The sequence below is a fragment of the Atopobium minutum 10063974 genome, assembly GCF_000364325.1.
GTDB classification, from domain to species: Bacteria; Actinomycetota; Coriobacteriia; order Coriobacteriales; family Atopobiaceae; genus Atopobium; species Atopobium minutum.
Genome location: NZ_KB822533.1, coordinates 233,187 through 286,192 on the forward strand (window position 1 = coordinate 233,187; position 53,006 = coordinate 286,192).

74 protein-coding genes (1 of these 74 only partly in view) are annotated in these 53,006 nt (G+C 47.1%); 45 read left to right on the forward strand and 29 right to left on the reverse strand.

Going from position 1 to position 53,006, the window contains the following annotated elements; genetic code table 11:
* The 23 genes from HMPREF1091_RS01075 to HMPREF1091_RS01185 all read right to left on the reverse strand — a co-directional run.
* On the reverse strand, window positions 1-579 hold the 5' portion of the coding sequence (locus HMPREF1091_RS01075; RefSeq protein ID WP_002562976.1) for a hypothetical protein. Its footprint begins 231 nt before the window's first position; 579 of the gene's 810 nt are visible here — the first part of the coding sequence; the start codon lies at window positions 577-579; its stop codon lies beyond the left edge, outside the window.
* A 13-nt stretch (window positions 580-592) separates the two neighbouring features.
* On the reverse strand, window positions 593-1,141 hold the full coding sequence (locus HMPREF1091_RS07920) for a hypothetical protein (RefSeq protein ID WP_002562977.1): 549 nt from the start codon (window positions 1,139-1,141) through the stop codon (window positions 593-595).
* A 109-nt stretch (window positions 1,142-1,250) separates the two neighbouring features.
* Window positions 1,251-1,676: an HD domain-containing protein gene (locus tag HMPREF1091_RS01085; RefSeq protein ID WP_002562978.1), complete on the reverse strand. Its 426-nt coding sequence runs from the start codon at window positions 1,674-1,676 to the stop codon at window positions 1,251-1,253.
* Window positions 1,636-1,845, reverse strand: coding sequence for a hypothetical protein (locus HMPREF1091_RS08380; RefSeq protein WP_002562979.1), 210 nt, complete (start codon window positions 1,843-1,845; stop codon window positions 1,636-1,638). Before HMPREF1091_RS08380 ends, HMPREF1091_RS01085 begins: the two co-directional genes overlap by 41 nt.
* A complete protein-coding gene (locus tag HMPREF1091_RS01095; protein WP_002562980.1) occupies window positions 1,842-3,587 on the reverse strand; it encodes a phage minor capsid protein in 1,746 nt (581 codons plus the stop codon). Before HMPREF1091_RS01095 ends, HMPREF1091_RS08380 begins: the two co-directional genes overlap by 4 nt.
* Complete coding sequence (locus tag HMPREF1091_RS01100; protein ID WP_002562981.1) at window positions 3,587-4,984, reverse strand: phage portal protein; 1,398 nt, start codon at window positions 4,982-4,984, stop codon at window positions 3,587-3,589. The genes HMPREF1091_RS01095 and HMPREF1091_RS01100 overlap by 1 nt, the downstream gene beginning before the upstream one ends.
* A 9-nt stretch (window positions 4,985-4,993) precedes the next feature.
* The gene (locus tag HMPREF1091_RS01105; protein ID WP_002562982.1) at window positions 4,994-6,673 is read right to left on the reverse strand and encodes a PBSX family phage terminase large subunit; all 1,680 of its coding nucleotides are present in this window, start codon (window positions 6,671-6,673) and stop codon (window positions 4,994-4,996) included.
* Complete coding sequence (locus HMPREF1091_RS01110) at window positions 6,667-6,987, reverse strand: hypothetical protein (protein ID WP_155887827.1); 321 nt, start codon at window positions 6,985-6,987, stop codon at window positions 6,667-6,669. Before HMPREF1091_RS01110 ends, HMPREF1091_RS01105 begins: the two co-directional genes overlap by 7 nt.
* A 242-nt stretch (window positions 6,988-7,229) precedes the next feature.
* Window positions 7,230-7,625: a RusA family crossover junction endodeoxyribonuclease gene (locus tag HMPREF1091_RS01115; protein WP_002562984.1), complete on the reverse strand. Its 396-nt coding sequence runs from the start codon at window positions 7,623-7,625 to the stop codon at window positions 7,230-7,232.
* Between the two features lie 2 nt (window positions 7,626-7,627).
* The gene (locus tag HMPREF1091_RS08285) at window positions 7,628-7,804 is read right to left on the reverse strand and encodes a hypothetical protein (RefSeq protein ID WP_002562985.1); all 177 of its coding nucleotides are present in this window, start codon (window positions 7,802-7,804) and stop codon (window positions 7,628-7,630) included.
* 3 nt (window positions 7,805-7,807) lie between these two features.
* On the reverse strand, window positions 7,808-8,125 hold the full coding sequence (locus HMPREF1091_RS01120) for a hypothetical protein (RefSeq protein WP_002562986.1): 318 nt from the start codon (window positions 8,123-8,125) through the stop codon (window positions 7,808-7,810).
* A gap of 209 nt (window positions 8,126-8,334) precedes the next feature.
* Window positions 8,335-10,743 carry an AAA family ATPase gene (locus HMPREF1091_RS01125; RefSeq protein ID WP_002562987.1) on the reverse strand — a complete coding sequence of 803 codons (2,409 nt, stop codon included), beginning with the start codon at window positions 10,741-10,743 and terminating at the stop codon, window positions 8,335-8,337.
* A gap of 97 nt (window positions 10,744-10,840) precedes the next feature.
* The gene (locus HMPREF1091_RS01130) at window positions 10,841-11,257 is read right to left on the reverse strand and encodes a hypothetical protein (protein ID WP_002562988.1); all 417 of its coding nucleotides are present in this window, start codon (window positions 11,255-11,257) and stop codon (window positions 10,841-10,843) included.
* A gap of 2 nt (window positions 11,258-11,259) precedes the next feature.
* Window positions 11,260-11,583, reverse strand: a complete 324-nt coding sequence (locus tag HMPREF1091_RS01135) for a hypothetical protein (RefSeq protein WP_002562989.1) — start codon at window positions 11,581-11,583, stop codon at window positions 11,260-11,262.
* Window positions 11,576-11,905 carry an FmdB family zinc ribbon protein gene (locus HMPREF1091_RS01140; protein ID WP_002562990.1) on the reverse strand — a complete coding sequence of 110 codons (330 nt, stop codon included), beginning with the start codon at window positions 11,903-11,905 and terminating at the stop codon, window positions 11,576-11,578. Before HMPREF1091_RS01140 ends, HMPREF1091_RS01135 begins: the two co-directional genes overlap by 8 nt.
* 2 nt (window positions 11,906-11,907) lie before the next feature.
* Window positions 11,908-12,351, reverse strand: a complete 444-nt coding sequence (locus HMPREF1091_RS01145) for a beta-sandwich lipoprotein (protein WP_002562991.1) — start codon at window positions 12,349-12,351, stop codon at window positions 11,908-11,910.
* Window positions 12,352-12,373: 22 nt separating this feature from the next.
* Window positions 12,374-16,093, reverse strand: a complete 3,720-nt coding sequence (locus tag HMPREF1091_RS08385; protein ID WP_002562992.1) for a DEAD/DEAH box helicase family protein — start codon at window positions 16,091-16,093, stop codon at window positions 12,374-12,376.
* The gene (locus tag HMPREF1091_RS07925; RefSeq protein ID WP_002562993.1) at window positions 16,094-16,828 is read right to left on the reverse strand and encodes a hypothetical protein; all 735 of its coding nucleotides are present in this window, start codon (window positions 16,826-16,828) and stop codon (window positions 16,094-16,096) included.
* A 53-nt stretch (window positions 16,829-16,881) separates the two neighbouring features.
* Window positions 16,882-17,988, reverse strand: a complete 1,107-nt coding sequence (locus HMPREF1091_RS01165; protein ID WP_002562994.1) for an ATP-binding protein — start codon at window positions 17,986-17,988, stop codon at window positions 16,882-16,884.
* Window positions 17,989-18,009: 21 nt separating this feature from the next.
* Window positions 18,010-19,452, reverse strand: coding sequence for an AAA family ATPase (locus HMPREF1091_RS01170; RefSeq protein WP_002562995.1), 1,443 nt, complete (start codon window positions 19,450-19,452; stop codon window positions 18,010-18,012).
* A gap of 232 nt (window positions 19,453-19,684) precedes the next feature.
* Complete coding sequence (locus tag HMPREF1091_RS01175; protein WP_002562996.1) at window positions 19,685-19,930, reverse strand: DNA-binding protein; 246 nt, start codon at window positions 19,928-19,930, stop codon at window positions 19,685-19,687.
* The gene (locus tag HMPREF1091_RS01180) at window positions 19,930-20,322 is read right to left on the reverse strand and encodes a TIR domain-containing protein (RefSeq protein WP_002562997.1); all 393 of its coding nucleotides are present in this window, start codon (window positions 20,320-20,322) and stop codon (window positions 19,930-19,932) included. The genes HMPREF1091_RS01175 and HMPREF1091_RS01180 overlap by 1 nt, the downstream gene beginning before the upstream one ends.
* 155 nt (window positions 20,323-20,477) lie before the next feature.
* A complete protein-coding gene (locus tag HMPREF1091_RS01185; protein ID WP_002562998.1) occupies window positions 20,478-20,669 on the reverse strand; it encodes a helix-turn-helix domain-containing protein in 192 nt (63 codons plus the stop codon).
* A gap of 134 nt (window positions 20,670-20,803) precedes the next feature.
* Here HMPREF1091_RS01185 and HMPREF1091_RS01190 point away from each other — a divergent pair, with 134 nt between their 5' ends.
* The 3 genes from HMPREF1091_RS01190 to HMPREF1091_RS01200 all read left to right on the forward strand — a co-directional run bounded on the left by HMPREF1091_RS01190 (window position 20,804) and on the right by HMPREF1091_RS01200 (window position 23,120).
* Window positions 20,804-21,451 carry a helix-turn-helix domain-containing protein gene (locus tag HMPREF1091_RS01190; RefSeq protein WP_002562999.1) on the forward strand — a complete coding sequence of 216 codons (648 nt, stop codon included), beginning with the start codon at window positions 20,804-20,806 and terminating at the stop codon, window positions 21,449-21,451.
* 8 nt (window positions 21,452-21,459) lie between these two features.
* Complete coding sequence (locus HMPREF1091_RS01195) at window positions 21,460-21,807, forward strand: hypothetical protein (protein WP_002563000.1); 348 nt, start codon at window positions 21,460-21,462, stop codon at window positions 21,805-21,807.
* A gap of 242 nt (window positions 21,808-22,049) precedes the next feature.
* Window positions 22,050-23,120, forward strand: a complete 1,071-nt coding sequence (locus HMPREF1091_RS01200) for a tyrosine-type recombinase/integrase (RefSeq protein ID WP_002563001.1) — start codon at window positions 22,050-22,052, stop codon at window positions 23,118-23,120.
* 275 nt (window positions 23,121-23,395) lie between these two features.
* Here HMPREF1091_RS01200 and HMPREF1091_RS01205 read toward each other — a convergent pair whose 3' ends face one another.
* The 4 genes from HMPREF1091_RS01205 to HMPREF1091_RS01220 form a co-directional block, all read right to left on the reverse strand.
* Window positions 23,396-24,466: a site-specific integrase gene (locus tag HMPREF1091_RS01205; RefSeq protein WP_002563002.1), complete on the reverse strand. Its 1,071-nt coding sequence runs from the start codon at window positions 24,464-24,466 to the stop codon at window positions 23,396-23,398.
* Window positions 24,467-24,691: 225 nt separating this feature from the next.
* On the reverse strand, window positions 24,692-25,198 hold the full coding sequence (locus HMPREF1091_RS01210; RefSeq protein WP_155887828.1) for a hypothetical protein: 507 nt from the start codon (window positions 25,196-25,198) through the stop codon (window positions 24,692-24,694).
* Window positions 25,186-25,884 carry a DUF3800 domain-containing protein gene (locus HMPREF1091_RS01215; RefSeq protein ID WP_002563004.1) on the reverse strand — a complete coding sequence of 233 codons (699 nt, stop codon included), beginning with the start codon at window positions 25,882-25,884 and terminating at the stop codon, window positions 25,186-25,188. Before HMPREF1091_RS01215 ends, HMPREF1091_RS01210 begins: the two co-directional genes overlap by 13 nt.
* A gap of 1 nt (window position 25,885) precedes the next feature.
* On the reverse strand, window positions 25,886-26,521 hold the full coding sequence (locus HMPREF1091_RS01220; RefSeq protein ID WP_002563005.1) for a LexA family protein: 636 nt from the start codon (window positions 26,519-26,521) through the stop codon (window positions 25,886-25,888).
* Between the two features lie 120 nt (window positions 26,522-26,641).
* Here HMPREF1091_RS01220 and HMPREF1091_RS08545 point away from each other — a divergent pair, with 120 nt between their 5' ends.
* Together HMPREF1091_RS08545 and HMPREF1091_RS08290 are read left to right on the forward strand one after the other, a co-directional pair.
* Window positions 26,642-26,905: a helix-turn-helix domain-containing protein gene (locus tag HMPREF1091_RS08545; protein WP_002563006.1), complete on the forward strand. Its 264-nt coding sequence runs from the start codon at window positions 26,642-26,644 to the stop codon at window positions 26,903-26,905.
* Window positions 26,902-27,078, forward strand: coding sequence for a hypothetical protein (locus tag HMPREF1091_RS08290; RefSeq protein WP_021736127.1), 177 nt, complete (start codon window positions 26,902-26,904; stop codon window positions 27,076-27,078). The genes HMPREF1091_RS08545 and HMPREF1091_RS08290 overlap by 4 nt, the downstream gene beginning before the upstream one ends.
* Before the next feature lie 781 nt (window positions 27,079-27,859).
* Here the strand turns inward: HMPREF1091_RS08290 and HMPREF1091_RS08195 are convergent.
* Window positions 27,860-28,027, reverse strand: a complete 168-nt coding sequence (locus HMPREF1091_RS08195; protein WP_002563009.1) for a YjzC family protein — start codon at window positions 28,025-28,027, stop codon at window positions 27,860-27,862.
* Between the two features lie 115 nt (window positions 28,028-28,142).
* Between HMPREF1091_RS08195 and HMPREF1091_RS08550 the strand changes: the two genes are divergently transcribed.
* From HMPREF1091_RS08550 to HMPREF1091_RS01235, 3 genes are read left to right on the forward strand one after another with little or no spacing between them, the layout of a single operon-like run.
* A complete protein-coding gene (locus HMPREF1091_RS08550; protein WP_002563010.1) occupies window positions 28,143-28,364 on the forward strand; it encodes a helix-turn-helix domain-containing protein in 222 nt (73 codons plus the stop codon).
* Window positions 28,348-28,545 carry a helix-turn-helix domain-containing protein gene (locus tag HMPREF1091_RS01230; protein WP_002563011.1) on the forward strand — a complete coding sequence of 66 codons (198 nt, stop codon included), beginning with the start codon at window positions 28,348-28,350 and terminating at the stop codon, window positions 28,543-28,545. Before HMPREF1091_RS08550 ends, HMPREF1091_RS01230 begins: the two co-directional genes overlap by 17 nt.
* A 2-nt stretch (window positions 28,546-28,547) precedes the next feature.
* On the forward strand, window positions 28,548-28,769 hold the full coding sequence (locus HMPREF1091_RS01235) for a hypothetical protein (protein ID WP_002563012.1): 222 nt from the start codon (window positions 28,548-28,550) through the stop codon (window positions 28,767-28,769).
* Window positions 28,770-28,874: 105 nt separating this feature from the next.
* Here HMPREF1091_RS01235 and HMPREF1091_RS01240 read toward each other — a convergent pair whose 3' ends face one another.
* On the reverse strand, window positions 28,875-29,198 hold the full coding sequence (locus HMPREF1091_RS01240) for a hypothetical protein (protein ID WP_002563014.1): 324 nt from the start codon (window positions 29,196-29,198) through the stop codon (window positions 28,875-28,877).
* A gap of 84 nt (window positions 29,199-29,282) precedes the next feature.
* On the opposite strand from HMPREF1091_RS01240, the gene HMPREF1091_RS01245 reads away from it, so the two are divergent.
* The 37 genes from HMPREF1091_RS01245 to HMPREF1091_RS01420 all read left to right on the forward strand — a co-directional run bounded on the left by HMPREF1091_RS01245 (window position 29,283) and on the right by HMPREF1091_RS01420 (window position 52,879).
* Entirely contained in the window at window positions 29,283-30,065 is a 783-nt protein-coding gene (locus tag HMPREF1091_RS01245; RefSeq protein WP_002563015.1) for a phage antirepressor KilAC domain-containing protein, read from the forward strand.
* A 9-nt stretch (window positions 30,066-30,074) separates the two neighbouring features.
* Window positions 30,075-30,221, forward strand: coding sequence for a hypothetical protein (locus HMPREF1091_RS08295; protein ID WP_002563016.1), 147 nt, complete (start codon window positions 30,075-30,077; stop codon window positions 30,219-30,221).
* The gene (locus tag HMPREF1091_RS07930; RefSeq protein ID WP_002563017.1) at window positions 30,218-30,667 is read left to right on the forward strand and encodes a hypothetical protein; all 450 of its coding nucleotides are present in this window, start codon (window positions 30,218-30,220) and stop codon (window positions 30,665-30,667) included. Before HMPREF1091_RS08295 ends, HMPREF1091_RS07930 begins: the two co-directional genes overlap by 4 nt.
* A complete protein-coding gene (locus HMPREF1091_RS01255) occupies window positions 30,668-31,729 on the forward strand; it encodes a DUF1351 domain-containing protein (RefSeq protein ID WP_002563018.1) in 1,062 nt (353 codons plus the stop codon).
* Window positions 31,729-32,583, forward strand: a complete 855-nt coding sequence (locus HMPREF1091_RS07935; protein ID WP_002563019.1) for a hypothetical protein — start codon at window positions 31,729-31,731, stop codon at window positions 32,581-32,583. Before HMPREF1091_RS01255 ends, HMPREF1091_RS07935 begins: the two co-directional genes overlap by 1 nt.
* Window positions 32,584-32,592: 9 nt before the next feature.
* Window positions 32,593-32,982, forward strand: coding sequence for a single-stranded DNA-binding protein (locus HMPREF1091_RS01265; protein WP_002563020.1), 390 nt, complete (start codon window positions 32,593-32,595; stop codon window positions 32,980-32,982).
* Between the two features lie 8 nt (window positions 32,983-32,990).
* Window positions 32,991-33,260: a DUF6378 domain-containing protein gene (locus HMPREF1091_RS01270; RefSeq protein ID WP_002563021.1), complete on the forward strand. Its 270-nt coding sequence runs from the start codon at window positions 32,991-32,993 to the stop codon at window positions 33,258-33,260.
* Window positions 33,251-33,670, forward strand: coding sequence for a Lin1244/Lin1753 domain-containing protein (locus HMPREF1091_RS01275; protein WP_002563022.1), 420 nt, complete (start codon window positions 33,251-33,253; stop codon window positions 33,668-33,670). The genes HMPREF1091_RS01270 and HMPREF1091_RS01275 overlap by 10 nt, the downstream gene beginning before the upstream one ends.
* Before the next feature lie 630 nt (window positions 33,671-34,300).
* The gene (locus tag HMPREF1091_RS01280) at window positions 34,301-34,525 is read left to right on the forward strand and encodes a hypothetical protein (RefSeq protein WP_035424420.1); all 225 of its coding nucleotides are present in this window, start codon (window positions 34,301-34,303) and stop codon (window positions 34,523-34,525) included.
* Entirely contained in the window at window positions 34,522-34,839 is a 318-nt protein-coding gene (locus tag HMPREF1091_RS01285) for a hypothetical protein (RefSeq protein ID WP_002563024.1), read from the forward strand. The genes HMPREF1091_RS01280 and HMPREF1091_RS01285 overlap by 4 nt, the downstream gene beginning before the upstream one ends.
* Before the next feature lie 186 nt (window positions 34,840-35,025).
* Window positions 35,026-35,208, forward strand: a complete 183-nt coding sequence (locus HMPREF1091_RS08300) for a hypothetical protein (RefSeq protein WP_021736124.1) — start codon at window positions 35,026-35,028, stop codon at window positions 35,206-35,208.
* Window positions 35,186-35,398, forward strand: coding sequence for a DUF551 domain-containing protein (locus HMPREF1091_RS01295; protein WP_002563026.1), 213 nt, complete (start codon window positions 35,186-35,188; stop codon window positions 35,396-35,398). The genes HMPREF1091_RS08300 and HMPREF1091_RS01295 overlap by 23 nt, the downstream gene beginning before the upstream one ends.
* On the forward strand, window positions 35,399-35,830 hold the full coding sequence (locus tag HMPREF1091_RS01300; RefSeq protein WP_002563027.1) for a DNA N-6-adenine-methyltransferase: 432 nt from the start codon (window positions 35,399-35,401) through the stop codon (window positions 35,828-35,830). It abuts the gene before it with no gap.
* 80 nt (window positions 35,831-35,910) lie between these two features.
* Window positions 35,911-36,123 carry a helix-turn-helix domain-containing protein gene (locus HMPREF1091_RS01305; RefSeq protein WP_002563028.1) on the forward strand — a complete coding sequence of 71 codons (213 nt, stop codon included), beginning with the start codon at window positions 35,911-35,913 and terminating at the stop codon, window positions 36,121-36,123.
* Window positions 36,124-36,240: 117 nt separating this feature from the next.
* Window positions 36,241-36,702 carry a hypothetical protein gene (locus HMPREF1091_RS01310; RefSeq protein WP_002563029.1) on the forward strand — a complete coding sequence of 154 codons (462 nt, stop codon included), beginning with the start codon at window positions 36,241-36,243 and terminating at the stop codon, window positions 36,700-36,702.
* Entirely contained in the window at window positions 36,692-37,945 is a 1,254-nt protein-coding gene (locus HMPREF1091_RS01315) for a PBSX family phage terminase large subunit (protein WP_002563030.1), read from the forward strand. Before HMPREF1091_RS01310 ends, HMPREF1091_RS01315 begins: the two co-directional genes overlap by 11 nt.
* Entirely contained in the window at window positions 37,908-39,347 is a 1,440-nt protein-coding gene (locus HMPREF1091_RS01320) for a phage portal protein (protein WP_002563031.1), read from the forward strand. Before HMPREF1091_RS01315 ends, HMPREF1091_RS01320 begins: the two co-directional genes overlap by 38 nt.
* Window positions 39,347-39,499 carry a hypothetical protein gene (locus HMPREF1091_RS08305; protein ID WP_002563032.1) on the forward strand — a complete coding sequence of 51 codons (153 nt, stop codon included), beginning with the start codon at window positions 39,347-39,349 and terminating at the stop codon, window positions 39,497-39,499. The genes HMPREF1091_RS01320 and HMPREF1091_RS08305 overlap by 1 nt, the downstream gene beginning before the upstream one ends.
* Window positions 39,500-39,502: 3 nt before the next feature.
* Window positions 39,503-41,221, forward strand: coding sequence for a phage head morphogenesis protein (locus HMPREF1091_RS07940; protein ID WP_002563033.1), 1,719 nt, complete (start codon window positions 39,503-39,505; stop codon window positions 41,219-41,221).
* Complete coding sequence (locus HMPREF1091_RS01330) at window positions 41,206-41,397, forward strand: hypothetical protein (protein ID WP_002563034.1); 192 nt, start codon at window positions 41,206-41,208, stop codon at window positions 41,395-41,397. The genes HMPREF1091_RS07940 and HMPREF1091_RS01330 overlap by 16 nt, the downstream gene beginning before the upstream one ends.
* 58 nt (window positions 41,398-41,455) lie before the next feature.
* Entirely contained in the window at window positions 41,456-41,797 is a 342-nt protein-coding gene (locus tag HMPREF1091_RS01335; protein ID WP_002563035.1) for an HK97 gp10 family phage protein, read from the forward strand.
* Between the two features lie 93 nt (window positions 41,798-41,890).
* Window positions 41,891-42,460, forward strand: coding sequence for a phage scaffolding protein (locus HMPREF1091_RS01340; protein WP_002563036.1), 570 nt, complete (start codon window positions 41,891-41,893; stop codon window positions 42,458-42,460).
* A gap of 8 nt (window positions 42,461-42,468) precedes the next feature.
* On the forward strand, window positions 42,469-43,344 hold the full coding sequence (locus HMPREF1091_RS01345) for a P22 phage major capsid protein family protein (protein WP_002563037.1): 876 nt from the start codon (window positions 42,469-42,471) through the stop codon (window positions 43,342-43,344).
* Between the two features lie 2 nt (window positions 43,345-43,346).
* Complete coding sequence (locus HMPREF1091_RS01350) at window positions 43,347-43,790, forward strand: hypothetical protein (protein ID WP_002563038.1); 444 nt, start codon at window positions 43,347-43,349, stop codon at window positions 43,788-43,790.
* The gene (locus HMPREF1091_RS01355; protein WP_002563039.1) at window positions 43,787-44,137 is read left to right on the forward strand and encodes a hypothetical protein; all 351 of its coding nucleotides are present in this window, start codon (window positions 43,787-43,789) and stop codon (window positions 44,135-44,137) included. Before HMPREF1091_RS01350 ends, HMPREF1091_RS01355 begins: the two co-directional genes overlap by 4 nt.
* Window positions 44,130-44,492 (forward strand): hypothetical protein, encoded by a 363-nt coding sequence (locus HMPREF1091_RS01360; RefSeq protein ID WP_002563040.1) that lies wholly within the window; start codon window positions 44,130-44,132, stop codon window positions 44,490-44,492. The genes HMPREF1091_RS01355 and HMPREF1091_RS01360 overlap by 8 nt, the downstream gene beginning before the upstream one ends.
* A gap of 8 nt (window positions 44,493-44,500) precedes the next feature.
* Complete coding sequence (locus tag HMPREF1091_RS01365) at window positions 44,501-45,094, forward strand: hypothetical protein (protein WP_002563041.1); 594 nt, start codon at window positions 44,501-44,503, stop codon at window positions 45,092-45,094.
* Window positions 45,095-45,110: 16 nt separating this feature from the next.
* Window positions 45,111-45,458, forward strand: coding sequence for a hypothetical protein (locus HMPREF1091_RS01370; RefSeq protein ID WP_002563042.1), 348 nt, complete (start codon window positions 45,111-45,113; stop codon window positions 45,456-45,458).
* Between the two features lie 253 nt (window positions 45,459-45,711).
* Entirely contained in the window at window positions 45,712-48,084 is a 2,373-nt protein-coding gene (locus tag HMPREF1091_RS01380) for a phage tail protein (RefSeq protein WP_002563043.1), read from the forward strand.
* Window positions 48,081-48,944: a hypothetical protein gene (locus tag HMPREF1091_RS01385; RefSeq protein ID WP_002563044.1), complete on the forward strand. Its 864-nt coding sequence runs from the start codon at window positions 48,081-48,083 to the stop codon at window positions 48,942-48,944. The genes HMPREF1091_RS01380 and HMPREF1091_RS01385 overlap by 4 nt, the downstream gene beginning before the upstream one ends.
* The gene (locus tag HMPREF1091_RS01390) at window positions 48,935-49,936 is read left to right on the forward strand and encodes a Gp37-like protein (RefSeq protein ID WP_002563045.1); all 1,002 of its coding nucleotides are present in this window, start codon (window positions 48,935-48,937) and stop codon (window positions 49,934-49,936) included. Before HMPREF1091_RS01385 ends, HMPREF1091_RS01390 begins: the two co-directional genes overlap by 10 nt.
* Before the next feature lie 2 nt (window positions 49,937-49,938).
* On the forward strand, window positions 49,939-50,352 hold the full coding sequence (locus HMPREF1091_RS01395; RefSeq protein ID WP_002563046.1) for a hypothetical protein: 414 nt from the start codon (window positions 49,939-49,941) through the stop codon (window positions 50,350-50,352).
* Window positions 50,352-51,164, forward strand: coding sequence for a hypothetical protein (locus tag HMPREF1091_RS01400; protein WP_002563047.1), 813 nt, complete (start codon window positions 50,352-50,354; stop codon window positions 51,162-51,164). The genes HMPREF1091_RS01395 and HMPREF1091_RS01400 overlap by 1 nt, the downstream gene beginning before the upstream one ends.
* Window positions 51,165-51,178: 14 nt before the next feature.
* Window positions 51,179-51,592 (forward strand): phage holin family protein, encoded by a 414-nt coding sequence (locus tag HMPREF1091_RS01405; RefSeq protein WP_002563048.1) that lies wholly within the window; start codon window positions 51,179-51,181, stop codon window positions 51,590-51,592.
* 9 nt (window positions 51,593-51,601) lie between these two features.
* Window positions 51,602-51,724: a hypothetical protein gene (locus HMPREF1091_RS08500; RefSeq protein WP_002563049.1), complete on the forward strand. Its 123-nt coding sequence runs from the start codon at window positions 51,602-51,604 to the stop codon at window positions 51,722-51,724.
* Entirely contained in the window at window positions 51,711-52,685 is a 975-nt protein-coding gene (locus tag HMPREF1091_RS07945; protein WP_002563050.1) for a CHAP domain-containing protein, read from the forward strand. The genes HMPREF1091_RS08500 and HMPREF1091_RS07945 overlap by 14 nt, the downstream gene beginning before the upstream one ends.
* A gap of 8 nt (window positions 52,686-52,693) precedes the next feature.
* Entirely contained in the window at window positions 52,694-52,879 is a 186-nt protein-coding gene (locus HMPREF1091_RS01420; protein ID WP_002563051.1) for a hypothetical protein, read from the forward strand.
* Window positions 52,880-53,006 lie beyond the last annotated feature (127 nt).

Genomic DNA, 53,006 nt, shown 5'->3' on the forward strand with positions numbered 1-53,006 from the left:
GCCATCGTAAGAGCCGACAGTATCAATGATGTTCGTCTCATTGCTGAATTGGCGGTCTACAGCATCCTCAAGAGCAGCTAAGGCAGTAGAAGACATGTACAGGTCGCCACCAGAAAGACCGACTTCGGTAAACTGCGTGCGTGCCTTGCGAATCTCTGCCTTGATGTTGTCCTTGGTGATAGCTTCGGAGCCTGTGGTCTTAGCCTTAGCAGCAGCGGTCTTGAAGAAGTCCTTATCTACAGCGGGCAAGAAAATGGTGCGCTGATACTCAGATGCTGCCTTTGTAGAAAGGATTGCAGCGGTATCGATGTCTTGCACGGCGTCAATGTCAAAGGATGCCTGCTTATCGTGCTCAAGCGTGTAAGGCGTATAAGACAAAGTGACATCGTTTTTGGTCTTGAAACCGTCGTAATCATTTACGGTATCAGACGCAAACGTAATGTCAGGCACGTTTACGGTCTTGGCATTTACGAACTCTGCGCCAGGGTCGCTATAGCGAGCAGCATAGGACGATGTGACTAGCACCTCGTCGAGAGCCTTGGTAAATACCTCGGGAAACTTGCTAATTGTGTTAGGCATAAATGCTCCTTACTTAGTGTTTTGGTGGGGTAAGTCCTGCAGCTTCGTATGCAGCCTTCTCAAGCTTCGCTGCAGAACTGGGCGTACCTGCAGAAGAGCCACCAGTACTTACGCTTTTAGGCTGGTTGAACAGATAAGGCTTTTCTGCCTTAAGCTTTTCAATATCGCCATCGAATGCTTTAAGCGCTACACGACCAAGCTCTGTGTCTACGCAGCCAGCAGCGCTAAGAGCTGCATTGGCTTTCTCAGTTGCGAGACTGTCCTTAAGCTCTGCAAGCTCGCTTTGCAGCTTGTCTACATCAGATGCAGACTTGCCGCTCTGCTCAAGCTGTGCCTTAAGCTCTGCAATAGTCTTGTCGCGGTTGGCAATATCGCGCTCGTACTTGTGGTAATTAACCGTCTGCTCGCCATTGGACGCACCCTTGGGGTCTTGGGGCTGTGTGCCCTCGCCTGTGGGGGTCTGTGCGGATGCAGTTTGCGCCTGTGGGTCTTGGGGCTGTGTGCCCTCGCCAGCCTTGGGGTCTTGGGGAGTTGCTACTCCCTCGCCATTAGCATTAGGCATGTTTATTTTCCCTTCTTCGTGATTTTTGGCAGGTTGCCTTGTCACAAAGAAGTTTCAATGTGGGGTAACGGCATAAAAATACCCTCCCATGTAGGGAGGGTAAGAGACACTAAGTAGCAGATAGGAAAGCGTAGGCTTTTTTGTACTTTTTTGCGCGCTTTAAATCTGCTTGCGTAATCTTTGGAAGCCTGCTTAGATCCATGTTATCGCGCAAGTCAGCCATTTTTACAGTTCTTGCATCTACATCACAAGCGATTTTCTTAACGTAATCCATATAGGAAACGCCGCACTTATGAGTGAGTAGACAGACAATATCAACTATACGTTTGCTGACACCTTGGGAAAGTAAGGCATCTGCAGTAATCGAGGTATCTTCAATAACATCATGAAGTAGTGCTGCTGCCCTTTGGGTGTCAGTTACGCAGTTAGCAGCCACACGTTTAGGATGCTCAATATATGGCTTGCCAGCTTTATCGAATTGTCCTGCGTGAGCCTTAGTAGCTATAGATAGGCTCAGTTCGATTTGCGATTGCATCTTTAATTTCCTCTTCGGTAGCCTCGTCATACCAGTCATGACATAAGACAATGTCTTTATACAGGTCTTGGGCAGGGACCCATGTCTTGTTTACCCAGTCATAACGGTAAATGAGACTATCAATTTTCTTTGCAAGAATAAGTTTATTCTCACTTATATAGTATTTCATTTTTTAACCTCATCTATTTTAGGAGGTGCAGAAATGGTTTGTGAGTTTACTATCATTTGGCGCTCTAATTCGTCACTCTGGTTCTTGCCATCTAGAGTTGATAAGTCAAGAATGCGTGCCTGTTCATATAATACATGATTCTTTTCTTTTATTTCTAGACTTTGTGGAGTGTGGAATTGGATTTCAAATGTATATCCATCAGGAGTCTTTACCTGTGTGTTTACACCTCGATAGACTGCAGATTCATCTTTCAAGGTATTCTTAACTTTGGTAAATATATACCCCTTCTTTTCAAGAGCATTGCGAACCTCTTTAAAATCGGCAACAAAATGATTGATGTCAGATTCGAATGTATACCTTAAAACATCATTTATACTTGTCTTCGTATTAAGTTTTACATCTTCTTCTTTGGCGTTTGATATAATTTTACGAGTTAAGCTAGTTTGGCTCTTGAGTCTCTGCCCAAATCCAGCAAGTTTTCGCGTTTTTGTCTGCAAAGATTTAAGAGTTTTTGTAACTGCTGGTTCCGCTAATTGAGCTTTTATAAATAATTTTTCCGCACGCGCTTTTGCCACTTCTGTAATGGAGTTAGCTGATACTGCCTCTGTATTCTTAAAATCAATCCGCCCAAGTCCTTTAGGCTGTCTCTTTACGCCATAAGCGCGCTCACGCTCATACAGGCGTGTAAGACCGTTCGCACGGCAATGCTCACGTAGCAGCGCTTGAGTACGCCCTAGCTTATAGCGGTCATCCACCATATCTAAGCCTTGTTCTTGGCCAAGAGCTATGCGGCGCTTGTATTTGCGTACCTTGCGCTCTAATGCGCGCTGTTTCTGGGTGGCCCTGTAGTACTCATCGCTGGTCATGCCATAACGCTTCTGTTCTTTCTCAAAGCTTAAGTCGGGCAGCTGGGACAGCCCCGGCATATATGGCACCATCTCATGTTGGCAGTTAACACCACACAGACGGTCTCCAAGAGACCCAAACGGACCTGTGCCAGAATATCCCGTGCCTTCATCTAGACTGGGGTATTTAGAGCTCGTTCCACTGCGTGAATACACCTTGCCCTGCCATATGGCATGCGAAGGACGTGCTCCAAAATGCGCGGAAACGAATACCAAGTCTTGGTCGTATTCGTCGCACTTGTCACTTAGAATCTGCGCTTTTGCCTGGGACACTTGAGAGACAATGTGACGGCGCACAGCAGCGTCAATAGTTGTCTTCACGCCGCTTTTGTAATCGACAGTCTCAATGCCTGCGTCTGACAAAGCGCGCACAGCATCTTCCATGATTGCGCGGCGTGAATCGCCCAGCTCTTTGCGCACAACAGCGTTTGCGGCAATCGCATACCATGTGGTGGCCATGGTGTTTGCCAAAGCGATATTTTGGCGGCTTACAATCTCACCAATACCACGTGCAGCCTGCGCAAACTCCAGCGCACCTTGCTTGGTGAGTTGACGCTTTGTGTGCAGCTTCTCTAGCGTCTGTTCGACCTCTGCTTCGTAGCCTTCCACAGCGCTTATAAACGCTTCACGCGTTTCTTTGCTAATACGCCCCTTGTACTTAACAAAGATGGCCATAGCGTCGCTCTTGGCGCGGGCAGCGAGCGTAGAGAGCATGTCTGGATTATCTACGCCAGACAAAAGATATTGCGTCAGACGCGAGCTCATCTTCTCGACGTAATCCTCAAGCGCGCCATGTACGACGTCCTCAATAAACGCATCAAGGTTCTTATCAACCATTAGGCTTCCTCAGGCAGCTTTGCCGTAGCATTAACGAGTGCGCGTGCTTCGTCCTCACTCATGCCGTAAAAGCGCATAGGATACAGCCATGCAGGCGCAAGATTGCGTGCAATGTCATCCTTCATCTGGGCACGTTCTGTGGCGGTGTCCTCCACGATTGAATCGTCCCATGTGATGTCTACATCAACAGATGTGGGCACAACGCCACATAGAGCACATTCAGACGCATAGGCGCCGGCAAACAGTCGTTTTAGAGCCTTACCCACTTGCTGCTCGTGTTTGCGGACATTACGGAATAGCTGCGAGTTATCGCTGGAAACCTCGGTAGCAGTGCGCAGGCCAGACTGGCGCGAATAGCTAAAGTAGTTAGGGCCAAAACCGCATTTAAAGCTCATGAGAGACAACGCGGAGTTAATGGACGCATCGGTGGCATCTGCCTGCAAGTCAGGCGCATACACCGTAAGTGGGGTCTGACCACTCACGCCGCTGGTCTTCACTGGCCTAAACATGCGCTGGTCAAGCGTGGAAGATAGCTCGGCTTCTCCGGTTTGTACATTGCGCTTGACTGCGGTCTCGTCCACCATCACCCGTGGCTGGCATAAGCGCAGCATCCAATAGCTGCGGTCGAATGCTTCATCTACGCATTTAATGGCATCGATGCCGTCATTGAATACACTCACGCCAAGGGGAGACGCGTCAACATACGTATTGGCAATAGCTGGGCGCACCAAGGCGTATGTGGGGATAGAACAGCGCGTATCGAGGTCAGGGGTTACAGACTCACACTCTACAGGCACGTTGTGGTTCTTCTGGTCAAACAGCCACGTACGCACATGGTAGGTGCCCTCTACAGGCTCGTGTACCTGTAGACGGTCAAGCATACGCCCATCTACCAACACACAATCGGTAAATGCGCATGAGACAGAGTTTGCGCCATCTGACAGAAGCGGAATGATGTTTCCTGCGTCATGAAAAGCAATTGACGCTTTCGTAGATCCTTCTGTGCCCTCGTAATTGCAGCTCCACGCACCAGTGCCCAGTGCAAATGCAAGAGCAAGGTTGTCTGCCTGCTCACCGACAAAATCACCAAAGCGCTCTTCTAGCCATGTGTTCAGTGCTGCGTCCTCGGCGCTAATTTGGGTCTTCTCGTCCATGACAAGCGTTGCCCATTCTTCGGCAACAGCGCGTGCAGGACGCAAACTTAGATGCTTGTTTGGCGCGTCACGCCTAACAAACGTCTGCCCTGCCATGGGGTCATAAAAGCTGTTTTCAGCCTGATACCAGCCCCACCAATTGGTGATGAACTCATCCATTGTGTTGTTGCATACATAACCGTTGTGACGCAAGAACTCAGTTGCCCATCCAGGAACGCCGTTAATTTGCTTAAGAGCTGCCAATGTATCCTCCTAAATCATTTGCCTATCATCGATGAGAGTCGAGCACGCATAACGAAGCGCGTCGATGGCGTGATTGTCTTTGTCCGGCAAAAGGCCTGTAACCTCGCCGTCTTTGGTCATTTCATATTGGTACGCAGGAATTTCTGCCGCAGCCAGAGTGCATGCGGGGTCAATGACAATCTTTGTGCGCTCTTGCAACCAGCGGATGGAGTTTCTAACGTTATGCGCGCCCTGCTTAGGCGCTGCCAAAGCTTCGATACCTTCCTCGCGCCACGATGCAATGCTCTTGGGCTCTGCACCATCGCACATTACATATGCGAATGGTTCTGCGTCTTCTACGGTCTTGCCGTCATCATCTAAAAGCTCTGCTCCCATACGCTCTGTGACCATGCCCGCGGTCTGCTCATTCGAAAGCCCCTTGCCGCTCATCTCGTCCAGGATGTAAAGCGTGCGCTTCTTCGCGTCATAGCCAACCTTGAGCCACACCCACGGGTCTTGGCTAAATCCCCAGTCAACGCCGTAATAGTGATGCTCAAGCTCACGGCGCTCGTCGAACGTAATTGGGCGTACCTCGCATCTGCTGAATACTTCAGCGCCAAAACCTACAGGCTCGCCCATGTATTCATGCAGATACGATTCTTCATCAACTGCTTTAAGCGCTTGAGCGTCCTCGTAGATTTGTGCTGGTACCCACTCGGGCGGGACATCGTTGTAATTGGCCTTGTAAACAGGTGTACCCGATGCAATAAGCTCAGCGATTTTTTTATTCGCCCAGCTTGCGCGCGAACGCGGAGGGTTGAATGAATGGAAACGGAAATACACTGCATCTGGCCCAGCATCGCGCGTAACTGACTGGTAAATAGTGCGTATCTCGTTCATGCCGGCAAATTGGTCAGCTTCTTCTACCCACGTGTAGGCAAAATACGTACCATCAGGTGCCTTAACAGACTTCGTTTTTTCGGTATTGTCACCACCACGAAAGATGATGACTTGTCCTGTGGCTTTATTGCGCATACGCAAGGGAGACACTGTACAGTCCCACACATCTTCTACGCCATGCTTGCGCAGCGCCCACAACATCTGCTCGTAGACACCTTCGCGGATGTCTGCCTTGCGCTTAACGGTAATAAATGCGCTTCTCTCGGGATGCTTCATGAGACCATCCACAATCTCAAGGGAGATACATGAGCTTTTGGTGGACGCACGCCCGCCGTAAAACCAAAACTCACCGCTTTGATCTTTTGCAATCACTCGATGCGCCGCAAAAAATGGCTCAGCAATTAGCACGCCAAAATCACGTACATAAGCGATTTGCTCGTCTGGCACTTCATCAGGTAAAGCGTCCAACAATGTCTTGCCTAAAGCCGCCACGCCCTGGATTGCATCGCGGCTTATGCCTTCATGCTTGATTACCTTGCGCGATTCCTGAAACGTTTCTGACATACCTGCCAAGACGTCGCTTTTGCTGATAATCGCTTCTTTTGCTATTTGGTTTTTCAGATATAGGATTCTCGCCTGTACATCGCCAAGCTTTTCCAACGCATAAGCCTTGTTGTCAACGGAAGCAGGTTTCCAATTTCTGCGTGATGGATATACCTCATACATTGCTTGCTGGCGTGTCTTTCCAGCAGCGCGCAAAAGGCAGTACTTTTCGTATCTATCGTTTTTCAGCGGGTCTTTGCCTAGCATTGGCGCCGCCTTTTCTCCTTAAACAGACTTTGGCGCAGGGCGTTTGCGCGAGCGTCTTCGCGGCGCCTGTGCTCCATCTCATGTAAATAGCATCCCTTGCACAGACCCATCGCTTTTGCACGAGCTGACTCGGTCCACACAATGCGCTGTCCGCATACCGAACAAATTGGAATAGCAGCCTGCCAACGCCCGTGACGCGCTCTCATGTGTCTGATAGCCAGAGCAGAGCGTCCGGGCAATATCTCACTAAGTTCTTGTGAGGTCATTTCAGGATGGGCACGTAAGGTCTCGAGCTCTTCCTCGGACCATTTCAAGCGCCTATTTAATTGTGAATGTTTTATGTATGGAACACTTGTTCCTATATCCATACTCACGCCTTGACCTCCTGTTGTATCGTTACAGAAAGTCTATGTGCGCGATAACGAGTGGCCGCCAAACCAAACTCGCACGCCGCATGAGCATATCCATTTTTCAACGCCAAAAAGTATATCGCACTAACAAAAAAGCCGCCCATATTGGACGGCTTTCTGTTATCGGTCTGGAAGATAACCAAAAATCAAATTTCGTAGAGTTTTACGTACAACCCCCACGGCTGCCCGTAGGCTTGCGTCACCTTCGCACAAACAATTTGTTTGTCATCTTCCATGTATTCGCACGCTGCCAAAGCGTCCTGGATAAGCTTAGTGGCGTTATCCCAATCTGGCTTTTGCGTATATGGCTGTCCAGGCTTGTGTTTGCCGGTTGGCTCATACACCAACACCAACTCAAGACCTAGAGCGCCTGTGAGCCGTTTTGCGGGCCTATATTTCGCAATATGACTAATTACACATTGTCTTGCTTCTGCGAGCCTAGAATCGTCGTACAGACGCCTTGTAGCCGTATTAAACTTTTTTGCCTGTGGTGTAGTTTTCGGCAGCCGCATAGGCTCAAAGAACTCAATCGTGTTTTTCACGGCTAAAACATCCCCTTGAAAAAGCCGAACCACCACAAAACAGCAGACACGACCAAAATGAAGCCGACCAAATGCGAGTCAATTGCTATACCGGAAAAATTGTCTGTAACTCTTTTTCTAATCGCTGTTTTAAGCACAACAAACAAGGCGATGATGTATATGACGTGCCAAATATTCATTTGTTACGCCTCCTCGACCAATGCGTCTAGCTCTACGTATATTTGGTCAAGCTTCTCTGCCGTTACAACAAGGTCAATGAATGCGTCATTTACCATTCGCGCTGTACGGTCAATGCACTCAATATCAATGCTGGTTTTGTTCGAGGCGTGTGGATTGTGGAAGTCACAAACGATTCTTGCCAGCCTCATCTTGATGGCATGGGCGTAAGTGTCCAAACACTCGCAGAGGTCTTGTTGCATATCACGAATATCTTCTGCGACATCTGCCACTGCCGCGCTGCACTTCGCAGGGTCGTTGATAATAGGTATTTTTTCAGTCATATCAATAACCGCCTTTCTTAAAATATTCTGAATAAAATTATTGCAGGAGTAAAAATCTGCGTTAATCCTAAATAAGGGAGAGTTGGTAAGTGTGTGTGGCGCAGCGTCCCGCCACACTTACCCAACATCCCTTTAGGATGGGTCAAGAGATATAGGGGTGTAACTCTATATATCTTTAATACGATTTACACCCCCCCTCATACACCCCTCTAGGGTTCTAATTCTGACCCGTCCCAATCAAGCGGGATGTCTTTGTCTGATTGTGTGTCGTAAAGATAATTTGTCTCTTTGTCACAGCGAATTGGTGACCATTTAGCTTTGTTTGTGGTCCAATTTTTGAGAGTGTTTAACGTGATTTCTTTTTCAAAAATCCCACTGTCATTAATAATCTCAAGCATATTTACGCGAGTAGGTTCTATGTCTTCGCCTTCGCAAATTTCAAGAGCGTCTCGCATTGCTTGAGTTTTTTTCAATTGCTGCTCTTTATTTTTCTTAAGCTTGTTTTTTCGTCCGTTTGCTCTTACCTTCTGCGCCTTTGGGTCGTTTTTGTCGTAAATATTTACAAACTCACCCTCGACCAATAGGTCATTAAGCGACCCTGTAAGATCCGGACAATGCAGTGGATATTGAAACCACAGGTTTTTCTCATCGAACTTCGGAAACTCTCGCAAAGTTCCGTCCAACCTCCATGCGGTCCAGGTCTTCGCAGCTTGCTTGGTAACTTCGCCAATCGACAAAAGGCTTTGATAGTACTGCGGCGTCAGATGCTGCTGTGCCCAGGCGCATACTGCCACAGGGCCTGCTTGCTCGTCTGGTGTGAGCGTCTGCTTCCACCCAGGGACATACATATTCATCCATGCCTGTATTTGCAGCCAATCGACTTCACTTTGACGCGCTTGCAATACATCGTCTGTGACATTGAGCTGGCTCATGTCGATAAGTGCGTCCGGGTCACGAGCAAACACTCCAGAGCCACTGGCGCGGTCCATAGAGCGCTTAGAGCCTTGCGCACCCTTCGAGTGGTGGTGGCAGTAAATTACCGCACACCCAAGTTGTGATGCCACTAAATCGAATGAATTGCAAAACGCTGCCATTTGGTCTGCGGAGTTTTCATCACCTGTAATTACCTTATAGATAGGGTCGATAACCACAGCGATATAGTTCTTTTTCGCGGAGCGCCTAATGAGCTTTGGCGCTAGCTTATCCATGGGAACTGACTTGCCACGCAGATTCCAAATATCAATATTTCTGATGTTGGTAGGCGCCCATCCCAGGGCTGCGTACACGTCGCGGAAGCGGTGCAGAGCGCTTGGGCGGTCTAGCTCCAAATTGACGTACAGTACACGCCCTTGTGCGCATTGCCACCCAAACCAAGTTTTCCCTTCTGCAATGGCAGCACACAGCTCAATCAAAGCGTAGGATTTGCCTGCCTTGGAAGGCCCTGCAATGAGCATCTTGTGGCCCTGGCGAAGCACTCCATCGATTAGGGGTGGTGCTAATTGCGGCATGTCGTCCCATATCTCGGCCAAGCCTTCTGGGTCTGGCAGGTCGTCATTTACTGCCTGGATCCAATCCCACCACTGCGCCCAGGATTCTTTACCTATATTGGTAGCCACAAGATATTGCTTGTTTTGCCCTCGCATAACACCGGGCAAGCGCGACAAGCGACTAGGATTTTTATTTTGCGTATCTAAAATAAGACCGTTTTTCTTGCAGACTTCATACAGCGAATCCACTCGCTTTTTGTACTCGGCGTAGTCAGTCGCATCAACACGAACTATGGCGTGCAGGCTTTTGTTGCCTGAATCTACAAGTGTGGCTATTGGCAACTCCAACTGCTCCATAAGAGCGTACTGCATTTCCTTGCTCATGGAGTCAGACTCAACAAGCGCGTATCTAAACTCCGCCACGTTGGAGTTGCGGACCCCCTGGCCATCCAGAGCGTTAAAGCGTATCCAGGCACCGCCCTGTTCGTTGTAATCACCCATGGCCTTACCGATGTCGTGGTAGCGGTCTAAGTCGCGCAAAATCTCTGAGCTGGTGCGTGCGTATGAGCCTTTCGATGGTAAGTAACGACCGTCTTTTTCCCAGGACTCCATGACGTAGCCCACATACTCGTCTGCTTCAAACAGCGTTGATATGTAGGTCGCAATCTCTTGTATAGGGTCCCACGCATCGTCAGACGGCACAGGCAGGGGTTTGCCCTCCACCCAGGTACGGTCAATAAATACGGTCTCGTCTTTTTCGGGAGCCTTGTGTTTGTTGTTATAAAAATCGTAATCTTCGTAGTCATAATCTGGGGTGTTTTCTATAGGCTCATCCCAGCCTATGGGCTGTCCCTTGTCTTCTTCTGGGAAGATATCGACATTGTGGTCCTCGGCAATATGGATGATGGTGCCAGAGCTTACACCCTCTCCGTCAAATGTCGCCCACTTCTTTTGACACTCTCCTTGGTGGTAGCGCTTGTGGTCCTTTGCGCTCCATGTGTCCCAGACCTCGACGCCAAACCCGCAGGCTTTGAGCGCCATGCCAATTTGTGTCCACTCGGTGTAATCGCATTCAGCAGGATCTATTCTGTCTACGATGTCTGGCAGGTCTGCGTGTGCTTGTGTGGCCATAAATTACCTCCTTTTGTTTACAAAAAGGTCCTTTTGTTTACAAAAGGGGAGCACGTGTGTACTCCCCAATGCGTATGTATTCAGTTGTGGTTTGCTTTTAAGCTTCGTAATCGTCTTTTCTGACCAGCTCGAAAATCAGCCATTTGTCGCTGATGTGGGTCAGCTGAAGGACAACATACTTGCTGCTCTCTTTAAACAAACGATTACTTGCATATGGGCTGTCAATTTCGCATCCGATAAAAAAGCTTTTAGGATGTGTTTTGCGCAAAAAACCAGCAATGCCACCTGTTGTTGTTTCTGCCTGCTGTGGCTCATCATTACATGATGGCTTGTCTTCTGCCGCCTTAATGCGCTGTTCGAGCTGGTAAAAGTAGATTTTGCGAGTATTTTCTACGTCTTGGTCGTATTGCTTTATGCAGTCCCAGCCACTAAGGCCGACATAGTCTAGCTTTGCGTTGGCGTAGGCCAGTCTGTTTGCTAAATCAAAGGCAATGTCCTTTAGCGTTTCGCTCATTACTATTCCGCCTCCTCTACAATACGTGCACCGCAGCTAGGGCAATAGTTCGTCAGTGTTGGCATATGGTCATCTACGATAAAACCAAGACAACACCCGCACGATGAGCAGACAAGCTCATCATCAATGCCATGAGCTTCGTCAACGATTGCCGTACATGTGGGGTCGATGAGGTCGGCGAGACGGTAGGCTGCTTCTGACGCTGTTACGGTTGTTGATTGGCATTTGTCATCTGCGAATGCAGCAAACGCAACATTTAGAAGAAGTGGTAAAGTCCTGCTACGAGCGCCATCCCGTAGCCTTTTCGCTACCTCTTGCCTATTCATCGTCGCTCACCACCCTTGCTCCACAATGTGGGCAGTAATAAGGATCATTAATAGATGAGCGATAACCGCATGCAGAACAGGCAAATTCGTAATCTTCGCCATTGGTACCTTCCATGCCGCCAAAATCATGACACGTAGGATCTATGAGGTCTGCGAGACTGATAAGAGTGTCATTAAATGAGCTAAGTTTTTTATAATTTAGCTCTATCGCATCTACTAAGGCTGTGGAAAAGAAGCGCAAAAATAGTATTTCATTCCCAGAAGCTTCTCGCCGTAACCTTTCCGCTACCTCTTGGCGCTGCTCAGATAATGAATTAGTCATATCTAGTCCTTACTCGTAATCTTTACTCCAGGAATTTGCTCAGGTAAGAAATTAATTTCATAGCTGTATTTATCGACGTTAGAGCCGCTCAGGTCCTCAACCGTGTAGCACGTCCATTCATTGAGATAGACAAAATGCTTGGTGTATTTTCCGTCTGGCAGCTCACACGTAACTTCAAGCTCGTTGGTATCCTTGTTTTTGCTGATAGAAAACGTACCTGTGAGCTGCAAGGTGACTTTGTCAGAGCGGCAATTGATGACCGTTAAGCGCCTAACTACATTGAAATTGTCGGCTTCCTTGCTGACGTTATGTGAGACTCTTTCTGACTCCGTGCAGCCACTAAGACTTAGAACTGCTGCTATTACTGCTACTATTACAAGTATTGTGCCGGCAATACTGGCTATTACATATATTGCGCCGATAATACTGACAAAGAGCTTTTTCATTTTTTCTCCTATGCTTTGCGTTTTACCAGCTCAAAAATGGCACTGCTGGCATTTCGTCTTTCTTAATTTGTGGGGGTGTGTAGCTTGCTGGATCTATTGCATGCGGGACGCGCCACCCATTAGCAGAAAGTCGGCTAATTAGCCTTGATGCTTGGTCAAGCGACCATTCACCCACGTGCTTAAAGCCGTAACGCTCAAGTAAACGAATCTGCTTGGCAGAACTCATGCCTTCGGCTTTGCGCTTATCCAGGCGATTGAGTAGCATTGACGCCTTGCCGGCACACTCAATGCTGTCGGCAAAAATGCCATGACTCTCGAGCGCTTTAAGCTGTTTATCTGATGGTGGAGCCATCTCCCAGCCAAAACTGGGCACGTAATTTTGTAAATCTGCATCCATGATGGACATCTCGTATTGCAAAGGGTCCACAAGCTTGCGCTTTTTGGTGCGCATTTCTGCCAGCTGTTTAGCCAAGGACTCTTCACGAGCCTGCGCAACATCGTTTTCGGCGCTTTTTTCGACCTCTTCAAGGTCAATTGGTACGCGTTGCTGCTCAACAATCTTTGTCATTGCCTGGGCGACTTCGTCAGTTTTTGCGATTAGATGTGCCGGGCGGCACAGTTCGTGGCGCTCGGTATGCCACAAAAAATCAAGCAATAAAAGCTTGTCCTTGCCGGTTTCAGGTGATAGACGAGTTCCTCTGCCTACCATTTGACAATTACCTACAATAGCAACTTTTCCATTACGTCGCGTGACTAGCGTGCCAAGCTCGTTTTGCACACACCAGCACATCTCATCTGAATGCTGTTCCTTAACCCATGTCGCGTGCTGACCAGATACTGAGCCGATTTTTACAAAATTCTGTTTTTTGAGATGTAGCATGTAAAAATCGTTCTTTCTCGCTATTCCTGCTTTGTCTACAGAAATATTTGCACGCCAACCTCGCTGGACGGCCATAATCTGCAAGCGCTCAATAAAGGCTTTGTTTCCTTTTCCGATGTGGTAACTCCTTCTCGTCCAAGATTGCCCACTTTGTTTTGCTCCATCAGCTAAATGGATTGTCCTGAGCATGATGTCAAATTGGCGTTCGTCCATATCAAACAATGTGTCACTTATGTTTTTTGAAATGTACTTTTTGAGATAACCCCAGCCACTGCGGTTTTTATGTGCTCCGCGTGGTTTGCCTTTTGAGATTGACCAGATAGTGCGTGGACTCGTTTCGTTGTATTTAGTCCCGCCAGACACAGAGCGTTTTCCATACTTAAGGTTGCATCCATCAATGCATGATTGGATTTCGTCAATCCATGGCTGATGGCTTGCCTGAGATATGTAAATTGCACCGTTTGTCTTGTTAATTGTTCCGTCCGTCATCACCCATGCAATGAAGCGGATTTCATCGTCAGTAAGAGGGACTCCAGGAAAATGCGTCTTTCCGCTTACTGGGATATAGGCGCCGTCTTTCATATCAGCGATATCTTGAGCTTCTTTGATTTTCCAGCCCTTGCGTCTTTTGTTGTCATACACCATGCGGTGATGATTCGTAACGCGAATATCTGATGACTGCCCCTTAATTGAGCAAAAGAATTCATTGCTGGCTAGCTGTCTCTTGATTTTTGCGAGGGCAGGGACAAATTTTGTCTCCCCCGTCTCGGTATCGAATGCAAGAACATCTTCTCCGATTTTTACGTCAGTCTTCCAACCATCACGCGTTAGTACTTCTGTCTTTTCGTCTAGACAATAAAGACTTCTTACTTTGGTGGGGCGAAGTACGATAATACAGTCAACACTTGGGCAGTCCCAGCCTTCGGTTAAGAGCATGGAATTGCACAGCACGTTGTATTCACCACGCTCAAAGTCTGCCAATACTTCTGTTCTGTCAGATGACTGCCCGTTTACTTCGGCCGCCTTAAAACCGTGGGCGTTTAAGATTGCGCAAAACTTCTGTGAAGTGGCAATAAGTGGTAGAAATACAACGGTCTTTCTGTCCATGCACTGCGCTTCATACATCTCCTGCGCGATTTGCTCTAAATACGGCTCGAGGGCGTCCCCCAAATCAGCTGACTTAAAATCGCCTGCCTGCACGCCCACATGACTTAAATCAAGCGAAAGCGGTATGGTCTGCGCTTCTATGGGACATAAATAGCCATCCTTAATAGCTTGTGGAAGTGAGTACTCGTAGGCCAGGCTGTCGAACAGCTCTCCTAGGTTTTTGCGGTCTCCTCTGTCGGGCGTGGCTGTAACGCCTAAAACCTTAGCGGCGCTAAAGTAGTCAAGCACTGCTTGGTACGAACTTGATAGGGCGTGGTGGGCTTCATCTACGATAATGGTGCTAAATCTATCAGCTCCTAGCGCATCGAGCCTGGACTGGCGCATGAGCGTCTGGACGCTTCCTACCACCACAGACTCAAAACGACCAACTGAGGTGTTTTCGGCTTTCTCAACTGCGCACGCAAGGCCAGTAGAGCGTGCGAGTTTGTCTGCAGCCTGCTCAAGCAACTCTCCTCGATGTGCCAGTATCAAGACGCGCTCTCCTGCATCAACGCGTCTTTTGGCTATCTCAGAAAAGACGATGGTTTTACCGCAGTTATGAGTAACGGTGAAGTCATCCAATAGGTAACGGTTGTCGCCATCAACGGTAAAACCAAAATATTCTCCAAAGCCAATATGCTCAACGCTAAAACCAGTGCGCAAAACGCTTTTCTTTTGTTTGCGCTTTGCGCATTGTTTGGCTTTTACGCGACAGGGGATTATTGAGCAATCTCCGCTAATTGATACACGCCAGTATGTCCCAACAAAACCGCCCTGGCAGGTCTTTATGGATTTTGAGACATATGCAGCAAGGCCAGCTGAACGAGCAATAAAAGCCACATCTTCTGATAGCTGCCGTGATTTTGAGATGAAATCATATCCACAGCATTGAGCTTTGCTGCCGTCCGTGTCGATAACGCCAGCTAATATTTCTAATCGTTTTTCTAGTGGTGCAGCTTTATACACAAGGGGAATGAACTTACCTGCTGAGCCAACTCCACGTAAGTGGAGTTCTTTAAGCTGCTGGTGAAGTAGCCCACCCTTTGCCCCAACGTATCCACAGCGCAAAAGAAAAGTATTCGCTCTTCCAGCTTTTTCTGTGCGCACAGTCATATTGTAGACTTCGCATTGGCGCTCAATCTCTTGTTCGATTTCTTTATCCATGGTAGTGATTGAGATTGAGTTTTTTATATTTCCATCACCAAGAAGAACGCCAAGGAAATATGGGTCTATAGAAATATGACTACCATCGTTTTCATGAAACTTCTCAATAGCCGAACTACGATATAGCTTGTGGGTGTGTTTTTTGTTTTTTGACCACGTAAGATATTCGCTGACTGTAACATCGGTAATTTTTCCACCAATTTGTGAGGGGTATTGAGGATGCCCCTTTAGTCCTGTTTGCACAAGTGATAGCATGTGCTGCGAATTTACGATAAATGGCTGCCCCTTAATTGGAGTGATTTTGTATAAATCATCCTTACCGTGGTGGAGGTGTAGCACTTTACGCGGCTTGCCGTCTGCTCCTAAAAGAGTATCGCTAAGGCCAATCTCTTCGACGGCTTTTGTCAATCCACTTGCTAGAAGGACTTTTTGCCCCCTAGCATGGCATCCGGTAGGTAAAACAAGGAGCGTCTTTCGACGCCCCTTTTCCCACTCATCTTCGATTGCTTGTACAGATTGCGTTTGGTATGGCCTTAGCTCAAAGCCGGCCACTTAAAATACTCCAGGCGCAGGAGCAGCGGGGGCCTGAGGTGCTGGTGGCATCTGTGTTGCCCGTTGGGACACCTGCTGGATCGGCACACCGGCAGGAACCGGGGTGGCCACCACTGGCTGCGCTACAGGCGCAGTTGACAGCGGCATTTGCTGCTGTGAGTAAGCAGGCGCTTGTGCAGGTGCTGCAACAGGAGTAGCTGCGGGTGCTTGTACCGGTGCGGCTACGGGTGTCTGGGTGGCCACGGGAGCGGCTACAGGTGCAGTGTAGCTGTTTTGTGGGGAAGTAGTCGTAAGACCCTTTTTAGCGACCTCAGAGGGCTTTAGGCACTTTTTGACGTCTGCATACGTATTGCCGTTATACTCGCGGTGCTCCATATGCAACCACCCACAAGCACCTACTACCGCATTCCAGCAAGGCGCGAAGGTGTCTCCTTCGGCGTTTTCTGGGGTAAGTCCTAGCGAGACGAAAAACTCTTTGATACGATACTTCACCTTTGCGTTGAGGATGAGGTTATAAAATGCGTAAGAGTTTCGCCCATCTGTGGGATCGGTAAGCTTAAGCGTAAGTTTAGCCATGGGCGATGCTGCCATCTTATTGCTGCCGTTAAAGGTAGCACGCTCAATCTTGGTGACCTCAAAGGGATAGTCGCCCGCGTCAAACAAGGTAAACTCGTCGTCAGGTACGTTTTCGATGGGGTCGTCCCAGCCTAGTGGCTGTCCTAGCTCTTCTGCCATGATATTTGCCTTTCTAAAATCCTAAAATCGAATATTTTACCTAAATCTAATTGTTATTTGCTGGTAATTGATGCCTTGATGGAATCCAAAACTGTAGGAATCCATGCCACGATGTCCTCACGTGGTGCCAGAGCTTCAAACGGCATATCAGGTGTTGCGTATCCCTTAGATACAAGAGCGCCCATAACATCGTCTGTGGTAAGCCCTACGCCCTCAATTTGGACTTTAAGCTTGGCCAGATTATCAGGAAGCGATTCTAAGCCGTTTTGAGCCTCGTTAGGCTCGTTTGTGTCAAATGGTACGGGGATAGCGTCAAACTCCGCTTGTGTGAGGTTCTGTGCAGCCACAGAAGCGTTTGTTGTAGCTTGCGTCGCTGCGTTTTGCGTAGGCTGCATTACTTGTGCGGGATTTGGGATGTTCGGCACAGGGATATACGGTGCAATCTGGTTCCACTCCATAGAAATACTGTCAGCCATGCCCCAGCGGTTCTTAGCATCGTATGCCGCAGAGTGGTTGGTGTGAATCTGGCGGATGCGCCCACCCTGCGCGACTGCTTTGCCGCTTTTAGCATCGGTCACGTTGATATTGGTCTTGTAATTGCAGAAAAGCACCGCGTCTGCCCATTCCTTGACCGTATTTGCGATAGATGTTTTCCTGCCTGCCTGAAGCTTCAGCCCCCAATGGTCGTAAGTGCCAATCTCGCCTGGCTGCTCGATACGCTCAATGGACGCATGGGCAAGGCACACGACATTAAGCCCGTGTTCGCATACATCGCTGAGCAAATTGAGGAATTTACCGAACTCCTCATATACCTTGGTGTATCCGGTGCCATAACCAAAATCCTCAATGGACTTTTTGTTTTCGGCCCCACAGATGTGGACCGCGCACAGCTGCTGCGCCCAGTCCAGGGTGTCAATAATAAGCGTTCCTCCGCATTCGTAGGGGAAATCGCGTATCCAGCGCACTTCTTCCAAAAGCATTGACCAGCTTGTCGGTTGTGGCAGGCGGTTAACATCGATGTGATCGGTCCCTCCTTCCACGTCGATAAAAAGAGGAGAGGGAAATTGTGCGGCAAGCGTGGATTTGCCGATGCCTTCCACTCCATACAAAATAACTTTTTGCGGCTTTGTAATCGTGCCGCGTGTGATTTGGAATGCCATGTGTCAGTCCTTCCTAGGCGCCTAAAATACGCCTGGAGCAAACGGATTTGGGAACTTTGGTTCTTGAGCAGGAGCGACCGTAGGAGCGCTTGCAGACGCTACAGGCGTCATAGGCATCACAGGCGCTATAGGCGCTACTGGCGTATTTGGTGGTATGGGCGAGTCTTGCTTTGCGTAGCCGTCTTCGATAATGACGCTACACTCGTCTCCGGTAGATACTCGCGTGCCAATAACCTGCAACCCTTCGCTTTGCGCCCATGCACCGAACTCGGCTAGGGTTTGTGTATCCATCTGCTCTAATTTGTCAACTAATACGAAGCCACAATCAGGCTTGACCGCTCGCACAATGGCGGTGGCTACGCGCAGCTGCTCGGCGCTGCTCATATCAGACCAGCTAATGCCTTTGTAGACGAGATAGCCGTCCTTTACGTCCAAATCTTCAAGTGGCATGTTGGCGCCATCCAAAAGCGCTATACGCTGTTTGCGTACAGTTTCAATCTGCTCAGAGATCGCTTTGTAGGTCTCCTCGGTAGTCTCGGCTTCAGCTTCTAAGTCAGCACGCCTTTGGTTTGCGCGTACACGCTCGTTGACCTCGTCAATATCGCGCAGCTTCTGCTCAATCTCTTCGGTGGACGTGTCAATAAGGCTGTCTGCAATAGCTTTTTGGGCGGTCAGGGCTTCTGTGAGCTGCGCTTCCTCAGCGGCGATAGCGTCCATCTGAGCCTTGGTATTTGCCAGATCACGCTCCAGCTGCTCGGCGCGCTTGTTCATATCGTCTTTTTGCTGCTCTTTAAGCTTCATTTGCGCTTCGAGGTCTACCACCTTTTGGCGGATAGTCTGGTTTTGGCTGTTCTTGGCCAAGATGGCTTGCTGCTTTTCGATAAGCTCGGTTGCACTTACAGGCTCTTCTGGTGCATCTGCGTAATAAGGCATATCCGCCGCTACTTTGCGCTTACCAAGATAGTCTGTTTTAAGCGGCCTGCGCTGGTCTGATAGCGTCTCGATTTGGTTGTCAAGCGCCTTTATCTGATCTTTAACACCGATAAGGTCTAGCAAGACTTCTGCCTTCTCTTTATCGGTCGAGTTCATGAACTTGGGTAAGTTCAGGGCGAGCTGCTCAATAAATGAGTTGAGAAGCGTCTGGCCACTCTTTTTTCCTGTGGGGTCTACCACTTTAAGAGAGCCGCTTGAGCCTTGGCGCGTCACGATAAGGCCATTTGAAAGCTCTATTTTGAGCTTGGCAGGTGTAGCAGAGCCTTCTCGAGTCGGGTTTTGCGGCTTGAATGAATTGCCACCCAGCGCCCATGCGATAGCATCAAGAACGCTTGTCTTGCCCTGGGCATTGCGCCCACCGATGACGGTCAGACCATCAGTTGTGGGAGTGATAGAAACAGCCTTGATGCGCTTGACGTTTTCAAGCTCAAGGCTAGCAATCTTTACGGGGTCGGTCTTGGTATCAACCATTGTCTCTCCTTAGATGTGTTAAATAAGAAAAGCCGCCCATGTAAGGACGACGAAAAGCAGTGCTATTGCTGTGCCGACGATAAGTTTCGGCACATAGATTTGCGCCAAGTGCAGCAAGCTTTGTAAAATAGACAACAGGCTGGTACGCCTGTTTGAGCGCTTACACTTTGGCGAGTAGGGGCGCTCATTCTTTTTTTGCGGCTCGACTAGGCGCAAATACGTAGCATGCCTGCTATTTAGTGTGGGTGCTTGCAAGGGCAAGCTTTTGTATGTATGCATACAGTGTCTCTTTCGTGTAGTAGGGATACTTCGCATTCGGAAGACGTACACAGGGCAGTGGATTGTATCTTTGCTCTGTGAGCTCACGGACTTTTTCTTCTCCGATGCCGAGATAGCGCGCAGCTTGGCGAGTGGTGATAAGAAGCGGTCCGTCTGGGGCGACGAGCTTCCTTTTTTGCGTAGGAGTTTTCTCATCCATCACAACTCCTTTTTGAACTCGATGTCTGACAAGTTCACGCACTTAATGCCACAAGCTTCTGCGACAATACGCTCAATAGTGGCGCCTTCTGAATGGCACCAGCCGGGAAGCGATACCAATACATCAAAAGCAGGGCGTCGCCAAGATTCACTTACGACAGGGCCGTGATTTTCGCTTACCCCCACGTGGTAGGTCAGCTCATTTAAGCAAATGAGCATTGCTTGTTCGTGGGTGGCGTAGGGCGATACGTTTCTCATGGGGTTGTAGATAAACTTGGGGTCGTGCGTGGCTATACGCTGTTCTGCCAGCTCGAAAGCCTTATGTGCTTGTGCAAGGCTTTCTGCAGATGTCACAGGTCCACTTAGATACACACGCTTGTTTGTAAGTTGCATAGTGTCTCCAATAAATAGCTCTCGATATTTCCTAGCAGTTCTTCTAATGAGGGCTGCCAACATGCAAGCGCTCATGAGCTAGAGACGCTTGGTTGCTGCTATTCAACTTTCAAGGTACGGCGTAGTGCAGGTGGTACAGCGTGGTGCAGACGGCGCTAATCGAGGAAATCGGTTATCTTGCAGCCGATAGCACGAGCAAGGGCAATCAATGTCCCAATACCAGGATTGGGAGTCTTGCCAGTCTCGATAAGAGTGATGGCGTACTCCGTCACATCAGCTTCGTATGAGATCTCTCGCAGGGTCTTGCCACTTGCCTTGCGCAGCTCGCGCAGTTTCTTTCCGTTCATTTGGTCACCTCCTCTTGGTAACTACTTAATATCTAAGTGGTACAAACATACTTAAGTATTAAGTGCTTGTCAATAATATTTTTTGGGATAATATCTAATATGTAAGTATTTATGCAAAAAAGAGCAGGTATAACATGCTTTATGAGTTAAAAAATATCCGAAAATCAAGTGGATATACTCAGGCAGGAATGGCGAACGCCATTGATGTCCCTCTTAGCACATACAGAAACTGGGAACAATGCTTAAACGCTCCACAGGATATAGAAACGATTAAAAAGATTGCCGACATTCTGCATACAAGCATGGAATCCCTGCTTGGCTATGACGCTGTTTTGCCGGGATATATTTCAGAAAATATTGATGACCATTTTGTCTACGTGCCATTATTTGGGCGCATTGCTGCTGGTGAGCCGCTTTATATGGATAAAGTAGACAACCATGTACTGACGCCTAAAGAGCTTACACGCAAGTATCCTCACGCGTTTTTCTTGACCATTGACGGTGAGAGCATGAATCGTGTCTTGCCAAATGGCTGTTATGCGCTCATTAACCCAGACGAAAAGCAAGTAATCGATGGTGTGGCATATGCCGTTTGTGTAAACGGCTACGACGCTACTGTAAAGCGTGTAAGGCAACTGGAAAACGGCGTTGAGCTGGTGCCTGACTCAACAGACCCAACATTTCATCCAATGGTATACGACCATACTGTGGCTGGCACTGAGTCAATTACGATCATCGGACGCGTTGTTTGGTACACCGTACCGTTTGATTTTGAGATATAGGTGCGGTCATGTATCCAGAAGCAGAGAAGTTATTAAGAGAATTAATTACTTGCTCAAAAGATGGTGCAGCGTACTGTAAGGATGTGAGAAGCGTTGCATTTTCTGAGCTAAAAGAATGCGATATGTTCGCAGATGTAAGGCCGTATGCTTCTGGTGGTGCATATATAAAACTGTCAACCAAGGCTTTTCATTACTTCGAGGAGAAAGAAGCAGAAGACAAGCGAACAAGAGAAAAAGAGCTAGAAGAGAAGAGAGCGCAAAGAAAAGGTGCTCTGCGCGATATTGGCCTAGTGGTCTTAGGCGCAGCCTTAACTTTTTTATTCCAGCTCCTCGCTTCTTTTTTAAAGCTTGGTTAGCAAAAGAAAAAAGATGGCAGATAGCTCGACAATGATAAATGCAAGATGTATTTCGTATTTGTCCATAATGTGTTCTCCTATCTTCATTTGACAGGAGAATAGGGGGAAGGTAACAGAAATGATGTAGCAATTCTACCGTCTAAAGTATCTATAAAAATTGCCCTCGTCGCATCCGCCAAGACAAAACGAGGGCATGGCTACATGGAGTGCAACCATGGCTAATTATATATCAGGTGGTCGGTATGGCCATCGATAAAACACCTAGTGGAAAATGGCGTGTACGCGTCGAAATTGGACGCGATGCAAACGGATGCCGCAAACGCAAAACAGGAGTATTTCCCACCAAAAGAGAAGCTAAGGCAGCAGAGCATCTGTGGAGTGAGCTCGCACGTAAGAATGTCGTTGTGCGCGAGTCTATGACGTTCGGGCAGTTTGTGGACACGGTGTATCTGCCACAAGCAAAGACGCGTGTCCGGTACAACACGTACAGGATGTATGTACGTGATTTAAAGCTCCGATTGCTGCCAGCTTTTGACCATATAAAAATGGAAGATATTACGCATGAGCGCATTCAAGCAGTTCTGGGTGCATGCAGTAGTTACAAAGTGGCCACCAATACGCGTGACACACTTAGGCAAGTACTCAATGAAGCCGTGGCGTTTGGCTATATCAATTCAAATCCCGCCACACAGCGCTATACCATGCCAAAGCGTGAAGTGTATCCAGAAGATCATAACGGCGACTGGCTTACAAGTTTTGAACAGCATGACGCATTTATCGACAAAATAGACAACGAACTCTTTAAGACAATAGCAGTCTTAGGGCTGTCTCTAGGCTTGCGCAAAGGCGAGATATTCGGTCTTAACTGGGAGGATATAGATTTTGACAAACGCCTTGTGCACGTGCAGCGTACCTACGTTAATGAAGAGCATGGCCACAAACTCATGCCGCCTAAGACAAAGAAGAGCGACCGTTATATACCGCTGCGTAAAAGCATTACTAAATGGCTATATGAGCTCTATGAGCGCCGCGAAAAGCCTACAGGCGCAATATGCGTTAATTACAAAGGACGGCGTGCAAATCCGCGTGTGGCGTCTCATAGATGGCTGGCATACGTAAGAAAAAACAATCTTCCATACGTTACAATGCTCAATATGCGACATAGTTTTGCAACTGCCTGTTTGATGGCTGGTATGGAGATAAGCAAGGTGTCACGCTATCTTGGCCATGCGTCCATTAACACAACAGTTGCGCGTTATGTACGCTATAAAGCAGAAGATATGGTGAGCGATTTCGATAGCTTTATAGAATAAAAAAGGGTCATAAATGGGTCATGCGCTGCTCGTAAGACAGCACGAAAAATGAGCTGCTATCTGTAGGTGTTCTGATTTATTAGAACACTTACAAAAAGCGTTCAAATCCCTCCCTCTCCGCCAGTGTTTTGATGCAAAATACCCCTGTTTACCTGCATAAATATAGTTTATTTACTCACCTTATCTACCTGCTGCTACTCTAAGTGTTCTATAAGTGTTACCTGGGCGGCTCTAAGTGTCGGGACATTTTAGGGGACAATTTTGGGACAATATTTTTAAACCACAAAGCGGTCAAAATCATCTACCATATCAGCGGCTTTGTAGCGCACATATCGAGCAACGGTTGTATTGATGGATGTATGGCCAAGATAGCGAGACACCTTACTTATCTCCATGCCAGCCATAAGGCAGCTTGTGGCAAAGCTATGGCGCATATTAAGAATTGTTACGTATGGCAAATTATGGCGCTTTAAATACTTCACCCACTTGCAAGCCGTAGAAGCAGGATTTGCGCGCTTTCCTAGCTGGTTTAGACATATTGCCCCTGTAGGCTTATTGCGGCTTTCATAAAGGGCGTAGAGCCACTGTGTGGACGTTTTACGTAGTGGCACATAGCGGTTGCTCTTCCTTGTTTTTGGCGGCATGAGCTTGTATCCGTCCTTCTCTTTTACGTAGGTGCGCTGCACATGTACAAGGCGTTTAGAGAAGTCTATGTCCTCCCAATCAAGACCGAATATCTCGCCTTTGCGTAAACCCAAAGACAAGCCAAGTATGGACACAGTCTTAAACAGCTCATTATCTATTTGGCTAATAAACTCGTCATGCTGCTCAAAACTGGTAAGCCAGTCTCCGTTGTGGTCTTCTGGATATAACACACGTGCAGGTAATACGTATTTATCCGTTGCGGGATTACTTTTTGCATAATGTAGTTCTGCAGCGACGTTTAATACTGTCCTTGCGGTGTTTAGCGCGTTTTGAGCCACTTTATAGCTTGAGCATGTATCAATCATTGTCTGAATATCATCATGTGTAATACGGTCTATTGGTTTGTTTTTAAACGCAGGTTTTAATCTAAGTTTAATATCGCGCTTATAAGCTTTAAGTGTGTTATAACGTATGCGTTTTTCTGTGCGAGGTAGATATACATAGTCTACAAACTCAGTAAAACCCATCTTCTCACGTAAAATAACCTCTTTACGTGCCAGCTCGCTCCACATGTGCTCTGCTGCTATGGCTTCTCTTTTTGTTTTAAATGTCCCTGTTTTACGCTGGCGTTTACCGTTGTGGTCTCTGCCAATTTCAACGCGCACACGCCAGTTGCCAGATGCTGTTTTATTAATGGTCATGCCGACCACCTGGTATATACTTATTCATGGTTACACCTCATGTAGCCGTGCCCCTGTTCACTCTTGGCGGATGCGACAGGGGCAATTTTTAAATAGAAAAGTAAATATTTTTTGTTTGGTGCAAAATATATTTACTATTTACGTGAATAGGGTAATATCTTAATTGAGTCCTTTGCTTAAAGCTTTGGATGTGGCAACGCCTCGGAGCCGAAATCCGGGGCTTTTTTATGGTCGAATTTTTGAAGTAAAAACACTTCGTTTTTTTACTTTGTTAACATAATTGCTATCACTTGGGTAAGCACTGCGAATAATATATTCGTTGCCAACCAAGCCAAGTAGTACTAAATAATTCTCGTTTTTTGGATCGATAACTAATTGCACAACATCAATCTTCCCTTTTTTGTTCGTCTGCTTATATACGTCAGCGGCAACATTACCAAGTAATACCTGTTTTAATAGAGGTAAGCGCTTAACTCTTTCCAAGTCTAAGTGGGTAAGTGGATTCATTTTTTCGCGTCCCATTTCATGCCTAGAAACTAGATGCCACCATGTGCTTTCATATTGTAAGTTAATAATATGCGTGCCATCCCAAGCAATTAGATTCTGCAATTCAGAGAAGTAAAATTCTTTTGATAGGCTACTCGCAAGAAATAAATCACACCCAAGCCCTTTATAGCATTTTGATAAGTCTAAATATCCGCTTGCATCAATCGAGTAACTCATTGGCACCACGGGAATCCATAAGCGCCGAAGTGAAATACATTGAATTTATCTTCATTTGGACCGGTGGTGTATCCATTTAGAGTTTTAACTGACAGATGATTGGCGATTAGTTCACATACGGCTATTTTGCTTTTACTTGCACCATGTAATGCATATGTTTCGTTCCATTGGTATCCAAGAGCGCCAATAAGCAAATCCGCAAGTTGAATTAAGTCATTTTCATAAGATTCAACTTCCTCTATGAACTTAACTGATGTGCCAAACATCCGTGTATTAATAGTACATTGGCGCAATTTTGGTATGCGCGTTTTATCATCTACTCTATGGTCTATAAAGATATGGTACTGGCATCTACGGTCAAGCCAGTTATTGAAGACCTGATAGTAAGTTTTTTGAAATCTATCATTATTTGATGCAAATTTTGTCTTTTCTTTATCAAGCAATACACAACGAAAATGAAGACAATCTTCTTCAAAAAAGTAATTGATAAGATTCTCAAAGTAATGAGTTTTGCTTGGACAAACTGTTTTCCAGCCAAACTCACCTTGTACGTTATGTTTATAACGCAACTGATGTATGCGATGCACAATACGCTGCTTCTCGTCTTGAGGGCACATAACTCCACCAATACACATAAATTGCCCTGGCGAATCAACTCGGCTTTCATCGCAATATACGTTATATACGTTTTTCATACTACCCTCTCCATCCATCGGGGGCGGTATATGACACTGCTTTGCCAACCATATGCACCTCAGGAGCTTCTGGGTCAGTCTTGTCAATGACGCGGTCTCTGTATTCCACGTCGTAACTTTCTGGATGCAGACGCACGCTATCGCCTTCGTAATACACACGTTTCAGTGTTGCATCGTCTCCATTAACAAATACAGCAGCTATATCGCCGTTGTTGATGGTAGCGTCTGGGTCTATAAGCACCAAAGAGCCTTCTGGAAAGACGCGGTTCATAGAATTGCCCGCCACTGTAAGCCAAAAAGCACGGTGGCGGTTACGCATAAGCGTATCTGGTGTGCCATGGTATTCATCTGAGGCAGTAAGAGCTTCACGTGGTGTGCCTGCTGCAATGCGTCCCAGGACTGGAACTTGTACGGTTTCGACGGCTCGTGCTTCAACGATACCGTCAATACCAAGTAAATAATTTGCTGGCACATTAAGAACTTCTGACAGCGCGCGAACAGTAGACGAGCGCATATCTCGCTTGCCCCATTCATAGTTTTGGTAGCCAGTAACTGTCATGTCAATAGCTTCAGCGACTTGTTGTTGAGTAAGTCCAGCCTTCGCCCTGGCATCTGCCAATCTGTTGGGGTACTTCATTTTACATCTCCTTAAATAACAACATATGTTCATTAAATACTAAAAAAGTACTTGCTACTAGACACATTTGTTGTTATTCTACAAGTATTAATTAACAACAAATGTTGTTTGGAGGTGAAAATGGAAGGCCGACTAATCGCGTCTGAGCGTGTTCGTATTGGCCTTACGCAAGGCCAATTGGCGCAACTGGTATCTGTAACACCAGCAACTGTTAGTAGGTGGGAGCTTGGGAAATTTGAACCGTATGGTTCAAATATTGCAAAGCTAGCCGATATTTTCGGTTGCTCTACAGACTACCTACTTGGTTTGTCAGATGAACGGAAGCCACTTGCACGTGTAAGCACTACCTGTACTACTCCACAAGCACGAAAGGAGAGAAGTTGACCGATTACCTGTTAGGAGTGATTGCAAGTTTGCTTTTGGCTCTTACATTCCGTGGATTTGAAATCAACGAGAAGCTCCGCAAGACCAACAGCAAATTGGACGCCATAGCCAAGTGGCATAGGAACGGAAGCGGCGGCTATGGAAAGCACGAGAAGCACGACGCGAACAAGTAACAACATCTTAGGACTTTGCTCACGCGAGCCAGCCTTTAAATGCTTCGGTTTATGTTTGCCAATCCGCTCCATGAATGAAGCGTAAAGCCTATGTCACGAAGCACTACCTGTACCTTGAAACCCGAATAGCTCAGTAGAGAAGGCAGATTGGAGCTGCAATGTTCAAAAAGCTACTCTCATGGATTGCTAACAGTCTGTTCAAGTATGTAACGTTGCCTGAGCAAAGCATAGAAATAAGAGAAGTTAGGCGTTATCTGCAATCCACTGATGATAAAGCTCAATGAGATATAAAGCAGTGTCTTCACTTATTGCGATGCAAGCGCTTACAACATCATCTCTATTTAACTTCCCATCTTTTGCGTACTCGTTAACTGCATGTTTTTGTAATTCCAAACGCTCTTGTTGTTTCTCAGGATTGTTTACCAGCTTAAAAAATCGTCAAAGTTTTTCATCTTTAAACCTTCTTTCAAGCCTTCTCTACTGAGTTATTCGAATTGTACCTTCTCAACCGAATACCAGATATGACGTGTCATGTGGAGCATGCACGCCCGCTATCTGCATGTTGGCAGCCCTCACACGAAGAACTGCCAGTGATATCAATTTATCTATTGGAGGAAATATGCATCACTACATTACTAAGTATGAAGAAGACGGCCATTTTTGGTCTGAAGCGTGGATACAGATAAACATTTTTGATTGGTGTTTTTGCTTTTGGAAAGTACGTATCCAGCTAAGTTAAACATAAAAAGCCCCGTTTAACGTCTGGGGCTAGGACGTGGAACTAAGATTTTTGCCACTTATTACCAGCTTGAGAAGTTGGCGGGAGCCTATCACCTGGGTCAATGGTTACAACACGTGGATGATCTAGCACACCACCACGTGGCCCCGTCTCAATGTATTTGCCTGGATGCTGGTTATCTTCGCCAGGCTTATGTAATGGCTTGGCCATAGTTCACCTCCTTTCAAAGTAACGCAAGAACATATGTTCTCTTTAGTATTCAGTATACAACATCTTGTATAGATATGTATAAGAAGCCACAAAATATTGTTGTTTGGGGATTCCCATGAAATCAAATATCAAGGCAATACTTACATGCTCTAGCAAGACCATGCGTGATGTAAGTCGAGAAACTGGAATCTCTTACACCACATTGATGTTTTACCAACGGAGTGGTTTTGAAAATGCCCCGTTTGGTCGCGTGTTAGCCATTGCACGGTATCTGGGGTGTAGACCAGAAGACCTAATCACCGAAGAGGAGGATCAAAAGCATGAAATCGAACATTAAGAACCTGCTTGATGAGCGCAATCTTACATGGCGTGACCTAAGCCGCCTGACAGGCATCCCATACCGAACACTGTTTAAGTATCAAGCAAAGTCCATAGCTGGTATGCCATTGCGTCGAGTTTTAGCAGTCACAAAAGCTCTTAGTTGCTCTGCTGAAGACTTAGTAACCGAAAAGGACTAGCTATGGACGATACAAGCACCGAGCACCTACTGCTTACCACACGTCAAGCAGCACGATACATAGGCATTGGCGATGAGAAAGTACGCGAGCTTACCGAGCAAAAGCACAATCCTTTGCCAGTGATTTACCTGCCAAATGCTCGCTATCCGTATTACACAAAAGAGCTTATCGACAAATATTTTATGTCGCTTGCAGTACCAAAGATTGGAGAAAAGAATGGTTAACGGCGAACACCCATGGAAGCGCGCAGTACTAACAGGCTTTATTGCCGGCTTTATAGGTCAAGCAATTCTAAGGTTGATTGACTTGCTTATCTTAAAATTAGCAGGCTAACAAGTAGCTCTATCAAACGGAATCCGACACCACCCACTATTGCGGCAAATATTGATGGTCCAAGAGCGTGTAAATCCATATAAGTTTGGAATCGAATGAATCGAGTGAATATCGCCGTTCCAACCGTAGCTGACTTTCATATATTGCGTATTGTTGCGGTCTTCCTCATACCATCCAAATAGAAGAATCTCTATCTGCTGTTGTGTAAGCAACTTTTCATCAAAGCTTTGCAAGGCGAGTTTTGGCAAGTTTTGAAATGCGATGTCGTGTTCACTGCCAATCTTTTCAATTTCAATGAAACCAATCTTGAAATCTCGCATTCCAAACCACCTTTTCTAATCAATAAAGAAAGTCCGCAAAGAGTAGCCGCTCTTTACGGACACGTCCAGAAATGAGGTAAAACCATGGACAACAACATTGTACAAGTATTTTCTAACTCACGTTTTGGTGAGCTGCGCACCGCTGGCACACCAGAGCGCCCCGAGTTCTGTGCTAAAGACGTAGCGGCCGCGCTTGGCTATAAAAATACTAATGATGCCATCAAGCGCCATTGCCGTGGGGTCGTGAAACGCTACCCCATCACTGATGCACTTGGACGAGCTCAAGATGCGTCATTTATTGGTGAAGGTGACCTATATCGCCTTATCGCGTCAAGCAAACTTGAGAGTGCACAACGCTTTGAGCATTGGGTGTTTGATGAAGTACTTCCCGCTATCCGCCGAGACGGCGGCTATATGGTCGCCAAAGACGAAACACCAGAAGAGACTATGGCACGCGCCTTTATCATCGCGCAAGGCACCATCGAGCGCCAAAAGGCACGCATTAGCCAGCAAAGCCGCCAAATCGAAGAGATGACACCCAAGGCACTTTTTGCCGATGCAGTAGCAGCTTCTGATGGCACTTGTCTTGTAGGCGAACTTGCCAAAATGCCCACGCAAGCAGGCTTTAAAGTCGGTCAAAACCGTCTCTTTAAGCTTTTGCGCGATGACGGCTACCTTGGCAAGCATGGATGTAACCGCAACGTGCCTAAGCAGCGCTACATCGAACAAGGACTTTTCCGCATCAAAGAAACCGCTGTTACGCATGCAGATGGGCATGTAACGTTTAACCGCACGCCTAAATGCACAGGCAAAGGACAGCGCTATTTCCTTGCTAAGTACGCTCGCGCAATGTCTATCCAAGCGTAGGGAGCAATCATGTTACATATCGAACTTTCAGACCGCGTAAAAGCGGTCATTTTCGTTGTGCTGTTTCTCATTGTCTTTGGCATTGTGGGGCGCATGGATTGTGAAGACTACGCCCTGACGCATAAGCAAGTACCAGCACAGGAGCTGCACTTATGAGCCGCCAGCGTGCTAAAGGCACGCGCTTTGAAACGGCCATTGTCCGTTGGCTGTGTTCCAGGACTAACAATGATGGTTCAACCATCTACCGCAAGGCTCTTAGTGGTATGCGCGACACGGGAGACATCCACATTGAAGCTCACGGCATGATAGGCATCATCGAAGCGAAAGACCACAAGCAAGTGGCACATGCACTTGTTGAGCGATGGCAAGGCCAGACAATAGCTGAGCGCAATAACGCACACGCAGAGTTTGGGCTGCTTGTAATACATACAGCAGGCTGTGGAGCTACAGAGAAAAGTCCCACGTTTGGGCGAAACGTTGTTCGTATGACTTTGCGTGATCTCTCCCGTATCTCAAGCGCTGTTATTCGTATCGACGGACACGAAGACAGCCTGTGGGTGCAGATTACTTTAGACGATTTACTAACCCTTTTGGAGGATTAAATGGCAACCAAAAAAGACGCTGTAGTAGAAGCTACAGCAACCGTAATTGACAACGAACTGACCAGTCTGTCAGATATGGATATGTGGCTATCCGAGCAATCAACAAAAGTTGAGAGCGTACTCAAAGACTTTGCCCCTCACACCATCGTTGACGCGTCAGACTACAAGCAATCCAAGCGCGAGCGCACTGCCGCACGCAAGGCAATTGCAGAGATTGAAGAAGCACGTAAAGCTAAGACAAAAGCAGTTAAAGAAGCTGTCCGCGATTTTGAAACCAAAGTTAGAGACTTACTAGAGCCACTGTCATCTATTGATGCCAATTACAAAGCAGAGATTGAGTTGTGGGAAGAACAAGCCTATCAACAAAAGCTTAGTTATGCTCGTGAAGCCTACGAAGATATGGCACCTGCGCTTGTGGAATTGGTGCCATTTGAGCGCATACGTGACAAGTACTCTAAAGACGAGGGTTGGGACAAGTTCACAGTCACAGACGAGAAAGTGCGTCTGTCAGTTGAGGGCCACATATCCCAGATTGCAAACGATGAGAAGACTATCGATGTAATGGGTCTTGACGCAGACGAAACTGCAGCTCTGAAAGCCGACTACTTTAGTTGTCTAGATTTAGGCGATGCCATGCGCCGCTCCACCGAGCGCAGACAGCAGCGTGAGCGTGTGGCTGCCCTTGAAGCCGAGCGCAAGGCTCGTGAGGAAGAGCGAGCACGCCTAGAAGCTGAGATGGCAGCACAAGCTGAGCAAATGGCTGCAAGTGAGCCAATAGTTGCTCAAAACGCCCCACAGCAGGCCACACAAGTACCAACAAAGCCTATGGATACAGGCTCTGTAATGACACCTGAGCAATACGAAGCAATTACTGGTGAAGTCCCCAATGTAGCAGTGGCTCCCGCACCACAAGCGCCCCAAACGCAAAGCCAGTGGGCATTTTGCGGCTACTGCACACAAGCTCAGGCATCTGAGTTGCAAGAGTTCTGCGCACGTATTGGCATTTCTCGCATCAAAGCGTTTGACACCCACGGCAAGCAATACATCTTAAGGAGCAAGTAATGGAAACAACACTAGCTACGACTGCGCCAAGCCTTCCCGACCAAATGAGTATCTCTAAGGCGCTCGCACAATCTGACATCATTCCTGTGTCTTATCGTGGTAAGGCTGCTAACGTCCTTGTGGCTATGCAGTTTGGCCAGTCTATGGGTTTGTCACCTGCCGAAAGCCTGTATCGAATTAACGTCATCAATGGCAAGCCGACTATGAGCGCTGAGCTTGTAGCGGCACAGGTACGCAAGGCAGGCCATAAACTGCGCATTTCAAAAGACGAAAAGCACATGAGTGCTACTTGCACAATTGTTCGTTGCGATGACCCAGATTATCCGTTTAGTGCCACTCGCGATGCTTCCTGGGCACATCAAATGAAGCTCGATACCAAGGATAACTACCAAAAGCAGCCGCTCACCATGCTCACGTGGCGAGCTATTACAGCGTGTGCTCGTGAAGCTTGTCCAGAAGCTTTGTTCGGCGTTGCCTACACTCCAGATGAAATGTTCGACTTTGCAAGTGCAGAACATATGCCTAAGAACTCACCAGACACCCCACAAGAGCCGATTGTAGTTGAAGCCGAACAAGTATCAGTTGAGCCACAAACAACGTCTCAAAACGGCTCTGGTGCGACAGACAGGATGCAACCAATCCGCAATCTGTTTGCTGGATACCGAGAAGCCCGCGGTGGCATCGATAGCACAACAGCAAGCGCAGAACTTGCGGCAGTGATGGGAGCGCGATCAATGAGCGATGAACTTACCGACGAACAAATTGCTACTTGTGTAGCCGCGATGCAAGACACAATTTCAAGATTTGAGCAGATAAACCAACCAGATTACGCACAAGAAGACATCGAGTTTTAAGGAGAGTTCATGAGCATTAACTGCGTAAATATCTCGGGGAACCTCACCCGTGATGCGGAAGTGAAATACACGACTACAGGCTCACCAATTCTTAGTTTTGGTATTGCCATCAATGATCGTGTAAAGAACTCACAAACGGGCGAGTGGGAAGACCGTCCCAATTTCGTTGACTGCGCTCTATTTGGCTCTCGTGCTGAATCGTTGTGCCAGTGGCTTGTCAAAGGCACCAAAGTAGCAATTGCAGGGCGGTTGCATTACAGCTCATGGGAGCGCGACGGGCAGAAGCGCTCAAAGCTTGATGTCATCGTAAACGACATTGAGTTTCTGAGTACATCCAAAGCTAAATCACCTACTGTGTCTGTGCCTTCACAAGTTATTGATGATGACATTCCATTTTAGGAGGGACTATGAGCGAGCGTGAAAAACTTTTGCAAGACGCTATCAACACCGTATGCGGGGAGCGCCAAGACCAATATGGTGACGTGGAAGACTGTTTTGCAGATATAGCCGTTTTTTGGGCGATGTATCTTGATACAGCTGTCTGTGCTCGTGATGTAGCCAACATGATGGTACTGCTTAAAGTGGCACGTAATAAGGCATCATGGCACCGCGACAACTGGGTTGATATAGCTGGATATGCCGCTTGCGGAGCTGAGGTTGACAAGCCATGCCAGTAACACAGCAACAGGTCAATGCCGAAGCTGCAAAGCCTTTACCGTACTTTAGCCACGATAACAACGCAGCCGAAGACATTAAGTGTCAACGGCTGCTTGTTCGTGATGGGTTTGAGGCGTATGGGCGCTGGTGGCGTGTATGCGAGCTTATGGCAATGTACACAGGGCACAAGGTACCGTTTTCTACTGAAGAAGACTTTTTCATTTTGGCTAAACAGCTCATGTTTGATGACGAGCAGAAACTTATTGAGTTCATAAAGCTTTTAGCCGATGTGGGTCTTATCAGTTCTGAAGCTTTAGGCAATGGCGAAATTGTCAGCGACAGGATGAACGCCAACGCCCAGACAATTGGGAAGCAGAGAGCCGCTGGACTGTTGGGTGGACGACCTAAGAAGAAGTCAAATGATGAGTAAAAACCTACGGTTGGCATTCATCAAAACCGTTACAAAAACCCTGGGTTTTAGAACCCCTAAACAAGTAAAGAAAGTAAAGAAAGTAAAGAAAGTAAAGAAAGGTTTTACGTCTCACGTAAAACGTAAAACCTTTCTTCTTGAAAGGTTAACTAACAAGTAAGTCTTTCTCTTTGGTTCTTTCTCTTTGTTGAAAACTTTTCGCGACTAAAAATCTTTGTCGAAAACTTGCGAATGGATGGTGAACATTGGCAAATCGAAAACCAAACTTGGGGCATTTGCCCCATCCTCCCCAAGACATAAAACCTCCACAAATATGGAAAGGTTGGACGTCTAAAGAAATATCAATTTTGTTTGACCATCCAGACATGACAGCAAAAGAGCTACACGATAGCTATTTGCCAAGACACACCCCTAAAGGTATCCAGCGCATGAGAGAGCGTAAAGGGCGTTATAAGCCAACCAGACGCCTTGTGTGCTGTAAATGCAATGAACGTCCCGTGTGGGTCGAAAGCCCATCTGCAAAGCGTCTGTGGCTTTGCAAAGGGTGTTATCTCGAAGAGGAAAAACAGCGCCTAGCAGAAACGAAGCTTGAAACACGTATCCGAAAAAGGAGAAGCAGGAAAAACCATGATGAGTAATAACTACCCACCAACTACTTACGACGCAGACCCATCTGCACCATGGAACCAACAAGCACCTACAGTTATGTGCAAAAACTGCAAGTATTTTTTTATCAATCCAGATTTTATCGCCCCTACGTTTGGAGTGTGTCTGTGCGATGCGTGTAATGGTGATATGCAAGATACCGAGCTTGTACGTGTGTTTTGGAGCTGTGAAGAAGGCGAATACAAATGACGTACAAGCCTTGGACCACCAAAGAGATCAAAGCTCTTAAGTATGGCTTTGAGCAGGGTTATGGTTCCACGCATAGAGCCTGGAATGACCTGTTACCAAAACGCAGCTGTAACGCCATAGCACAACAGGCAAGAGTGTACGGCTTTCGGACACGTACCTATAAGCTATGGAGCAAGCAAGATGACGAAACTATCTTGCGTATCTTAGACACACTTTCAGGAGAGCTGCAAGTTACAAAACACCAGCTTATGGGGCATATATCCGAGTTATACCGCGATGAAAGCCGGAACAAAAAATATAAAACCCACGAGTAAGGATTGACGATGTTAAGCAACCGATACTGTAGGGATGCTCAAACAGCCGAAGAGTATCTTCTCAGGTGCTTATTTCAGGCAGAGGACGAGCGCGATGAAGCGGTCGCATACTGTGAAAAAGTACGTGCAGCTGAAGAAGAGCGGACGTGCCGGATTGTCTTCACCGACACGAGCCATTGGACGGACGTGGGCCGCGAGTACGACTGCGAGTTCACTTGCAGCGCCTGCGGATGCGACCTCACCGATGACTGGGGTGACGCCATCGATTCCTGGATGCACAACAACGGTGACAAGCCGTTTAATTACTGCCCCAGCTGTGGTGCACGTATTGTAAAAGGAGATAAAAATGGAATGGATACCAGTAAGTGAGAAGCTTCCTAAAGACGATGCTCCAGTGCTAATTACGATCGCCGTTAACAATAGCATTATGGCTATGGGCGTTCCTGGCCACATCGCATTTTACGATTGTGATTGTGGCTGGCAATACACCGGTGGCATGTCAGTTGGATATCCTGTCGTTGCTTGGGTGCCGCTACCAGAGCCTTATGAGGTGGAGTAGATGACTGCCTTTACTAGTGGCTTACGATCAAGCACAAGTAACGAATGGACAACCCCTAAGTATCTATTTGACGAGCTTAATCGTGAATTTAAGTTTACGGTAGATGCAGCAAGTACACACGAAAATGCACTTGTAGACAAACACTGGACGATTGAAGAAGATGGCCTGTCTCAGTGCTGGGACAACGAACGCGTATGGTGTAATCCACCATACGGCAGGCAGATTGCTAAGTGGGTTAAAAAGGCTTCTGAAGCAGTGGGAGGGGTTGTGGTCATGCTCATTCCAGCACGTACAGACACAGCTTACTGGCATGATTACATATTTTCTAACGCATCAGATATCAGGTTTATTTGCGGGCGCTTGCACTTTAGCAACAGTAAAAACGCGGCCCCATTTCCGAGTGCGATAGTGGTTTTTGAAAGATGGCAATAACACAAGCAAAATCGATTAGTCAAACTTTACGACTTAAAAGCAAAGTATGAAATGAACTTCATTGTATCTAGGGAGGATATATGGAACGCTACAACACGGATGATAAAGCGCCAATGTTCGCAAACACAAGCGATTTTGCAGCAATGCTAGGGCTTAGTAGGGGTTATGTTATGCGCCTATGCCGCGATGGCGCTATTCCTGCCGTTAAGTTTGGCAAGACTTGGCGTATTGATACTAATGCCGCTCTTAAGGTTATGGGCTTTTCTGCCAATGGTAAAAACATTGTAGGTTAAACTTGAACGAAATGAATATAAGAAGGGGGCGCAAGCCCCCTTTTTTATTAGCCATCCAAAGTCTTAGCAGCTAATTAGCCTAATTTTGCTACGTGACATAGCCACGACAATACAGCTATGAAACAGCGCCGCGCAAAATACCAAGAATGGCTTGAGCCAGAAAACCTAGAGAAGCTGTCCAATTGGGCAGCTCATGGGTGCACTATGGCCGAGATGGCTAACAATATGGGAGTGTCTCGCCAATCACTTACCGTATGGATTGGCAAGTTTGAGCCTATAGCTGCTGCAATAAAAACTGGCAAGATGCTATCTGTTGAAACCATCGAAAACTACCTGTTCAAAAGTGCCATAGGTGATGTTTACGAGGAAACTACGACCACAAATCCAGACGGCAGCACTATCACCAAAAAACGCAAGCTTCCACCTTCTGTTTCTGCTCAAATCTTTTTTCTTAAAAACCGAGCGGGGTATCGCGACAATCCGCCTGATATGCCTGCTCAGGCAGAGCAGATAAACGACGATGCACTTAGTGCAAGTCTTATCGAGCGAGCAAAGGAGCTGGATAAGCATGCTAAGTGACAAGCAAGAATCAATACTTGCGTTTCCCTATACACGCTATGATGCGCTGGTATGCGATGGCGCAGTTCGCAGTGGTAAAACCTCGCTTATGACAGTTGCATTCATCGATTGGGCCATGCGTAAGTTCTCAGGGCAGCGGTTTGGCATCTGCGGAAAAACGATAGATAGTGCCAAGAAAAATATCATTGTGCCTTATACCGTTATGACCTATCCAGCACACAAAGGCTATGTCTTGCGCTGGCATGGCCAAGACAAAGTGCTAGAGGTGCGCCGCGGCAATACAACTAATTGGTTTGAAGTGTTCGGCGGCAAAGACGAAGCAAGTTACATGCTTATCCAAGGCCGCACTCTTGCAGGCGTGCTCATGGACGAAGTAGCACTTATGCCACAGAGTTTCGTCAACCAAGCTTTAGCACGTTGTTCGGTTGAAGGCTCTAAGCTGTGGTTTAACTGCAATCCTGATAGTCCCACACACTGGTTTAAACGTGAATGGATAGATGGCGCATATGATCGTAATGCGCTGCACTTACATTTCTTGATGACCGATAACCCGAGCTTGTCTCAGCAGACTATTGAACGCTACGAGCGTATGTATTCAGGCGTATTTTACGACCGTTACATCAAAGGCAAGTGGGTTAAGGCCGAAGGTTTGATATACCCGCTTTATGAGGACGCGCTAGAAGGCTCTGTAAGCCTTGATATGAATTCAATTAAGCGTTGGGTCGTATCTGTCGATTACGGCACTCAAAACGCCTTTGCAGCGCTTCTATGGGCGTTTGACGGCACTGTGTGGCATGCAATTAAAGAGTTTTACTACTCTGGGCGCACACAAGGCCACCAAATGACCGACCCAGATTACGCAGACGCAATGTTAGCCCTTGTGGCGGATGTTTCTTTTCCTGAGGTAGAAATTATCGTTGACCCGTCTGCAACGTCTTTTATGGCCGAGCTACGCCGTCGTGGACGCTTTCGCATCCGTCATGCAAGAAACGATGTGATGGATGGCATTCGTGAGACTGCTGCATGTCTACAAGCAGGACTTGTGCGCATCGATAAGCATGCTTGTCAAAACCTTACACAAGAGCTGGGCGGTTATGTTTGGGATGATGCGCCGTCTGATGTAGAACGCCCTCTTAAAGTTGACGATCACGCATGCGACGCACTGCGTTATTTCGTGGCAACAATGCGCATAGCAAGAGCACTTGATGTTAAGCAAGAAAAATATACAAGCATATTTGGATGATTGGAAGATTATGGCAACACGGATGACTACATGGCAGGACTTTTTAGCATCACAAGCACGTAGCGGAACAGAAAAGTTTTTGCTATCGGCAATTAGTACACACAAAGCAAGTGAGCTGTATACAACGGCTCTTAAAGCTGATAAATACGATAAGCAGCGCAACACCACCATTAACGAGTACGTAAAGACAATTTTTACACTCACAGGCGCTCCTGTTGCAGATTACACAGCATCTAATTCCAAGATTGCTTCTAACTTCTTCAACCGTCTCAATGTGCAGCGCCTGAGCTACAGCTTAGGTGCTGGAGTGAGCTTTACTGAAGAAAACACAAAAGACCAGCTAGGACAATCGTTTGATAACGATTTGCGCAAATGGGCATATGCCGCACTTATTCATGGTGTTGCGTTTGGCTACTGGTCAGGCTCAAAACTCTACACATTTGAGATAACCGAGTTTGTGCCATTTTGGGACGAGCTTACAGGTGCTCTCATGGGCGGTATTCGCTTTTGGCAAATCGATAGTACACGCCCCATGTCAATTACGCTTTATACGCCTGATGGCTATAGCGAGTACGTGTACGCAAAAAAGGCAGGCAGCAGGGGCAAAAAGCTTGTACAAACCAAAGAGCAGACGGCATATTTGCTGACGGTGTCTCGCTACCCTGACGGAACATCTGAGATTGTAGGTGAGGATAATTGGGACGGCGAGCTGCCTATTGTCCCAATGTGGGGGAGCCGTCTTCACCAGTCAACGTTGATAGGTATGCAGCAAGCCATTGATTCTTACGACCTCATCCAGTCGGGCTTTGCCAATGACCTTACAGACGTGTCACAAATTTACTGGATTGTTGAAAACTGCGGTGGTATGAGCGATGCTGACCTAGCACGTTTTCGTGACCGCTTGAAGGTGCTACACATTGCTCCTGCCGATACCGACCAGGGCGGCAAAGTAACGCCTTACCAGCAAGAAGTACCCTACCAAGCACGTCAGGCTTATCTCGAAGGTATAGAGCGTCGTATTTATCGCGACTTTGGCGGGCTGGATGTAACTGCGCTTTCTGCCACGAGCAAAACTGCTACCGAGATTGAAGCTGCTTATCAGCCAGTAGACGAAAACGCCAGTGATTTTGAGTTTCAAATTGCAGGTGCCCTGCAGCGCCTTCTGTCACTTATTGGCATTGAAGATACACCCATCTTTAAGCGCCAGCGTGTCTCTAACCAGCTGGAACAGGTGCAGATGATAGCTACAGAAGCACAGTGGCTTGACCGTAAAACTATCCTAGCCAAGCTCCCTAACCTCACAGCGGATGAAGCACAGACCATCCTGGATACGGTAGATGCGGGTGATGCAGCACGTATTGATAGCTTGCTAAATGCTGCTGAGGGGGGGCAGAGCGAGTAATGCTAAACGGCGCACAAACCACATCACTTGTAGGTGTTATGGCTGCTGTTCGCACAGGTGAGTTAAGCGAAAACCAGGCAGTGAAGGTTATTAGTACATCTATTGGCATTACACCAGAAGAAGCTCGTGCAATTATTCGTGGTGAGGTGTAATCCATGTCAGATGTTGTACATGAAGCAGCAGACAAAGAGATAACACATCTTGCGCGTCTTATGGCTAAAGAGTTTAAGGCCGCTCATGAGGATATGGCCAAGCGTTTAGAGAAAAAGCTTGCAGCATATGAGCGTGAGCTTTTTCAATGGCAAAAAGACCTCAAGGCTGGTAAATGCACCGAAAAAGAGTTTAAGGCATGGAAAAATGCACGGTGCGCTGACCTTGGACAAACGCAAGGGCTGGTAGAGCTTCTAGCACGTGACCTTGTAGCCGCAGACCAAAGAGCCACAGAGCATATACGCGGCGCTTTGCCTGCCGTCTATACTGAGAACTACAATTTTGGTAGCTACCAGGCACACCAAGGCAAGATAACACCTACATTTGCTCTGTACGATGAAGGCACCGTAGCTAATCTCTTAGACGAGGATAAACAGCTCCTACCAGCTCCTAAAGTTAATATCCCTAAAGATATGAGCTGGAACGCGTCTCATGTGAGAAGCGCTCTTACACAGTCATTTTTAACGGGTGAATCAATACCAGATATGGCGAAGCGCTTGCGTGGCGTTGCTGACATGAATGCACGCTCTGCTATCCGTATAGCAAGAACAGCTATCACAGGAACAGAGAACCGTGCTCGTGTTGATAGCTATGTGGCTGCCAATGACATGGGCATCAACTGTGAAAAGCAGTGGATGGCTTCTCTTGATGGCCGTACACGCGACAGCCATAGAGTGCTTGACGGGCAGCATGTAAAGCCTGACGCAGTGTTTGATAATGGCTGTAGGTTTCCGGGTGACCCTCAAGCACCAGTAGGTGAAGTTTACAACTGTAGGTGCACGCTTGTTGCCTACATTCCAGGGCACAACACTATGAAAGACCGCTCAGAAGCCACAGTAGGCTCTCTGAGCTACGCAGAGTGGAAAGCAGGAGTAAGAGAGCAACAACCAGAATCTGCAAGCGGCAGAAGCTTAGAGAAGTTCTTAAAGCTGCCAAGCGTGCAGAAGCGTGTTAAAGCATCTGGTATGAGCAAGAAAAAACTTACAGATGCCATGCGTCAGGAGATGCGCAGTCAAGGTTATCAGGATCTGCGAGCTTTTAAGACGTTGCCAAAGAGCAGACAGCAAGGTGTGATAAGCAAGGCTGTTGAGCGTGGTATTACAAACAAGAAAAACGCTAACAAGGCAGCTAAAGCAGACTTTACGCGTATTAATAGTCCAAAGTATCTCAAACGTTTTAATGGATTGACTGAGAGTAAGAAAGTTAATGAGATGATAGCCAAGGAATGTAAGGCTATGGTTATTCATAGGTCAGGTACAAACAGCGAGGATTTAGTGCTTGTATCCAAGAAAACAGGTAAAATCGAAGCTTATAGCAATAGCATATCCAAGGCAAACGAAACGGTATATACGGACGAGATATTAGAAGCTATCAACAGTAGTGCGCCTGGCACACTTATATCTGCACATAACCATCCGACAAATATTCCGCCTACAGGCAGTGACTTTTCAGCACAAACAGCATATGGGTACGCTGGCGGAGTTGTTGCCTTACACAACGGCGATGTATATTATTATGAGCAAGTAGGCATTGGCGTTACTGGTTGGTATTACGACAAAAAGATTAACGAGCTGGTTGCAGCTGGTATGAGCGATTATAATGCAGCCATTGAGGTAATGACACAACTACAGAATGAAGGGAGAATAAAGTGGATGAAACTCTAAGGCGCAAGCTAGTCACATACTTTACCTCTCCTGGTGATGTTCCTGCTAGCGAAAAGTTTGTAGGTTGGACAGATAAAGACTTTGAAGAGGCTAGTAAGATAAAGGAACTAAACAGCCCAAAAAATTATGCTGAATACGAAGCGTTCAAGCAAAAAGTACTACAAGGTTCGCTCTAAGCATCTCTCATAATCTACGTGACAGCACCTCCATGCTTTAAGTGTGGAGGTGTTTTTCATGGACGAACACATACAAATAAATGCTGACAATACAGAAGCAATACAATCAGCCGTTAAATCAGCTATTGCCAAAGGCTTAGAGACGATAGGGCTTGTTGCCGAGGGCTATGCTAAAGGTGACACCCCTGTAGATACAGGCAGGCTTAGAAACTCTATCACTCACATTGTAAGTGGCAATGATGCCTACATTGGCACCAACGTTGAATACGCGCCCTACGTCGAATTTAACGAAGATCTCTCACATCCAAACGGCGGTAAAGCTCACTTTTTGCGTGACGCAGCGGCAAACCATGCGTCTGAATACGCTCAAATCATGCGTGATGCCCTCAGCGGTTCGTGACATAGCACAGATACTTTTCTTGCGACTTAACAAGGCAGGGGCAAAGAAACGCCCCCTGGATGTTCCGAGGAACTGGAACAGCAAGGAGAAAGTATGTCACTCACACGCAAGATGCTAAAGGCGATGGGCATTGAAGATGACGCAGCAGACGAAATTATCAATGCCCATGCTGAGACCGTCTCAAGCCTAAAGAAACAGGCTGAGGAAGCTCAAGCAAACTCTGGCAATGCTCAAGAGCTACAAAAAGAAGTCGAAGAGCTAAAGAAACAGCTCGAAGCGGCAGGCACTGATGAGTACAAAGCAAAGTACGAAGAAGAGCACAAAGCTTTTGAAGACTTCAAGACAGGCGTTGAGCAAGCTAAGACCGAGCGCGAGAAGAAGGCAGCTTATCGCAAGCTGCTAGAAAATGCTGGCGTAGGTGCAAAGCAGCTTGATGCAGTATTGCGTGCAACTGACCTTTCTTCTGTGGAGATGGAAGACGGCAAGTTTAAAGACGAGGATAAGCTCACTGAAGCTATCAAGTCTGACTGGGCAGCTTTTATCCCCGCAACTGGTACTCAAGGCGCAGACCCAGCAACGCCACCAAACGGCGGTGCTTCTGAACCTGACATTTCAAAGATGAGTGCCAAGGAATATCTGGAATATAAGCACAGCAAAAATTAGGAGAGAATATGGCTAACACTATTCTTACAAGCGACGTTATCGCAGGTGAAGCACTTGATATTTTGCGTAATAACGCAGTGCTTCCCAATCTTGTACACCGCAGTTTCGAGCCTGAGTTTGTAGCTGGTCGTGGCGACACCATCAACGCTCGTAAGCCTGCATCTTTTGTGGCTAAGGACTACACGAACAGCATTACCGTTCAGGATGTTACCGAGACCAAGATTCCCGTTGTCATGAATGGTCACAAGGACGTATCTATTGCAGTTACCTCTAAAGAGATGACCATGAGCATTGAGGATTTCTCTGCTGAGATTTTAAATCCTGCCATGCTGGCATTTGTTGACGCAATGGATGCACAGCTTGTTAAGGATATGGTCGCAGGTGCTAAGAAGACCATTACAGCTGCATCTACCGCTGTTACTCAGGCAAATATCGTTGATGCTCGCGCAGCTATTACCAAGGCTAAGGCACCTTTGACTGAGCGCTCTTTTGTTTTTGGCACCGACATTGAAGCTGACCTGCTCAATACCGAGCTGTTTGTAAACGCTGACAAGGTCGGCGATGACGGCACCGCTTTGCGCGAAGCTTCTTTAGGTCGTAAGTTTGGCATGGATTGTTATTGTGACCAGAACTGCGATGTAAAGACTAACGAGTGCGACGGTATTGTATTTCATAAAAACGCTGTTGCTCTGGTTACTGCACCTTTGGCATTGCCTAACGGCGCTGCTAAGGCAACCGTATTTGATTTCGAAGGCTTTAGCATCCGCGTTGTATACGGCTACGACATGGCCAAGAAGACCGACACCATTTCTTTGGATATGCTCTTTGGCACTAAGGTGCTCGATAGCGGTCTTATTGCAGCCATTAAGCGTACTACGGCTTAATCATGAGCATTGCGGCACAGGTGCTATCAAGCATCAATAACTACTTTGAAACAGCGCCCATAAAGGGAGTGTATCAAGTTGCTAGTGGCAAGCTTGTGCCTGTAGCTGGTAGTGCGTCTGTTATGCCTAAGCTTGAGCAGAGCCAGTACTATTTGGTGGCTGGTTCTGCTCTTAACGACGGCCTGCACGAAATGGGGCAAAGCGACCTTTTGGATGAAGGCACGTTTGAAGGCACAATTACACCTTGTGCGGTTCCTAAAGAGCTTAGAGACCTATTGGGTGAGATTGAGCAATGGCAAGCCAAGAATGGCGCTCACACAGGTGCTATGCAGTCTGAGAGCTTTGATGGCTATTCCTATTCGCTTGCAACAGATGCTGTAACTGGCGGTGCCGTGACGTGGCAAACCGTTTTTCGCAGCCATCTAAACAGGTGGAGGAAGCTATGACGGGACTTATTGCGGCTATGTCACAGATGTGCACCCGCCTTGTCCTTATTGAAGAAGAGGACGCATCAGGTGGCTGTGTAGCGTCTTGGAAACCAGCTAATAAGTTTGTGGCCGCAGTAAGCGCTACAGGCGCTACAAATCCGCTACAGATAGCTACACGCCCCGATTCACAAGCGAAATGCACGCTTACTTGTGACCCTGTTGTAGAGCTTGCATTTCATGACCGTGTAAAGACATCAGATGGGCGACTGCTACTTGTAGTGAGCGAAGCCAAAGACCGCCACACGCCAGTTTGTGCCAGCTTTTCGTTTGTCCGCTACGAATGCGAGGAGGTTGTAGATGCTTAATCAGTCTCAGGCTATTCATACGTGGCTTAAAGAAGCGTTGCAACTTCCTTGCTATGTGGAGGGTGATGTGCCAACAACCGTAAAGGCACCATACGCAACACATCGCATACCTACAGGCACCTTTGGTGGTGTTGGCTCTATTGAGGTAGACATCTGGCACACCAAAGGACGCGCAGCGGCAGCCGATGCGCTTTGTGAGCGCCTATACAAGGCGCTTGGGTATGGTGGGCAGTTTGTACCGTGCGACGGTGGAGCGGTGTTCTTGCGGCGCGGTACGCCATTCTCACAGCCTGTATCAGACACCAAGGCAGAACGGCGCTACATCAACGTAGACGTTGAATATCTAACTAATTAGGAGATACCATGGGAAAATATACTCGTATTCCTGCTGAGACATTTAAGCAGCTAGCTATCAATGCTGGTCTTGTGCTCAACAAGTTTGACCCGAAGACTGGCAAAGTTGAAGAGCAAGACATCATGTTTGCCACTTCTGGTGGCTCAGAGTTTACGGCCAAGCCATCATTTACTGATTATGGCGATGACATCGACAACTGCCCAGCTAACATGATGGAGCTAAAGCGCATTGATTCGTGGGAAGTTGCAATGAAGGGCACTGCTCTTACCGCTACTACGACCTCGCTTAAGTCTATCGCTGGTGCTGCTGATATTGATTCTAAGGACACCACTAAGATTGTCCCTCGTAAAGACCTTAAGACCGATGACTTCAAAGACATCTGGTGGGTTGGAGATTACGGCGCAGAAGGCTTTGTGGCAATTCATCTGCTCAATGCCTTGTCTACGGGTGGTCTTTCCATCAAATCTAAGGACAAGGGCAAGGGCGAATTTGCATTTGAGTACACCGCTCATACGTCGATGAAAGCACAAGACACCGTGCCTTTTGAGATTTATGTCTCTGAGAAGGCTGCTAGTCCTGCTAATTCATCTGATAGCCACTAATCCTAGGAGATAAACCGTGAAGTTCTCGAAGATTCCAGCTGATAAAGCTTTTGATGTACTTGCAGATATTTCAACGCCACTGGCAAATATCGCAAGTGATAAGAAGCTTATTAAGGCGCTGCAAGGCTTCCAGGGCAACGATATTCAGGCTGCTAAGGTTGCAAAAGCAGTAGGACTTATTGCCAAAGAGCATAAGGATGACCTTTACGCGATTTTAGCAGCTACTGAGGGACAAAGCGTTGAGAAGTATCTTGCAGGCCGTAGCGCTGCTCACGTCATTGTAGATGCAATTGAGCTTTTAAGTGATGATAAGCTAACAAGTTTTTTAGCTACGCCCGCGACGGAAGTCTTGGCCTTAGCATAGGTGAGTATTCGGGGCCGCGTCGCGTGGCCCCTTTTTTGGCGTACTGCAAAGCAAGAAGCGAGCGAGACGCCCGCAACTATGCGCTGAATATCTACGTCGCGGAAAACATCCGTCTTATTGGATGTGGAAAATCATTTACGAAAACGTGGGATGAGTTTTGGAATGACATTTCAAAATACGAACAGCCTATAGAAAAACAGACTTATGAAGGTGTACTCGAATACCTCAAACAACAAGGATTGGAGGTTGAATAATGGACCTTTTAGACCTCTTAATTAAAATTGGCGTCAAAGATGAAGCGTCAGACAAAATAGGATCTCTTGGCAGCAAAGTAACCAATGCTCTTGGCAATGTTGCAGGTCTTGCGGCTTGCGCTCTTGTAGGCATTACAGGAGCGGTTACTACTATTGGCGGCTTTGCGCTAAGCTCCTATGCAAGCTTTGAACAGCTTGCTGGCGGCGTGGCAAAACTATACGGCAATGCTGGGCAGACCCTAGAAGCATATGCACAAGCTTCTGGTAAAACTGCCGATGAAGTGCGTAGCACTTGGGAGCGCAATGAAGCGGCTCAAAAGCTTGTTATGCAAAATGCTGCTAAAGCCTATGAGACCGCTGGCATGAGTGCTAACCAATACATGCAGCAGGCCACGAACTTTTCAGCCGCACTTATCAATTCGCTTGGTGGAGACACGCAAAGAGCAGCAGAGCTAACCGATGTGGCCATGCGCGCTATGAGCGACAATGTGAACACGTTTGGCTCTAATGCCCAGGACGTGCAAAATGCCATCCAAGGTATTTCTCGTCAGAACTACACCATGCTAGACAATTTGAAGCTTGGCTATGCTGGCACAAAGGAGGGTATGAAGCAGCTCATTGATGATGCTAATGCGTGGGGTGCTGCTAACGGTGAAGCATCTAACTTATCTATTGATAGCTTTGCTGACTGTGTACAGGCTATCCAGCAGGTACAAGAAGCGCAAGGCATTGCTGGGACTACTGCTAAAGAAGCGGCCAACACCATTGAAGGCTCTGTTGGCATGGCAAAGGCTGCATGGGAAAACCTGCTTGCTGGCTTTGGCAATGAAGACGCAGATTTAGAGCAGCTCACACAAAATCTCATGGATGCTTTGGGACACGTTGCTGAAAACGTTATCCCCCGTGTGGCACAAATTGGCGATGGTATGGTACGAGCGCTTCCCCAGGCATTTGCAAAAGCATCTGAAATACTTGCGCCTGTTATGTCTGAAGCCTTGGCCACGGCATGGAATATTGCAGTTGGAGCGCTTAAAAATGCTGGCATCGAGCTTCCCAATGTTGACGCAAGCCAAATCCAACAAGCATTCCAAACCGTTGTCGATGTAATTAAGAAGTTTACTGACGAAGCAGGACCTGTAGCCATTGAAATACTTAACAAGATTAAAGACGCTATCCAGGCATGCAAAGATAATGCTTGGTGGCTAGTTCCTGCTATTTCTGCTGTTGTAGGCGGCTTTGCGGCCTTTAAAACTCTGGCGATTGTTACTGGCATTATCTCTGGTATTTCTGCTGCTTTTACAGCCGTACAAACCGCTATGGCAGCTGCTGGAGCTATTCAGTCTGTTCAGGGACTAATAGCGGTATTTACAACGCTTGCTGGTGGCCCTGTAACTATTGCAGTTGTAGCTATTGGCGCAATTGTTGCAGCTCTTATTGCTTTATGGACAACAAACGAGGATTTCCGCAATTTCGTTATTGGCGTTTGGAACGCTATTGTTGAGGGCGTTAAAGGGGCTGTTGGTGGAATTATTAACTTCTTCACCGTTGATATTCCTAACGCATTCAATACATTTGTTGGCTTTATTAACAGCATTCCTATAATCATAAGTTTTATATTCACCTATTTGGTAGGCATAGTTACTGCATTTGTTAGCAATTTCGTACAAAACGCAGTTCAAGCAGGACAAGGCTTTGTATCTAATATCGTAAGTTTCATCTCTAGTATTCCTGGGACCATTGGTGGCTTTTTAGCAAGCGCCATTGGTATTGTTGCTGGCTTTGTCGGTAGCCTAGCTACGCATGCTATGAATGCAGGACAGCGCTTCTTAAGTGGTATCCAGAACGGCTTTAATGCAGCTGTATCGTTTGTACGAGGTATTCCCGGCTCAATTACAGGTGCTCTGGGAAATGTAGGCCACTTGTTAACCAATGCCGGTAAATCCATTATTGATGGCTTCTTGAACGGTCTTAAACAGTCATTTGAAAATGTTAAGAGCTGGGTTGGCGGCGTTGGCGAGTGGATTGCGTCTCATAAAGGACCTATTGAATATGACCGCAAGCTACTTATCCCAAACGGCAAGGCCATTATGGATTCACTTTACATTGGCTTATCTACAGGCTTTGAAGGCAGTGTAGAGCCGTTGGTAGGCGGTATGCCTGGTCGTATCGTGGACGCTATCCAGCCTTCACCTATTTCTGCTGCTATGTCTGCTTCTGTAAGTGCCCAAACAGAGCAAGGTCAGCTTTACGGTGCTGCTGTAACGCAGCTAGAAGACACACTTGTTCGTCTTGTTGAGACACGTCTACCAGCCATTATTCATGAAAGTGTGCCGCAGATGACCATTCGCGAAGCAAAGAGGGTACTTGCATGAGAAAAGTAATCTATACAACTGCAAGCGGAGCAAATTACACGGGCACCACGTTTGATTTAACGGGTGCCCAAGCGCTCGCTTGGTCAAACGGCCTTTTAGGTTGGTCGTGGAAAGCGGATGACAATACAGGGGCGATTTCGCGCAAGGCTCGTACCTATAAGTTACGTGCAGTAGGTCTTGATTATGGGCTACTTAATGAGTTGTCTCGATGGCTTGAATCGGATATTGAAGCAGGGCTGCAAGGCAAGCTTGTTGTGGATGGCTGGGAGCTTCTGTGTAGTGCCAGCGTAGCGGATGCCAAGCGCATTGGTAGTGATATTGCAACCGTAGAATTCACGTTTCATACTACAGATCCTACGTGGCGACGTATTACCACACATTCGCTTATGCCAAATTCGGCAAGCGACAATGACGTGACTGTAACCGGTCTTAATTTCCCGTTTGACTTTGAATTTGATTTTGCGGGTTCGTCTAGCTCATCAAAAATAGAGACAATCGACCTGAGTGTGAAAAGCTACGTCCGCATTACCTTTTTTGGCCCCTGTTCCAACCCCTATGTACGTATTAGCTCTGCTGATGGAGCTACAAACAACATTTACGGCGTAGATGCCGAAGCTGACTTTAGTGAGCGCATCGTTATAGATCCATTAGGCCGCAAGGTGGTTGGCGGTTCCGTCTACAAGGTGGATGCGCTTGGTAAGAAAACCAATCTTTACGATAAGCGCCAGCGTGGCATTACTGGTAGCGGCACCTATGTATTTGAAAGCTTACCTGCTGGTGCTCTGTCCGTTTCATGGCCGCAGAGCTTTGGCGTAGACATCGAGACCATTGAGGAGCGTGGAAGCTTGCCATGGAACTAACGTTTACTGACACAAACTTTCGCGATGTTGGCGTAATTGAGCCGTACGACGGTGATTTTGCGTGGGGTAATAACGAAAACGACTTCTCTATTGATGTAGCTGGTGATAACGTTCCTGAGGTCGGCTCTATGATTTATGCCGAAGGAAGCGACCTTGGAGGGCTTGTCACTGGCTACAAGTCAGATGTTGGAGCAGAAGCGTTTTCTATTGTTGGTCATACGTGGACGGGCGTTTTAAATCGTCGTGTTATGGGTCCAGACTACGGGCAAGCCTATCTAACTCTTTCTGGTGACATAACTGAGTGTGTCTCACAACTCATTGCAAGAGCTGGTATGGGTGAGCTTTTCGTTGTCAATCCATCTCAAGTAGGAGTTCGTGTTACACATACCTTTACAGGCTCACAATCGGCCGCGCAACAAGATACGGGGCGTTATATGGGTTGTTGGTCTGCTATGTGGCAACTGCTACTTGAAACTGGTTGTAAGGCTCGCTTTGCGTGGTCTGACAAGCTGAAACACGTCGTAATTGATGTAACCAAACGCAAAGACTATACCGACAATGAAAGCCAAATGGTAGGCGTGGCTATGGTCGGTATTAGCACACAAAAGACTACTAACCACCTTGTTTGTCTTGGCAAGGGCGAGCTAGAAAATCGCGAGATTGTGCACCTATACAGTGACACACAAGGCAATGTAAGCCAAACACAAACAATTTTTGGCATCAATGAGATAGCGGAAACATATAACCAGAGCTCTGCTGAAACATCTGAGCTTATCAAAAACGGCACTAAGCATCTCAAAGACCTCTGGACAAAGTCTCAGCAAGTAACCATCAAAAGCAATTCAACTGCTCAGCCATTTGATTTGGGTGATGTTATCGGCGGCTCTGACACGCGCTCTCATATAAGCGCGCAAGCGGTCGTGACCAAGAAAGTAACATCGTTTAAACAGGGTCAAATGACATATACCTACACATCAACTGTAAGGGAGTGAAAATGGCAGTACAAGATGGCTACAGCAGGTATGCCTGTGATGTGCAATCTTGCAACAGCTCAACGTTTGCTTTGCCAGAAACTGATGAAGCAGATAGCTATGTGATGCGCCGTCGCATTGACGCATCGGGGGTAGAGCGCAAGATGCTACTTTGCCCTGAGCATGCTGCAATTTATGCAGACATTGTAAAGGCTTGTGATGGCTATTACACCGAGTTTGAGCAGACAGGCAAGGCAAGAATCATCGCAAAGGCAGACCTTGAAGCTGCAAACGCAAAGACAGCAGAAGTGCAAGCAAAGCTTGACGAAGCAGAGAAAGCTCGTAAATGGTGGAGCGATAAGTTCCGTGCGTTAGAGAAGGAATTTAATGCTTATAAGGAAACGCATCCTGATAAACAAACAGGTGGCGATGCATAATGGCTATCGAACTTGTTACAGGACGAGCAGGACAAGCTCACGTATCTTCTAATGATGTTGCTAATTTGCTCAAAGGCATTGCTGGTACTGGGTCTTATATTTTGGGCGATAAGCTGCCGAAAATTAGTATGTCAACAGCTAATCTATGCTCCATTTCTGCTGCTGACCTGTTGGTAAGTGGGCGGCATGTGCTGCTCACTGGCACTAATACCGTCAATATAACAAGCGGCGGTCAAGCAACATATCGTATTGATTATGTTTGTGTACGCTACAAGCGAGATGTGGCCCTTAATATCGAGACGGCGGAGCTTGTTGTTGCCAAAGGCGTTCCAGCAAGTAACAAAAGCGCGGCACAACCGCCTAATATGCAGTTGACGCCCGAGATTAACGCAACATCACAGCAGGTAGATGTTCCTGTTATTAAAATTGATGTAGACAGCTTGCAGCCTACTGCTCAGTGGATTATTGAGCCTATATCGTCTCTTGCCACTTTGTCTAAAAAGCCGTATTACAAAAAAGAAGACTGGTCAGGTGGAACCGTAATTTTATCGTGTGCAAATCATGTTGGCTGTTTGCATATTGTTAACTGCAAAATAGGTGGTGGCTCTTGGGATAAAAATCAAGGCTCTGTTGGTTTTGTACCAGCTCAATATGCTCCAAAAGACGAAGTAACAGCAGCAGTTGTAACTGCTAATGGTGGCAATACCACTGGTTCTATAACGGTTCGTACCAACGGTCAAATTACGCTTAACAACAATGGTAGTGGTGGCTCAGCAGATGGTCGCTGGGGCACGCTTACATGGGTTTACTAACGGAGGAAATAATTATGCCTATCCCTTATTTTATTGACGTTTATCTATCGCAAGTACGCGATTCTCAGCAAGTAAAAGTAGCTCTTACGGCAGTGTTGGTGCTTATGCTCATTGACGTGCTTATGGGTTCTATTTGCGCTGCGTCAAACCATCAATACGCATCTTACAAGGCACGCGAAGGAATTATGCATAAAGGCAGCGAGCTATGCTTGATTTTGCTAGGTGTAGTGGTAGACGGTGCATTGACTGGCGGCCTTAACTTAGGCACGCAAACACCTGTATTACTGGGTATCTGCGTAGCACTCATTTGCGCTGAGGTCGCATCAATTTTAGAGATTATCGGATCTGCCAATCCAGATTTGGCTAACAGTGCTGTGTTCAGGCTACTCAAAACCGTGCAAGACGGCACAACAAAGAAGAGCGAGTAGGTGTTTGCTATGGATGAAACCAAGACAGACAAGCTTACTGATGAGCAATTAGTAGAACTTATGAGCACGCAAGATGTCCATGATGAGGATGATGTAGCAGCGGTTGAGGAGGTTATCTATGAGCAAAATTAAAGACCTTTTGGCCGCTGCTGCTGCTGAAATTGGATATAACCGCTTCGATGATCCTTTGGCAGGCACTAAATACGGCAGGCACTACGCACAGCTAGTAGGCAAACCCTACTACGGTACGTCTGGTGTGCCCTATTGCGCTATGTTTGTAAGCTATCTTTTTGATGTGTTGGGCATTCCACAACCTTTTTTGCCAGAGGCATATTGCCCTTACATGAAGAATAAGGCTAAGCAGGCAGGTATGTTGGTTGACAAGCACGCTGCTCGTCCTGGTGATATTGTCCTGTTTGACTGGGGCGGAGACGGCGTTTGCGACCACGTGGGTATCGTTGAAAAAAACTGTGGTAGTTATCTACAGACCATTGAAGGCAATACCTCCACAGGCACAACTGGCTCACAGTCTAACGGTGGACGAGTGGCACGCCGCACACGCTCTTTTAACAGTGTTAATTGCGTCATTCGTCCTAATTATGCCGATGGCCAGTGGCTCAAAGACGGCCACGGTTGGTGGTGGTATCGCAATGCTGACGGTAGCTACACAAAGGATGGCTGGCAAAAGATAGATGGCAAGTGGTATCTCTTTGATGCTCAAGGCTACATGGTTCGCGGGTGGCATAAACGAGGTGGCTATTGGTATTACATGGGCGCAGATGGCGCAATGCTTACAGGCTGGCAGCATATTAACGGCAAGTGGTACTACTTCAACAAAAATGGTGACATGGCTACAGGATGGGTGCGCGACGAGGGCAAATGGTATTACCTTGATACCAACGGTGACATGAAGGTCGGCTGGATACTTGATAACGGTAAGTGGTACCTCACTGATGGTAGCGGAGCTATCAAGGCTAATACTATTGCTGTATCAGGTGGCAATGCCTACGCATTTCGTCCTGATGGCTCTATGGCCACCGGTGATGTAATGGCTTCTGCCGATGAAAACGGTGTGCTACAAATTAATCCGTAAGGCGTGCTATGGATTGGAAACTTACAGTCTGGAGCACATCCTCTGATGGTCCCGGTCTTCACTACAGCAAAGAGCGCGTTGAGCATTTTGCGACTAAAGATGATGTAGTGGCATTTATCAAAGACCGCTATTTGGCTGCAAAAGTGACTTGGTTCGACGATAAAAAGCGGTGCAGCGTGGTTATTAAGGGATAGCACCGAATGAGAAAAAATCATGTTCGTTGTAGCTTCCGACTTGGTTCGTACTTGGTTCTGACTTAATTAACCCCTCACTTATCAAATGGTAGGTGAGGGGTCTTTTTTGTTTATGCAGGTAGATGGC

Excerpts from the sequence above, each read along its gene's own strand:
- HMPREF1091_RS07930 (WP_002563017.1), top strand. The coding sequence starts at position 30,218 with ATGAGCCGCCAGCGTGCTAAAGGCACGCGCTTTGAAACGGCCATTGTC.
- HMPREF1091_RS01265 (WP_002563020.1), top strand. The coding sequence starts at position 32,593 with ATGAGCATTAACTGCGTAAATATCTCGGGGAACCTCACCCGTGATGCG.
- HMPREF1091_RS07945 (WP_002563050.1), top strand. The coding sequence starts at position 51,711 with ATGAGCAAAATTAAAGACCTTTTGGCCGCTGCTGCTGCTGAAATTGGA.
- HMPREF1091_RS01335 (WP_002563035.1), top strand. The coding sequence starts at position 41,456 with ATGGACGAACACATACAAATAAATGCTGACAATACAGAAGCAATACAA.
- HMPREF1091_RS01285 (WP_002563024.1), top strand. The coding sequence starts at position 34,522 with ATGACGTACAAGCCTTGGACCACCAAAGAGATCAAAGCTCTTAAGTAT.
- HMPREF1091_RS01175 (WP_002562996.1), bottom strand. The coding sequence starts at position 19,930 with ATGGATGAGAAAACTCCTACGCAAAAAAGGAAGCTCGTCGCCCCAGAC.
- HMPREF1091_RS01380 (WP_002563043.1), top strand. The coding sequence starts at position 45,712 with ATGGACCTTTTAGACCTCTTAATTAAAATTGGCGTCAAAGATGAAGCG.
- HMPREF1091_RS01185 (WP_002562998.1), bottom strand. The coding sequence starts at position 20,669 with ATGAACGGAAAGAAACTGCGCGAGCTGCGCAAGGCAAGTGGCAAGACC.
- HMPREF1091_RS01245 (WP_002563015.1), top strand. The coding sequence starts at position 29,283 with ATGGACAACAACATTGTACAAGTATTTTCTAACTCACGTTTTGGTGAG.
- HMPREF1091_RS01390 (WP_002563045.1), top strand. The coding sequence starts at position 48,935 with ATGGAACTAACGTTTACTGACACAAACTTTCGCGATGTTGGCGTAATT.
- HMPREF1091_RS01240 (WP_002563014.1), bottom strand. The coding sequence starts at position 29,198 with ATGCGAGATTTCAAGATTGGTTTCATTGAAATTGAAAAGATTGGCAGT.
- HMPREF1091_RS01310 (WP_002563029.1), top strand. The coding sequence starts at position 36,241 with ATGAAACAGCGCCGCGCAAAATACCAAGAATGGCTTGAGCCAGAAAAC.
- HMPREF1091_RS01395 (WP_002563046.1), top strand. The coding sequence starts at position 49,939 with ATGGCAGTACAAGATGGCTACAGCAGGTATGCCTGTGATGTGCAATCT.
- HMPREF1091_RS01085 (WP_002562978.1), bottom strand. The coding sequence starts at position 1,676 with ATGCAATCGCAAATCGAACTGAGCCTATCTATAGCTACTAAGGCTCAC.
- HMPREF1091_RS01190 (WP_002562999.1), top strand. The coding sequence starts at position 20,804 with ATGCTTTATGAGTTAAAAAATATCCGAAAATCAAGTGGATATACTCAG.
- HMPREF1091_RS08285 (WP_002562985.1), bottom strand. The coding sequence starts at position 7,804 with ATGAATATTTGGCACGTCATATACATCATCGCCTTGTTTGTTGTGCTT.
- HMPREF1091_RS01350 (WP_002563038.1), top strand. The coding sequence starts at position 43,347 with ATGAGCATTGCGGCACAGGTGCTATCAAGCATCAATAACTACTTTGAA.
- HMPREF1091_RS01400 (WP_002563047.1), top strand. The coding sequence starts at position 50,352 with ATGGCTATCGAACTTGTTACAGGACGAGCAGGACAAGCTCACGTATCT.
- HMPREF1091_RS01275 (WP_002563022.1), top strand. The coding sequence starts at position 33,251 with ATGCCAGTAACACAGCAACAGGTCAATGCCGAAGCTGCAAAGCCTTTA.
- HMPREF1091_RS01135 (WP_002562989.1), bottom strand. The coding sequence starts at position 11,583 with ATGAATAGGCAAGAGGTAGCGAAAAGGCTACGGGATGGCGCTCGTAGC.
- HMPREF1091_RS01170 (WP_002562995.1), bottom strand. The coding sequence starts at position 19,452 with ATGGTTGATACCAAGACCGACCCCGTAAAGATTGCTAGCCTTGAGCTT.
- HMPREF1091_RS01315 (WP_002563030.1), top strand. The coding sequence starts at position 36,692 with ATGCTAAGTGACAAGCAAGAATCAATACTTGCGTTTCCCTATACACGC.
- HMPREF1091_RS01205 (WP_002563002.1), bottom strand. The coding sequence starts at position 24,466 with ATGACCATTAATAAAACAGCATCTGGCAACTGGCGTGTGCGCGTTGAA.
- HMPREF1091_RS01180 (WP_002562997.1), bottom strand. The coding sequence starts at position 20,322 with ATGCAACTTACAAACAAGCGTGTGTATCTAAGTGGACCTGTGACATCT.
- HMPREF1091_RS01295 (WP_002563026.1), top strand. The coding sequence starts at position 35,186 with ATGGAATGGATACCAGTAAGTGAGAAGCTTCCTAAAGACGATGCTCCA.
- HMPREF1091_RS08500 (WP_002563049.1), top strand. The coding sequence starts at position 51,602 with ATGGATGAAACCAAGACAGACAAGCTTACTGATGAGCAATTAGTAGAA.
- HMPREF1091_RS07940 (WP_002563033.1), top strand. The coding sequence starts at position 39,503 with ATGTCAGATGTTGTACATGAAGCAGCAGACAAAGAGATAACACATCTT.
- HMPREF1091_RS01420 (WP_002563051.1), top strand. The coding sequence starts at position 52,694 with ATGGATTGGAAACTTACAGTCTGGAGCACATCCTCTGATGGTCCCGGT.
- HMPREF1091_RS01280 (WP_035424420.1), top strand. The coding sequence starts at position 34,301 with ATGAGTAATAACTACCCACCAACTACTTACGACGCAGACCCATCTGCA.
- HMPREF1091_RS01255 (WP_002563018.1), top strand. The coding sequence starts at position 30,668 with ATGGCAACCAAAAAAGACGCTGTAGTAGAAGCTACAGCAACCGTAATT.
- HMPREF1091_RS07925 (WP_002562993.1), bottom strand. The coding sequence starts at position 16,828 with ATGGCAGAAGAGCTAGGACAGCCACTAGGCTGGGACGACCCCATCGAA.
- HMPREF1091_RS01355 (WP_002563039.1), top strand. The coding sequence starts at position 43,787 with ATGACGGGACTTATTGCGGCTATGTCACAGATGTGCACCCGCCTTGTC.
- HMPREF1091_RS01230 (WP_002563011.1), top strand. The coding sequence starts at position 28,348 with ATGAAATCGAACATTAAGAACCTGCTTGATGAGCGCAATCTTACATGG.
- HMPREF1091_RS07920 (WP_002562977.1), bottom strand. The coding sequence starts at position 1,141 with ATGCCTAATGCTAATGGCGAGGGAGTAGCAACTCCCCAAGACCCCAAG.
- HMPREF1091_RS01105 (WP_002562982.1), bottom strand. The coding sequence starts at position 6,673 with ATGCTAGGCAAAGACCCGCTGAAAAACGATAGATACGAAAAGTACTGC.
- HMPREF1091_RS01220 (WP_002563005.1), bottom strand. The coding sequence starts at position 26,521 with ATGAAGTACCCCAACAGATTGGCAGATGCCAGGGCGAAGGCTGGACTT.
- HMPREF1091_RS01095 (WP_002562980.1), bottom strand. The coding sequence starts at position 3,587 with ATGGTTGATAAGAACCTTGATGCGTTTATTGAGGACGTCGTACATGGC.
- HMPREF1091_RS07935 (WP_002563019.1), top strand. The coding sequence starts at position 31,729 with ATGGAAACAACACTAGCTACGACTGCGCCAAGCCTTCCCGACCAAATG.
- HMPREF1091_RS01145 (WP_002562991.1), bottom strand. The coding sequence starts at position 12,351 with ATGAAAAAGCTCTTTGTCAGTATTATCGGCGCAATATATGTAATAGCC.
- HMPREF1091_RS01165 (WP_002562994.1), bottom strand. The coding sequence starts at position 17,988 with ATGGCATTCCAAATCACACGCGGCACGATTACAAAGCCGCAAAAAGTT.
- HMPREF1091_RS01140 (WP_002562990.1), bottom strand. The coding sequence starts at position 11,905 with ATGACTAATTCATTATCTGAGCAGCGCCAAGAGGTAGCGGAAAGGTTA.
- HMPREF1091_RS08295 (WP_002563016.1), top strand. The coding sequence starts at position 30,075 with ATGTTACATATCGAACTTTCAGACCGCGTAAAAGCGGTCATTTTCGTT.
- HMPREF1091_RS01130 (WP_002562988.1), bottom strand. The coding sequence starts at position 11,257 with ATGAGCGAAACGCTAAAGGACATTGCCTTTGATTTAGCAAACAGACTG.
- HMPREF1091_RS01270 (WP_002563021.1), top strand. The coding sequence starts at position 32,991 with ATGAGCGAGCGTGAAAAACTTTTGCAAGACGCTATCAACACCGTATGC.
- HMPREF1091_RS01360 (WP_002563040.1), top strand. The coding sequence starts at position 44,130 with ATGCTTAATCAGTCTCAGGCTATTCATACGTGGCTTAAAGAAGCGTTG.
- HMPREF1091_RS08550 (WP_002563010.1), top strand. The coding sequence starts at position 28,143 with ATGAAATCAAATATCAAGGCAATACTTACATGCTCTAGCAAGACCATG.
- HMPREF1091_RS01125 (WP_002562987.1), bottom strand. The coding sequence starts at position 10,743 with ATGGCCACACAAGCACACGCAGACCTGCCAGACATCGTAGACAGAATA.
- HMPREF1091_RS01405 (WP_002563048.1), top strand. The coding sequence starts at position 51,179 with ATGCCTATCCCTTATTTTATTGACGTTTATCTATCGCAAGTACGCGAT.
- HMPREF1091_RS01305 (WP_002563028.1), top strand. The coding sequence starts at position 35,911 with ATGGAACGCTACAACACGGATGATAAAGCGCCAATGTTCGCAAACACA.
- HMPREF1091_RS01300 (WP_002563027.1), top strand. The coding sequence starts at position 35,399 with ATGACTGCCTTTACTAGTGGCTTACGATCAAGCACAAGTAACGAATGG.
- HMPREF1091_RS01385 (WP_002563044.1), top strand. The coding sequence starts at position 48,081 with ATGAGAAAAGTAATCTATACAACTGCAAGCGGAGCAAATTACACGGGC.
- HMPREF1091_RS01200 (WP_002563001.1), top strand. The coding sequence starts at position 22,050 with ATGGCCATCGATAAAACACCTAGTGGAAAATGGCGTGTACGCGTCGAA.
- HMPREF1091_RS01215 (WP_002563004.1), bottom strand. The coding sequence starts at position 25,884 with ATGAAAAACGTATATAACGTATATTGCGATGAAAGCCGAGTTGATTCG.
- HMPREF1091_RS08380 (WP_002562979.1), bottom strand. The coding sequence starts at position 1,845 with ATGAAATACTATATAAGTGAGAATAAACTTATTCTTGCAAAGAAAATT.
- HMPREF1091_RS01235 (WP_002563012.1), top strand. The coding sequence starts at position 28,548 with ATGGACGATACAAGCACCGAGCACCTACTGCTTACCACACGTCAAGCA.
- HMPREF1091_RS08305 (WP_002563032.1), top strand. The coding sequence starts at position 39,347 with ATGCTAAACGGCGCACAAACCACATCACTTGTAGGTGTTATGGCTGCT.
- HMPREF1091_RS08545 (WP_002563006.1), top strand. The coding sequence starts at position 26,642 with ATGGAAGGCCGACTAATCGCGTCTGAGCGTGTTCGTATTGGCCTTACG.
- HMPREF1091_RS08195 (WP_002563009.1), bottom strand. The coding sequence starts at position 28,027 with ATGGCCAAGCCATTACATAAGCCTGGCGAAGATAACCAGCATCCAGGC.
- HMPREF1091_RS01120 (WP_002562986.1), bottom strand. The coding sequence starts at position 8,125 with ATGACTGAAAAAATACCTATTATCAACGACCCTGCGAAGTGCAGCGCG.
- HMPREF1091_RS01340 (WP_002563036.1), top strand. The coding sequence starts at position 41,891 with ATGTCACTCACACGCAAGATGCTAAAGGCGATGGGCATTGAAGATGAC.
- HMPREF1091_RS01195 (WP_002563000.1), top strand. The coding sequence starts at position 21,460 with ATGTATCCAGAAGCAGAGAAGTTATTAAGAGAATTAATTACTTGCTCA.
- HMPREF1091_RS01320 (WP_002563031.1), top strand. The coding sequence starts at position 37,908 with ATGTTAAGCAAGAAAAATATACAAGCATATTTGGATGATTGGAAGATT.
- HMPREF1091_RS01365 (WP_002563041.1), top strand. The coding sequence starts at position 44,501 with ATGGGAAAATATACTCGTATTCCTGCTGAGACATTTAAGCAGCTAGCT.
- HMPREF1091_RS01345 (WP_002563037.1), top strand. The coding sequence starts at position 42,469 with ATGGCTAACACTATTCTTACAAGCGACGTTATCGCAGGTGAAGCACTT.